The sequence below is a fragment of the Leisingera sp. ABD4_442 genome (genome assembly GCF_056160905.1).
Genome location: NZ_JBSWYB010000035.1, coordinates 1 through 48,391 on the forward strand (window position 1 = coordinate 1; position 48,391 = coordinate 48,391).

The 48,391-nt window shown below is 64.1% G+C and carries 53 protein-coding genes; 34 read left to right on the forward strand and 19 right to left on the reverse strand.

What is annotated here, in order from left to right:
* Window positions 1–154: 154 nt before the first annotated feature.
* From ACXAHG_RS19245 to ACXAHG_RS19255, 3 genes are all read right to left on the reverse strand, one after another.
* Window positions 155–1,762, reverse strand: a complete 1,608-nt coding sequence (locus ACXAHG_RS19245) for a D-alanyl-D-alanine carboxypeptidase family protein (RefSeq protein WP_475059927.1) — start codon at window positions 1,760–1,762, stop codon at window positions 155–157.
* Window positions 1,763–2,020: 258 nt separating this feature from the next.
* A complete protein-coding gene (locus tag ACXAHG_RS19250; RefSeq protein WP_475059930.1) occupies window positions 2,021–2,347 on the reverse strand; it encodes a hypothetical protein in 327 nt (108 codons plus the stop codon).
* Between the two features lie 318 nt (window positions 2,348–2,665).
* Entirely contained in the window at window positions 2,666–3,379 is a 714-nt protein-coding gene (locus ACXAHG_RS19255) for an HAD family hydrolase (RefSeq protein ID WP_475059931.1), read from the reverse strand.
* 88 nt (window positions 3,380–3,467) lie between these two features.
* Here ACXAHG_RS19255 and clpS point away from each other — a divergent pair, with 88 nt between their 5' ends.
* The 5 genes from clpS to ACXAHG_RS19280 all read left to right on the forward strand — a co-directional run bounded on the left by clpS (window position 3,468) and on the right by ACXAHG_RS19280 (window position 7,605).
* Window positions 3,468–3,809: an ATP-dependent Clp protease adapter ClpS gene (gene clpS / locus ACXAHG_RS19260; RefSeq protein ID WP_475041387.1), complete on the forward strand. Its 342-nt coding sequence runs from the start codon at window positions 3,468–3,470 to the stop codon at window positions 3,807–3,809.
* A 13-nt stretch (window positions 3,810–3,822) separates the two neighbouring features.
* Window positions 3,823–4,812: a class I SAM-dependent methyltransferase gene (locus tag ACXAHG_RS19265; RefSeq protein ID WP_475059934.1), complete on the forward strand. Its 990-nt coding sequence runs from the start codon at window positions 3,823–3,825 to the stop codon at window positions 4,810–4,812.
* 82 nt (window positions 4,813–4,894) lie between these two features.
* Window positions 4,895–5,698: an SDR family NAD(P)-dependent oxidoreductase gene (locus ACXAHG_RS19270; protein ID WP_475041390.1), complete on the forward strand. Its 804-nt coding sequence runs from the start codon at window positions 4,895–4,897 to the stop codon at window positions 5,696–5,698.
* A 15-nt stretch (window positions 5,699–5,713) separates the two neighbouring features.
* Window positions 5,714–6,607, forward strand: a complete 894-nt coding sequence (hemF, locus tag ACXAHG_RS19275; RefSeq protein ID WP_475041391.1) for an oxygen-dependent coproporphyrinogen oxidase — start codon at window positions 5,714–5,716, stop codon at window positions 6,605–6,607.
* A 182-nt stretch (window positions 6,608–6,789) separates the two neighbouring features.
* Complete coding sequence (locus ACXAHG_RS19280) at window positions 6,790–7,605, forward strand: glycoside hydrolase family 25 protein (RefSeq protein ID WP_475041393.1); 816 nt, start codon at window positions 6,790–6,792, stop codon at window positions 7,603–7,605.
* Between the two features lie 126 nt (window positions 7,606–7,731).
* Here the strand turns inward: ACXAHG_RS19280 and hemC are convergent, their stop codons facing one another.
* Window positions 7,732–8,691, reverse strand: a complete 960-nt coding sequence (gene hemC, locus ACXAHG_RS19285; RefSeq protein WP_475059936.1) for a hydroxymethylbilane synthase — start codon at window positions 8,689–8,691, stop codon at window positions 7,732–7,734.
* Between the two features lie 185 nt (window positions 8,692–8,876).
* Between hemC and hemE the strand changes: the two genes are divergently transcribed.
* Together hemE and ACXAHG_RS19295 are read left to right on the forward strand one after the other, a co-directional pair.
* The gene (gene hemE / locus ACXAHG_RS19290; protein WP_475059939.1) at window positions 8,877–9,911 is read left to right on the forward strand and encodes a uroporphyrinogen decarboxylase; all 1,035 of its coding nucleotides are present in this window, start codon (window positions 8,877–8,879) and stop codon (window positions 9,909–9,911) included.
* A 63-nt stretch (window positions 9,912–9,974) separates the two neighbouring features.
* A complete protein-coding gene (locus ACXAHG_RS19295; protein ID WP_475059942.1) occupies window positions 9,975–10,142 on the forward strand; it encodes a hypothetical protein in 168 nt (55 codons plus the stop codon).
* Between the two features lie 2 nt (window positions 10,143–10,144).
* On the opposite strand, the gene ACXAHG_RS19300 is transcribed toward ACXAHG_RS19295, so the two are convergent.
* Together ACXAHG_RS19300 and ACXAHG_RS19305 are read right to left on the reverse strand one after the other, a co-directional pair.
* Window positions 10,145–11,242 carry a CaiB/BaiF CoA transferase family protein gene (locus ACXAHG_RS19300; protein ID WP_475059944.1) on the reverse strand — a complete coding sequence of 366 codons (1,098 nt, stop codon included), beginning with the start codon at window positions 11,240–11,242 and terminating at the stop codon, window positions 10,145–10,147.
* Window positions 11,243–11,289: 47 nt separating this feature from the next.
* A complete protein-coding gene (locus ACXAHG_RS19305; RefSeq protein ID WP_475059947.1) occupies window positions 11,290–12,147 on the reverse strand; it encodes a helix-turn-helix domain-containing protein in 858 nt (285 codons plus the stop codon).
* A 104-nt stretch (window positions 12,148–12,251) separates the two neighbouring features.
* Between ACXAHG_RS19305 and pobA the strand changes: the two genes are divergently transcribed.
* Together pobA and ACXAHG_RS19315 are read left to right on the forward strand one after the other, a co-directional pair.
* Window positions 12,252–13,433 (forward strand): 4-hydroxybenzoate 3-monooxygenase, encoded by a 1,182-nt coding sequence (gene pobA / locus ACXAHG_RS19310; protein ID WP_475059949.1) that lies wholly within the window; start codon window positions 12,252–12,254, stop codon window positions 13,431–13,433.
* A 92-nt stretch (window positions 13,434–13,525) separates the two neighbouring features.
* Window positions 13,526–14,386 carry a crotonase/enoyl-CoA hydratase family protein gene (locus ACXAHG_RS19315; protein ID WP_475059951.1) on the forward strand — a complete coding sequence of 287 codons (861 nt, stop codon included), beginning with the start codon at window positions 13,526–13,528 and terminating at the stop codon, window positions 14,384–14,386.
* Window positions 14,387–14,523: 137 nt separating this feature from the next.
* Here ACXAHG_RS19315 and ACXAHG_RS19320 read toward each other — a convergent pair whose 3' ends face one another.
* Complete coding sequence (locus tag ACXAHG_RS19320; protein ID WP_475059954.1) at window positions 14,524–15,198, reverse strand: NAD(P)-dependent oxidoreductase; 675 nt, start codon at window positions 15,196–15,198, stop codon at window positions 14,524–14,526.
* A gap of 215 nt (window positions 15,199–15,413) precedes the next feature.
* Between ACXAHG_RS19320 and ACXAHG_RS19325 the strand changes: the two genes are divergently transcribed.
* The 12 genes from ACXAHG_RS19325 to ACXAHG_RS19380 all read left to right on the forward strand — a co-directional run bounded on the left by ACXAHG_RS19325 (window position 15,414) and on the right by ACXAHG_RS19380 (window position 25,163).
* Window positions 15,414–15,935, forward strand: a complete 522-nt coding sequence (locus ACXAHG_RS19325) for a CoxG family protein (protein ID WP_475059956.1) — start codon at window positions 15,414–15,416, stop codon at window positions 15,933–15,935.
* 122 nt (window positions 15,936–16,057) lie between these two features.
* Window positions 16,058–17,017 carry an ABC transporter ATP-binding protein gene (locus ACXAHG_RS19330; RefSeq protein ID WP_475041408.1) on the forward strand — a complete coding sequence of 320 codons (960 nt, stop codon included), beginning with the start codon at window positions 16,058–16,060 and terminating at the stop codon, window positions 17,015–17,017.
* Complete coding sequence (locus tag ACXAHG_RS19335; RefSeq protein WP_475059959.1) at window positions 17,014–17,775, forward strand: ABC transporter permease; 762 nt, start codon at window positions 17,014–17,016, stop codon at window positions 17,773–17,775. Before ACXAHG_RS19330 ends, ACXAHG_RS19335 begins: the two co-directional genes overlap by 4 nt.
* A 283-nt stretch (window positions 17,776–18,058) precedes the next feature.
* Window positions 18,059–18,856, forward strand: a complete 798-nt coding sequence (locus tag ACXAHG_RS19340) for a S49 family peptidase (RefSeq protein ID WP_475059961.1) — start codon at window positions 18,059–18,061, stop codon at window positions 18,854–18,856.
* A 1-nt stretch (window position 18,857) separates the two neighbouring features.
* Window positions 18,858–19,031, forward strand: coding sequence for a hypothetical protein (locus ACXAHG_RS19345; protein WP_475041412.1), 174 nt, complete (start codon window positions 18,858–18,860; stop codon window positions 19,029–19,031).
* Window positions 19,028–19,984 (forward strand): calcium/sodium antiporter, encoded by a 957-nt coding sequence (locus ACXAHG_RS19350; protein ID WP_475059964.1) that lies wholly within the window; start codon window positions 19,028–19,030, stop codon window positions 19,982–19,984. Before ACXAHG_RS19345 ends, ACXAHG_RS19350 begins: the two co-directional genes overlap by 4 nt.
* Before the next feature lie 33 nt (window positions 19,985–20,017).
* The gene (locus tag ACXAHG_RS19355; protein ID WP_475059966.1) at window positions 20,018–20,794 is read left to right on the forward strand and encodes an SDR family oxidoreductase; all 777 of its coding nucleotides are present in this window, start codon (window positions 20,018–20,020) and stop codon (window positions 20,792–20,794) included.
* A gap of 311 nt (window positions 20,795–21,105) precedes the next feature.
* Window positions 21,106–22,986 (forward strand): excinuclease ABC subunit UvrC, encoded by a 1,881-nt coding sequence (gene uvrC / locus ACXAHG_RS19360; protein WP_475059968.1) that lies wholly within the window; start codon window positions 21,106–21,108, stop codon window positions 22,984–22,986.
* A gap of 70 nt (window positions 22,987–23,056) precedes the next feature.
* Window positions 23,057–23,668: a DUF922 domain-containing protein gene (locus ACXAHG_RS19365; RefSeq protein WP_475041419.1), complete on the forward strand. Its 612-nt coding sequence runs from the start codon at window positions 23,057–23,059 to the stop codon at window positions 23,666–23,668.
* 127 nt (window positions 23,669–23,795) lie between these two features.
* Entirely contained in the window at window positions 23,796–24,467 is a 672-nt protein-coding gene (pgsA, locus tag ACXAHG_RS19370; RefSeq protein WP_475041421.1) for a CDP-diacylglycerol--glycerol-3-phosphate 3-phosphatidyltransferase, read from the forward strand.
* Complete coding sequence (gene moaD / locus ACXAHG_RS19375) at window positions 24,467–24,712, forward strand: molybdopterin converting factor subunit 1 (protein ID WP_475059970.1); 246 nt, start codon at window positions 24,467–24,469, stop codon at window positions 24,710–24,712. The genes pgsA and moaD overlap by 1 nt, the downstream gene beginning before the upstream one ends.
* 4 nt (window positions 24,713–24,716) lie before the next feature.
* On the forward strand, window positions 24,717–25,163 hold the full coding sequence (locus ACXAHG_RS19380) for a molybdenum cofactor biosynthesis protein MoaE (protein WP_475059973.1): 447 nt from the start codon (window positions 24,717–24,719) through the stop codon (window positions 25,161–25,163).
* 349 nt (window positions 25,164–25,512) lie between these two features.
* Here the strand turns inward: ACXAHG_RS19380 and ACXAHG_RS19385 are convergent, their stop codons facing one another.
* The 3 genes from ACXAHG_RS19385 to ubiA are packed head-to-tail and all read right to left on the reverse strand — an operon-like array spanning window position 25,513 to window position 28,736.
* Entirely contained in the window at window positions 25,513–25,827 is a 315-nt protein-coding gene (locus tag ACXAHG_RS19385) for a hypothetical protein (protein WP_039131391.1), read from the reverse strand.
* On the reverse strand, window positions 25,824–27,713 hold the full coding sequence (locus tag ACXAHG_RS19390; protein ID WP_475059975.1) for an OmpA family protein: 1,890 nt from the start codon (window positions 27,711–27,713) through the stop codon (window positions 25,824–25,826). The genes ACXAHG_RS19385 and ACXAHG_RS19390 overlap by 4 nt, the downstream gene beginning before the upstream one ends.
* 60 nt (window positions 27,714–27,773) lie before the next feature.
* Window positions 27,774–28,736, reverse strand: coding sequence for a 4-hydroxybenzoate octaprenyltransferase (gene ubiA / locus ACXAHG_RS19395; protein ID WP_475059977.1), 963 nt, complete (start codon window positions 28,734–28,736; stop codon window positions 27,774–27,776).
* Window positions 28,737–28,748: 12 nt separating this feature from the next.
* Between ubiA and ACXAHG_RS19400 the strand changes: the two genes are divergently transcribed.
* The 5 genes from ACXAHG_RS19400 to ACXAHG_RS19420 all read left to right on the forward strand — a co-directional run bounded on the left by ACXAHG_RS19400 (window position 28,749) and on the right by ACXAHG_RS19420 (window position 33,243).
* Window positions 28,749–29,474: a 16S rRNA (uracil(1498)-N(3))-methyltransferase gene (locus ACXAHG_RS19400; protein WP_475059979.1), complete on the forward strand. Its 726-nt coding sequence runs from the start codon at window positions 28,749–28,751 to the stop codon at window positions 29,472–29,474.
* The gene (locus ACXAHG_RS19405) at window positions 29,475–30,458 is read left to right on the forward strand and encodes a hypothetical protein (RefSeq protein ID WP_475059981.1); all 984 of its coding nucleotides are present in this window, start codon (window positions 29,475–29,477) and stop codon (window positions 30,456–30,458) included.
* A complete protein-coding gene (locus tag ACXAHG_RS19410; protein ID WP_475041433.1) occupies window positions 30,455–30,982 on the forward strand; it encodes a hypothetical protein in 528 nt (175 codons plus the stop codon). The genes ACXAHG_RS19405 and ACXAHG_RS19410 overlap by 4 nt, the downstream gene beginning before the upstream one ends.
* A 65-nt stretch (window positions 30,983–31,047) precedes the next feature.
* Window positions 31,048–32,418 (forward strand): glutamate--cysteine ligase, encoded by a 1,371-nt coding sequence (locus ACXAHG_RS19415; protein ID WP_475059983.1) that lies wholly within the window; start codon window positions 31,048–31,050, stop codon window positions 32,416–32,418.
* 123 nt (window positions 32,419–32,541) lie between these two features.
* Complete coding sequence (locus ACXAHG_RS19420) at window positions 32,542–33,243, forward strand: GGDEF domain-containing protein (protein ID WP_475041435.1); 702 nt, start codon at window positions 32,542–32,544, stop codon at window positions 33,241–33,243.
* A gap of 118 nt (window positions 33,244–33,361) precedes the next feature.
* Here the strand turns inward: ACXAHG_RS19420 and ACXAHG_RS19425 are convergent, their stop codons facing one another.
* A complete protein-coding gene (locus ACXAHG_RS19425; protein WP_475041437.1) occupies window positions 33,362–33,838 on the reverse strand; it encodes a YHS domain-containing (seleno)protein in 477 nt (158 codons plus the stop codon).
* Window positions 33,839–34,079: 241 nt separating this feature from the next.
* Between ACXAHG_RS19425 and lfb1 the strand changes: the two genes are divergently transcribed.
* Window positions 34,080–34,433: an LIC10280 family protein gene (gene lfb1, locus ACXAHG_RS19430; protein ID WP_475059986.1), complete on the forward strand. Its 354-nt coding sequence runs from the start codon at window positions 34,080–34,082 to the stop codon at window positions 34,431–34,433.
* Here the strand turns inward: lfb1 and ACXAHG_RS19435 are convergent.
* The 6 genes from ACXAHG_RS19435 to ACXAHG_RS19460 are packed head-to-tail and all read right to left on the reverse strand — an operon-like array spanning window position 34,423 to window position 38,500.
* The gene (locus ACXAHG_RS19435; protein WP_475059988.1) at window positions 34,423–34,707 is read right to left on the reverse strand and encodes a hypothetical protein; all 285 of its coding nucleotides are present in this window, start codon (window positions 34,705–34,707) and stop codon (window positions 34,423–34,425) included. The genes lfb1 and ACXAHG_RS19435 overlap by 11 nt on opposite strands.
* Window positions 34,704–35,309: a glycerol-3-phosphate 1-O-acyltransferase PlsY gene (plsY, locus tag ACXAHG_RS19440; protein ID WP_475059990.1), complete on the reverse strand. Its 606-nt coding sequence runs from the start codon at window positions 35,307–35,309 to the stop codon at window positions 34,704–34,706. The genes ACXAHG_RS19435 and plsY overlap by 4 nt, the downstream gene beginning before the upstream one ends.
* Window positions 35,309–36,619, reverse strand: a complete 1,311-nt coding sequence (gene pyrC, locus ACXAHG_RS19445) for a dihydroorotase (RefSeq protein ID WP_475041442.1) — start codon at window positions 36,617–36,619, stop codon at window positions 35,309–35,311. Before pyrC ends, plsY begins: the two co-directional genes overlap by 1 nt.
* Window positions 36,616–36,999: a hypothetical protein gene (locus ACXAHG_RS19450; protein WP_475041443.1), complete on the reverse strand. Its 384-nt coding sequence runs from the start codon at window positions 36,997–36,999 to the stop codon at window positions 36,616–36,618. The genes pyrC and ACXAHG_RS19450 overlap by 4 nt, the downstream gene beginning before the upstream one ends.
* Window positions 36,999–37,532 (reverse strand): hypothetical protein, encoded by a 534-nt coding sequence (locus tag ACXAHG_RS19455; protein ID WP_475059993.1) that lies wholly within the window; start codon window positions 37,530–37,532, stop codon window positions 36,999–37,001. Before ACXAHG_RS19455 ends, ACXAHG_RS19450 begins: the two co-directional genes overlap by 1 nt.
* Before the next feature lie 5 nt (window positions 37,533–37,537).
* A complete protein-coding gene (locus tag ACXAHG_RS19460) occupies window positions 37,538–38,500 on the reverse strand; it encodes an aspartate carbamoyltransferase catalytic subunit (RefSeq protein ID WP_475059995.1) in 963 nt (320 codons plus the stop codon).
* Between the two features lie 154 nt (window positions 38,501–38,654).
* On the opposite strand from ACXAHG_RS19460, the gene ACXAHG_RS19465 reads away from it, so the two are divergent.
* The 6 genes from ACXAHG_RS19465 (at window position 38,655) to ACXAHG_RS19490 (ending at window position 46,184) form a co-directional block, all read left to right on the forward strand.
* A complete protein-coding gene (locus tag ACXAHG_RS19465; protein ID WP_475059997.1) occupies window positions 38,655–39,419 on the forward strand; it encodes a uracil-DNA glycosylase in 765 nt (254 codons plus the stop codon).
* A gap of 8 nt (window positions 39,420–39,427) precedes the next feature.
* A complete protein-coding gene (locus ACXAHG_RS19470; RefSeq protein ID WP_475060000.1) occupies window positions 39,428–40,027 on the forward strand; it encodes a metallophosphoesterase family protein in 600 nt (199 codons plus the stop codon).
* Window positions 40,024–40,644, forward strand: coding sequence for a LysE family translocator (locus ACXAHG_RS19475; RefSeq protein ID WP_475041451.1), 621 nt, complete (start codon window positions 40,024–40,026; stop codon window positions 40,642–40,644). Before ACXAHG_RS19470 ends, ACXAHG_RS19475 begins: the two co-directional genes overlap by 4 nt.
* Window positions 40,645–41,187, forward strand: coding sequence for a molybdenum cofactor biosynthesis protein B (gene moaB, locus ACXAHG_RS19480; protein WP_475060002.1), 543 nt, complete (start codon window positions 40,645–40,647; stop codon window positions 41,185–41,187).
* A 141-nt stretch (window positions 41,188–41,328) separates the two neighbouring features.
* Entirely contained in the window at window positions 41,329–42,783 is a 1,455-nt protein-coding gene (locus ACXAHG_RS19485; RefSeq protein WP_475041455.1) for an efflux RND transporter periplasmic adaptor subunit, read from the forward strand.
* A 5-nt stretch (window positions 42,784–42,788) separates the two neighbouring features.
* Window positions 42,789–46,184 carry an efflux RND transporter permease subunit gene (locus ACXAHG_RS19490; protein ID WP_475060004.1) on the forward strand — a complete coding sequence of 1,132 codons (3,396 nt, stop codon included), beginning with the start codon at window positions 42,789–42,791 and terminating at the stop codon, window positions 46,182–46,184.
* Here ACXAHG_RS19490 and ACXAHG_RS19495 read toward each other — a convergent pair.
* Complete coding sequence (locus tag ACXAHG_RS19495) at window positions 46,154–46,615, reverse strand: NUDIX hydrolase (protein ID WP_475041459.1); 462 nt, start codon at window positions 46,613–46,615, stop codon at window positions 46,154–46,156. The two genes, ACXAHG_RS19490 and ACXAHG_RS19495, sit on opposite strands and share 31 nt — an antisense overlap.
* Complete coding sequence (locus ACXAHG_RS19500; protein WP_475045233.1) at window positions 46,612–47,427, reverse strand: protein-disulfide reductase DsbD domain-containing protein; 816 nt, start codon at window positions 47,425–47,427, stop codon at window positions 46,612–46,614. Before ACXAHG_RS19500 ends, ACXAHG_RS19495 begins: the two co-directional genes overlap by 4 nt.
* 189 nt (window positions 47,428–47,616) lie before the next feature.
* On the opposite strand from ACXAHG_RS19500, the gene ACXAHG_RS19505 reads away from it, so the two are divergent.
* Window positions 47,617–48,174 (forward strand): YqgE/AlgH family protein, encoded by a 558-nt coding sequence (locus ACXAHG_RS19505; RefSeq protein WP_475060007.1) that lies wholly within the window; start codon window positions 47,617–47,619, stop codon window positions 48,172–48,174.
* Window positions 48,175–48,391: the final 217 nt, after the last annotated feature.

The window sequence follows — 48,391 nt, forward strand, 5'->3', positions numbered from 1 at the left end:
GCACCGCGCCACGCGCGGTGCCGCGCCCAACGGGAGGAGGGGTTTTCGTCAGAAAAGCCTGACGACGGGCGGGAGAGCTTGCCCGGGCGGACGCCCGGCATGAAAAAAGGCGCCGCAGGGGCGCCTCTTTGCTGCGGGTCTGACGCTGTGCCGCTCAGGACGGGCCGATCGGCTTGCAGGCCACGTTGCGGGCGTTCAGGCGGCGGCAGGCCAGTTCCGCCTGCTCCTGGCTCATGCCAAGGAAATTCGCCTCAAACCCGCGCCGTGTCTTGGCGACCTTGCGCAGGGAGCCGTCCAGTGTTTCCAGCTCAGACAGCGCGGTGCGCAGCAGGACTTTCTCCGCCTGGTAGCGGCTGGTGTAAAGCCCGACATTGACGCCCCAATAGCGGCCGCCGGAGGTGGACAGGCGGGTGACCACCACCGGCTCCGGCTCCTGCGCGGCCTCTGCCCGCGCTAGGCTGGCCGGGCGGGCCGCAGGGCGCAGGCCGGTATAGGGCACCCTCTGCACCGCGGCGATGACCGCGGCTGTTGCCTCTTGCGGGGCGGCTTCCGGCTCAGCCTCTGCCTCCGCCAGGGCCTGGGCGATGCTATCGCGCAGGGCATCGCCCTGCACGCCGCCGCCGGCGCTGACGGGCTGTACGTTCTCGATCTGCCCGGCGGTTTCGGAGGCGTCCTCGCCAGGTTCGGCGGGCGGCGTCTGCAGGGCTTCCTCAAGGGCGGCCACCAGAACCGGTGATTCGCTGCTGCCGGGCCGGGTCTTGGGGCGCAGGCTGGTGTTCACCTGGCCGCTGACCCGGATGGTTTTGCCTGCAACCCCATGAGACGCGCTGTCACCGGCATCGGCGACCACCACATTGCCTGCGCCCTGATAGGCGGGGCGCTGCGGTTTGCGCAAAGCAGCCCGCGAGGGCGCCCGCCGGAAGCCAAGGTCCAGCAGTTCTGCCACCTTGGCATTGCGCGAGGTGGTGGACTTGCCGCCGAACACAGTTGCGATGATCCGCTCGCTGCCGCGTTTGGCCGATGCCACCAGGTTGAAGCCCGCCGCGCGGGTGTATCCGGTCTTGATGCCGTCGGCACCGCGGTAATTGGCCAGCAGGCGGCGGTTGGTGTTGGGGACTTCGCGGATGCCTGCATGGGTCGAGCGGCGCGAGAACAGGTTGTAGTATTCCGGGTAATCATACAGCAGATGCCGCCCCAGCGTGGTCATGTCGCTGGCGGTGGACAGATGCCCGCTGGCTGTGAGGCCATGGGCGTTCTTGAAGGTGGTGCGGCTCATCCCCAGTGCCTTGGCGGTGCGGTTCATACGGCGGGCAAAGGCCGCCTCGGAGCCGGACAGCGTCTCGCCGATTGCGGTGGCCGCATCATTGGCGGATTTCACCGCCGCAGCGCGGATCAGATAGCGGAAGGCAATCCGCTGGCCGGAGCGCAGCCCCAGCTTCGAGGGCGGCTCAGCCGCGGCATTGCGGGAGATCTTGACTTTGGTGTCGAGGGTGATTTCACCGTTCCGCACCGCCTCAAACGCGATGTAGAGCGTCATCATCTTGGTCAGCGAGGCCGGGTGCAGCCGGGTGTCGGCATTGCGCGAATGCAGCACTTCGCCGGTGCGCGCGTCGATCACCATCGCCGCATAGGGGGCTGCGGCAGCCCGCTGCGGCTGGAGCACCATCATCAGCGCTGCAACAAAAAGAACCGCGGCTGCCCATAGGAACCGGGTACGGGAATACCGGCCAGACGCCGGATTGACCTGCGTGATCACTGCCATGTTTGCCTCATGCCGCCGGTTTTCCGGCTGGCGTTTTTGCCTGTTCGCAAAAGCGTAACACAGGGTTTATGAGGAATAAACAGGCGCGAATGGGGGCTGTGGCGCGGTTGCGCAGCGCGGTGCCGGCATCTTGTGTGTGCTGTGCAACTTGCCGCTAAATGCGGCAAGTCCTAACGAAAGGTTATCAAAAAAAGTTGCACCGCCTGCCCGGAAGAGCGGTGATTTCGGACGCCGGGCAGGGGCAGGGGGCAGCAGATATCAGCCCGGGTGGAAATTCGTCACGTAGAAAGGGGAGGAGTAGCTGAGCCCGAGCGAGAATTCACAGGGCTGCGGCAGGCGCGCCTTGATGCGGGATTCGAGATCTGCCAGCAGCGCCCTGGAAAAGGCCTCATCCCGGTGCGGTTTGGTGAGCAGCGCGACATTGATGGCAATATGGGTGTGGCGGAACCGGTCCGCGGCATAGGCCCGCCCTTTGCAGGCGCCGGCGCCGCTGTCGTGCTCAAGGATGGTGGCCTCGATTTCAGCGAGGATGGTTTCGGCATCCACATCCAGATCGCTGGAGTATTTCAGTTCGGCGTGCGGCATGTCCCGGGGCTCCCTTGGCTGTTGGGACGGAGTTAGGCCATCAAGGGGTGAATGAAAAGCGTGCAAGACCAGCGATGCGGGCAGCACCCGCCATTGGGGCAAAGGGGCCGCATCCGGGGGATACGGAATTCGGGCGCGAATTCCGTCTTGAAATCCTGCGGGGATTTCAGGCCCGTTTCCGGCTGCAGCCTTCAGATTCCCCGCACGGGCTCCGGTTTCCGCGCCGGAATTCGATCTGCGCCGCCTATGCGGCGGCTTTTGCCCCGGGGCGGATCAAGCGCCGCCTGAAGTGCCGCCAGGCCTCCGGCTTGCTGCAGGTCAGCCCAGGCGCTCCACCAGCGCTGCCAGGCCGCTCAGATCTGCAATTTCGGTGTAGCGCGGGCTGTGCTCCGGGGCTTCGGCGTGCTCCACCTCCCAGACCAGCCCATGCGGCACATAGGTGCCCCAGCCGCCGGCCTCGATCACTGGCACCACGTCGGAGCGCATGGAATTGCCCACCATCATCGCACGCTCCGCCCCGTCGCCGTGGCGGGCGAAAATGTCCAGATAGACCTCCGGTGTCTTCTCCGACACCACCTCAACCCCGTCAAACAGATCACCCAGCCCCGACTGCGCCAGCTTGCGCTCCTGATCCAGCAAATCGCCCTTGGTGATCAGCACCACGGTGTAGCGCCCGGCCACCGCCTCCACCGCCTCGCGCGCATGGGGCAGCAGTTCGATCGGGTAGGAGAGCATCATCTGGCCTGCGGTGATCAGTTCCTTGATCACGGCGGCGGGCACGCGCTCTTGCGTGACCTCGATTGCGGTTTCGATCATTGACAGGGTAAACCCTTTCACCCCGTAGCCATACCGCCCCAGATTGCGCCTTTCCGCATCCAGCAGCAGGCGGTCCAGCTGTTCCGGTCCGACCTCATCGGGGGTGTGATCCATCAGCAATTCGGCGAATCTGTCCTGCGTGACGCGGAAGAACCGTTCGTTGTGCCAAAGGGTATCGTCGGCATCAAAGCCGATTGTTGTCAAATTTCGTGTCAATCTGCGCGTCTCAGTCTCTTTTCCTAAACCCTATAGAGGCTATATAAGCGTCACAGTTAATTCCACGTGTCACTGGATCAAATTGCCCATGCTGCTGCAGCCCGTAATGATGTCGGATCATTCAGACGATGATACAGACGCCGGCGTCCTGACCAAGACAAAGCCCAAGACCAAGCGCCCGCCGCGCTACAAGGTCCTGCTGCTGAATGACGACTACACGCCGATGGAATTTGTCGTGATGGTGCTGGAGAGGTTCTTTGGCATGACCCACGCGCAGGCGTTTGAGATCATGCTGACGGTGCATAAAAAGGGCGTTGCCGTGGTCGGCGTGTTCAGCCATGAGATTGCCGAGACCAAGGTCGGCCAGGTGATGGATTTCGCCCGCCGCCACCAGCACCCGCTGCAGTGCACCATGGAAAAAGAAGAGTAAAAGAGGCCCTTAGATGTCCGTCCGCTTGTCACTGGCCGCCCAATCGGGCGGCTTTGCCGTTCCGGCTGAGGGCCGTATCGCCGTATTCCATCCCCGCGCCGGGCATGACCTGTCAGTGCTGCCCAGGGAACAGGTTCTGGTGATCCAGCCGTTCCGCCCCGACCATGATCATTTCGAGGCCCAGGGCTACGCCTGCGTGCCCGCGCTGGAAGCAGGGGCGGAATACGCTGCCGCTGTTGTCTTTCTGCCGCGGGCCAAGGCGCTGGCGCGGATGCTGGTGGCGCAGGCGGCTGCCTGCACGCAGGGCCAGGTGCTGATCGACGGCGCCAAGACCGAGGGCATTGATTCGGTTCTGAAGGACCTGCGCAAGCGCTGCGAACCCTCCGCGCCGGTCTCCAAGGCGCATGGCAAGGTGTTCTGGATCGCGGGCGGCACCGGTTTGCCGGATTGGCAGCCGGAAGGGCCGCAGCAGGTTGAAGGCTTCATCACCGCCCCGGGCGTGTTCTCGGCGGATGGCATCGACCCGGCGTCCCGGATGCTGGCGGCGGCACTGCCGCAGAAACTGGGCCGCTGCGTGGCGGATCTGGGTGCGGGCTGGGGCTATCTCTCGGCGCAGGTGCTAAAGCGCGAGGGCGTTGAAGACCTGCATCTGGTGGAGGCGGATCACGCCGCGCTGGCCTGCGCCCGCCTCAATGCCGCCGACCCGCGGACGCAGTTCCACTGGGCCGATGCCCGCAGCTGGAAAGCGCCGGGCCCGGTGAACACGGTGGTGATGAACCCGCCGTTCCACACCGGCCGCGCCGCGGAACCGTCGCTGGGCCAGGCCTTCATCGCCGCCGCAGCAGCAATGCTGGCCGCGAACGGCAGCCTGTGGCTGGTGGCCAACCGGCATCTGCCCTATGAAACCGCGCTGGGTGAACGCTTTGCCCAGGTGCGCGAGGAAAGCGGCGACAACCGCTTCAAGATCCTGCACGCCGCCAAGCCCAAACGCGGGCGCAAGTAACCGCGCGCCGGACGCGATGCCGGTTTCCAAACCGGCCGGCGCGGTCTAACGTGCGGGCCAAACTGCCTCAGGGAGTGCCCATATGTCCTTTTCCATCTCCGGCAAGACCGCGATTGTGACCGGTGCTGCCAGCGGCATCGGCCTGGCCATCGGCAAGCAGTTCGCCGACGCCGGCGCCAATGTGATGTTCGCCGACATGCAAGAGGCGCAGCTGGTGGCAGAGCTGGGCGAGCAGGCGGACGAAAGCAACATCCGCTACTTCGCCGGCGACCTGCGCGAGCGGCTGACCATCGCCAACCTGCTGTCGGCCACCATTGACGCTTTCGATGACATTGACATCCTGGTCAACGGCGCCCGCCAGGTGGTGGCGACCGATGCGCTCGATCCCCAGGATGAAACCCTGGATCAGCTGCTGAACCAAAGCCTGCTGCCGGCGGTGCGCCTGTCCCAGCAAGTAGCCCGGCGGATGATCAAGCAGGGCGAGGCGCGCGAAGGCGACGGCCCCAATGGCAGCATCATCAACCTGTCGTCGATTGCCGCGCGCCGCACCCATCCGGAACTGATGGCCTACTCCGTGGCCTCTGCGGCGCTGGATCAGGCGACACGTTCGCTGGCGGTTGCGCTGGCGCCGCACCGGATCCGTGTGAACTCCATTGCCTTTGGCTCCGTGATGAGCGCCTCGATGCGGGACACGCTCAAGGACAACCGCAGCTTCCGCCAGGATATCGAGGCGCATACCCCGCTGGGACGGGTTGCTTCGCCGACTGAGCTGACCGAAACCGCGCAGTATCTGGCTTCGGATGCCTCCGGCTTCATGACCGGCCAGGTGCTGACCCTGGACGGCGGCCGCACCCTGCTGGACCCGGTGTCCGCACCGATGCACTGATTGGAAAGACTTCACATGACTGCTGAGATGAAAGCCGAAAAGGCGCAGGCTGCAGCCTGGTTCCGGGACTTGCGCGGCCAGATCGTGGCCGCCTTTGAGGGGCTGGAGATGAGCCACAGCGACGGCCCCTTTGCAGAGATGGCGCCGGGCCGGTTCGAGGTGACAGAGACCAAACGCACCTCGGATGACGGCTCGGATGCGGGCGGCGGGCTGATGAGCGTGATGCGCGGCGGACGGGTGTTTGAAAAGGTCGGCGTCAACATCTCAGAGGTCTACGGAACCCTGGGCGAGCGCGCCCAGAATGCCATGGCCGCGCGCAAGGGCATCCCGGGGATGAAGGACGATCCGCGGTTCTGGGCCTCGGGCATTTCGCTGGTCGCCCATATGCGCAACCCGCATGTGCCCGCTGTCCACATGAACACCCGCATGTTCTGGACCCCGCATGCCTGGTGGTTCGGCGGCGGCTCGGACCTGAACCCTTGCATCGAATACGCAGACGACACCGCGCATTTCCACGCCACCCAGAAGCAGTATCTGGACCCGCATGGGGCAGAACAGTATCCGCGGCTGAAAGAATGGGCGGATGAGTATTTCTACATCCCCCACCGGGGGCGCGCCCGTGGTGTTGGCGGCATCTTTATGGACGACCAGAACAGCGGTGATTGGGCGGCGGACTTCGCCCTGACCCAGGACATCGGCCGCGCCTTCCTGCCGGCCTTTGTGCCGCTGGTCGAAAAACGCCGGGTGCAGGATTATTCCGAGGCAGACAAGGACGCGCAGCTCATTCACCGCGGCCTCTATGCCGAATACAATCTGGTCTATGACCGCGGCACCAAGTTCGGGCTGGAGACCGGCCACGACGCCAACGCGGTGCTGATGAGCCTGCCGCCGCTGGCCAAATGGGTCTGACCCGGCTCCGCAATTGAACCTGTGCAAGCGCGCCGCCCCCAAGCGGCGCGTTTTTGTCTTGCGGCGGATTTATGCTGATTTTCTGCCGCAGTCCGCGACATCGCGCCCGGCTGCGCTAAGGTAAAAGGGAACAGGCAAGAAAAGAGCAGCAATCACACAAAGCAAGGCAGGGGGCATTTCACATGCGCAATCTGGTTCTGGGGGTATTGGCGCTGGCACTGGCGGCGGGGTGCGGCCGCCCGCCGGACAGGGCCGCCAGCGCGCCGGAGGTCACCCGCACGGAGCCTGCAAATGCGCGGCTGGCCGGGCTGTCCACCTATCCCCGGTTCGGCGACAGCGACCCGCATGACTGGGAGGGGCGCAAGCCCTGGTCGTATCCTGTGCACGGGATCGACGTGTCGCGCTACCAGGGTGATATCGACTGGCGCCAGGTGCGCCGCTCCGGCGTCTCCTTTGCCTACATCAAGGCAACCGAGGGCGGCGACCACACTGACGCCAAGTTCCGCGAAAACTGGCGCGGCGCGCGGGCGGCCGGGCTGAAACGCGGCGCCTATCACTATTACTATTTCTGCCGTCCCGCAGCGGAGCAGGCGCGCTGGTTTATCCGCAACGTGCCCAAGGATGCAAACGCGCTGCCGCCGGTTCTGGACATGGAGTGGAACCACCGCTCCCGCACCTGCAGGCTGCGGCCCGATGGCGCCACGGTGCGGGCCGAGGCGCGCAAGTTCCTGAACATCCTGGAACGCCATTACGGCAAGCGCCCGGTGGTCTACACGACGGTAGACTTCTACCGCGACACCGGCATCGGCCGGCTCAGCGGCACCGAGTTCTGGCTGCGCTCCGTCGCGGGCCATCCGCGCGAAGTCTACCCGGGCAAGGCTTGGAGCTTCTGGCAGTACAGCGGCACCGGCCAGGTTGCGGGGGTGGCAGGAGATGTGGATCTCAACACCTTCCGCGGCAGCCCGGAAAGCTGGCTCAGGTGGTCGGGGCAAATCTAGCGCCGGCAGGGGGCTTTGCCCCCTCGCGCCTTGGGCGCTCACCCCCAGGATATTGTCAGCCAGAAGAAGGGAGGGTCCGTATTCTTCTGGCTCCAAATATCCCGGAGCGCGAGGCAGAGCCTCGCTTCAGGCCTTCCAGTCAAAGAACCCCTGGCCGGCTTTTTCCAGCAGCTTTGCCGCCATCTCCCGGCCCAGCTCCGCGCCGTCCTCCACCGGGCAAGTCTGATCGTCATTGATCGCCTCGGACCCATCCGGCCGCAGCACCTCGCCGCGCAGGCGCAGGGTCGCGCCATCCAGTTCCGCCAGACCGGCAATCGGCGTTTCGCAGGAGCCGTCAAGTGCGGCCAGGAAGGCGCGCTCGGCGGTCAGGCGCTGGCCCGTCTCATGGTCATGGATCGCCGCCAGCATGTCGCCTGCGCGGCTGTCATCGGCGCGGCGCTCGATGCCGATGGCGCCCTGGGCCACTGCGGGCAGCATGTCGCTGGTCTCAATCGCATTGGCAGGCACATCCGCCATCGCCAGCCGGTTGAGCCCCGCCATCGCCAGGAAGGTGCATTCCGCCACACCCTCTGAGAGCTTGCGCAGGCGGGTCTGCACATTGCCGCGGAATTCGACCACGTTCAGATCGGGGCGGCGGTTCAGAAGCTGAGCCCGGCGGCGCAGCGACGAGGTGCCGACCACCGCGCCCTCGGCCAGATCATGCAGCGAGGCCAGCGACGGCGAGATAAACGCATCGCGCACATCCTCGCGCGGCAGATAAGTATCCAGCAGCAGCCCCTCAGGCTGCAGCACCGGCATGTCCTTCATCGAATGCACCGCGATGTCGATGGCGCCTGACAACAGGTCCTCTTCGATTTCCTTGGTGAACAGCCCCTTGCCGCCCAGCTCCTTCAGCGGCTTGTCCGCCGCGATCAGCGCCTGATTGTCGCCGGTGGTCTTGATCACCACCACCTCGAACGCCTCATGCGGCAGATCAAAGGCAGCGGCCAGGCGCGCGCGGGTCTCATAGGCCTGGGCCAGCGCCAGCGGCGATCCGCGGGTGCCGATTTTCAGGGGCGAAGCGGGGGAGGGCAGGGTCAGTGTCATGCTGAAAGCCATAAATCAGTTTGCATCCCGGAGGAAACCGGTTTTTGCGCATCTCCCACAGGGGCCGCGCCCGGGCTTTGACATAGAACAAGGCGCCTGTGCGCAAGGCGCGGCACATCGCCCCTGCTCTTGACATTCGCCCCCGCAGGCCTGACCTCAGGAGCCGAGCGACAAAGAGGATACCCATGGCTGGACAAAAGAAGCTGCTGCGCGCATTGGCAGGTGAAAAACAGGATGTGCCGCCGATCTGGATGATGCGCCAGGCGGGCCGCTACCTGCCGGAATACCGCGCCACCCGCGCCCAGGCCGGGGATTTCCTGTCGCTGTGCTACAATTCCGAGCTGGCCGCCGAGGTCACCCTGCAGCCGATCCGCCGCTACGGGTTCGATGCGGCAATCCTGTTTGCCGACATCCTGCTGATCCCGCAGGCGCTGGGCGCCGATCTGTGGTTCGTGACCGGCGAAGGCCCGCGGCTGTCGACCATCACTTCGGATGCCGATTTTGCCAAACTTGGCCCGGCAAGCGACATCCATGAGACGCTGAACCCGATCTACGAGACCGTGCGCATCCTGTCGCGGGAACTTCCATCCGAGACCGCGCTCATCGGCTTTGCCGGCGCGCCCTGGACCGTGGCCACCTATATGATTGCAGGCCGCGGCACCCCGGATCAGGGGCCGGCCCACGCCCTGCGGGAGGAAAACACTGCCCTGTTCGAAGCACTTCTGGCGCGGATCACCGAGGCAACCATTGACTACCTGTCGAAACAGATCGAGGCCGGCGCCGAAGCGGTCAAGATTTTCGACAGCTGGGCCGGCTCGCTGAAGGGCGAAGCCTTCCAGAAATACGCGCTGGAGCCCTGCCGCCAGATAACCGCCGCATTGAAGGAACGCCACCCGGGCATCCCCGTCATCGGCTTCCCGCGCGAGGCAGGTGAGAAATACGTGGGCTTTGCCAAGGCCACCGGTGTGGACTGCGTGGCGCTGGACAACTCGGTCGACCCGGCCTGGGCGGCCGCCAATATCCAGGTGGACGGTTGCGTGCAGGGCAACCTCGCCTCCCGCCACATGGTCACTGGCGGGCAGGATCTGGTGGATGACACCCGCCGCATTGTTGAGGCCTTCCGGAACGGCCCGCACATCTTCAACCTGGGCCACGGCATTACGCCTGACGCCGACCCGGACAATGTGCAGCGGATGATCGACACGGTCCGCAGCTGCTGATCTTGTGTTATCCTCGAAGATGCGGCAATAGCCGCATCTTCGGATACATCCAGAGGCCTGATCATGGACTACAGCAGAATGGGCGGCGCCCGCATGGGCAGCAACAAGCCGCGCCACGCGGAACACAACGCCAAGGGCACAAAGAAAAACCCTTTTGGCAAGCAGTCGGACAAGACCGAGCTGCTGAAGCGGATGAAAGCCGCCGCTGAAAAGGCCAAGACAGAAGACTGAGCCTACGCCTGGTCCAGCTCTGCCAGGATTTCCTCGCTGTGCTGGCCGCGACGGGGGATCTCCGGCGGTGTCCATTCAGGCTCACCGGAAAACCGCGGGGCAGGGGCGGCTTGCAGCACGCCTTGCTCTTCAACCCAGGTGCCGCGGGTATTCATCGGATGCGCCAGCGCCTCCTCCGGGTTCAGCACCGGTGCCACGCAGGCGTCTGACCCTTCAAACAGCGCCGCCCAATGGTCGCGCGGCTGGCTGGCAAAAATCCCGGCAAGCCGGCCGGTCAGGGCAGGCCACTTGGTTTTGTCGAACTGCTGCTGGAACTCCGCGTCCGCTGCCAGTCCCAGTTTCTCCAGAAACAGGGCATAGAACTTCGGCTCCAGGCATTGCACCGAGACATAGCCGCCGCCGGCACAGGCATAGGTGCGGCTCCAATGCGGACCGTCCAGCAGGTTTGCTCCACGTGTGACGCCAAAGTTCCCGGCCTGGCGGATGCTCATCAAGAGGTTCATCATATGGGCCGAGCCGTCATAGATCGCGGCATCGACCACGCAGCCCTTGCCGGTGGTTCCCGCCTTCAGGATACCGGCCAGCATTCCCGCCACCAGATACATCGCGCCGCCGCCGATATCGCCGGTCAGCGTCGCGGGCGTCAGCGGCACGTCGCCGGGGGCGGAGGCATACCACAGCGCACCCGACAATGAGATGTAATTGAGGTCATGCCCTGCCACATGGGCCAGCGGGCTGTCCTGGCCCCAGCCGGTCATCCGGCCATAGACCAGGGCCGGGTTCGCCGCATGGCAGGCCTCCGGCCCCAGCCCCAGCCGCTCCATCACGCCGGGGCGGAAGCCCTCGATCAGCCCATGTGCGTTTTTGGCAAGTTTCAGGAAGGTTTCCGCATCGCCGGGGTCCTTGAGGTCCAGTGTGATCGACCGCTTGCCACGGTCCAGCAGCGAGCTTTCGGGCATTCCTGGCGTACGGCCCGGTGTACGGGGGGTGTACGGGCGGTGCACGCAGATCACCTCTGCCCCGAGGTCGGCCAGTGTCATCGCGGCAAAGGGGCCGGGGCCCAGGCCCTCGACCTCCAGAATGCGGATCCCTTGCAGCATTTGGTGCCTCCCTTGTCGCTGTCCAGCAGGGGCCAGTCTGCGGCGGCTCAGGCGCTTTGGGCAAGCTGCTGGCGGAATTTCCGTGGCGGCATTCCTGTGCCCTTTGCAAACATCCGGCTGAAATGGGCCGGGTCGTTGAAACCCAATTCATAACCGATCTGGGCGGCACTCAGATTGGTGTAAATCAGCAGCCGCCGCGCCTCCCGCAGGACACGGGCGCTGATCAGCGCCGAGGCCGGCTGGCCGGTGGCCTGATGCGCGATCCGGTTCAGGTGGGTGGCAGAGACCGCCAGCTCAGAGGCGTAGTCCGCCAGCGGCCGGCGCAGGCGGAAATCGCGCTCCACCAGCGCCTCGAAACGGGTGAACAGCGGGCTGGCTCCGGATTGGGACGCGGTGTCCTGCCCGGCAATGGCGCGCGCAGCAATGGCGGTGACGGAGAGCGCCAGGCCGCGCAGCAGTTGCGCCCGGCCAAAGTCCCGGCGGCCGTACTCAGCGGACAGCTGCGCCGCCAGCGGCTGAAGCCCTGCAGGCAGTTGCAGGACGGCCGGCTGATCCAGCACCGCCCGCACGCCTTCGCCCGGCATCAGGTTCTGGTCCAGAAGATCGGATGCCAGGGTAATCACCCAGCCGCTGGTGCCGCTGTCAAAGCGGAACCCATGCACCACGCTGCGCGGCACATTGATCAGGCAGGGCGGGGCCAGCGGATGGTTGAAACCGTCAATTTCCGCACATCCTCCGCCGCCAGTAAGGACCAGCAGCTGATGCAGCCGGGCATGGCGATGGGGTCTTAATTCCCAGTCATGCAGCTCTGACCGGGTGCGGATAGTCTCAATATGCAGCACATCTGCCAGTTCTGCGGTTTCGCCGAACAGGTTGTAGTTGTTGATGCGGGGGCGGCTGATCATGTGTGAAATGTACAATAAATGGCGCGCTTGGTCCATTCGCAAAGAGCGGTTGGCGGTGCATAATTCCCGCCGCACGCAGAGTTCATTGGTCACGGAAAACGCGCATGTCCACCCATCACACACAAGTCGTCATCATAGGCGGCGGACCTTCGGGGCTGCTGCTGTCGCAGCTTTTGCACCGCCAGGGAATCAGCTCGATTGTACTGGAGAAGCATACGCGGGCGCATGTGCTGGGCCGGATCCGTGCGGGGGTGCTGGAGCATGGTTTTGTCAACCTGATGCACGAGGCAGGCTGCGGCAAGCGCATGGACCGCGAGGGCGAGATTCACGCAGGGTTCCTTATCGCCCATCAAGGGCGCTTGGACCGGATAGATCTGGCAGAGCATACCGGCGGTGAGACGGTTATGGTTTATGGCCAAACCGAAGTGACTCGCGATCTGTATGAGGCACGGGATGCCTTGGGCGGGATAGTGATCCATGAGGCGCAGAACGTGCAGCCCCATGCGCTGACTGATGCCCGCCCTCATGTCACCTGGGAGCAGGACGGGGAGGCGCAGCGGGCTGACTGCGACTTCATCGTTGGTGCTGACGGGTTCCACGGTGTCAGCCGCAAGTCGATCCCGGCAGATGTGCTGAAGGAATACGAGAAGGTTTATCCCTTCGGCTGGCTGGGGGTCCTGTCGGAAACGCCACCGGTGGCGGAGGAGCTGATTTATGCCCGGCACGAGCGCGGTTTTGCCCTGTGCTCGCTGCGCAGCCGGGTGCTGAGCCGTTATTATATTCAGGTGCCGCTGACCGACCGGGTGGAGGATTGGAGCGACGCGGCCTTCTGGCAAGAGCTGAAGCGGCGTTTGCCGGAGGATGTGGCGGAGGGTTTGCAGACCGGGCCGTCGATTGAGAAATCCATCGCGCCCTTGCGCAGCTTTGTGGCCGAGCCGATGCGCTACGGCAATCTGTTCCTGGCAGGCGACGCGGCCCATATCGTGCCGCCCACCGGGGCCAAGGGATTGAACCTGGCGGCCTCGGATATCCATTACCTCTATCACGGGTTCCTGGATCACTACCTGAAAGGGGACAGCTCCGGGCTTGACAGCTATTCGGAAAAGGCGCTGGCGCGGGTCTGGAAGGCGGAACGCTTCAGCTGGTGGATGACCAACCTGCTGCACCGGGCGCCGGAAGGGTCGGAGACAGACCTGAGACTGCAAAGGGCAGAACTGGATTACCTGTTTTCATCGGAGGCGGCCCAGGTTTCGCTGGCGGAGAATTACGTCGGGTTGCCTTATTGATGGGAGGCAGCCTGAACGGCTGACGCTGCGTCGGCTGGTCTATGCGGATGGCCCGGGCTGTGGTCTCCTTTGCGCAGCAGAGGAGGGCGCCTATGCCAGCAGTGCTTTACGAAAAAGACGGGCGGATCGCGCGGATCACGCTGAACCGGCCCGAGGTGATGAATGCCATCAACGACGGGATGCCGCAGGAGCTGGCGGCGGCGGTGGCGCAGGCGGATGCAGACCCGCAAGTTCATGTGATGGTGTTGTCCGGCGCGGGCAAGGGGTTTTGCGCAGGCTATGATTTGACCTATTACGCCGAAGGCAACGGCAGCGGAGACGTCACCCAGCCGATGCCTTGGGACCCCATCAAGGACTACCGCTTTATGTGGGAGAACACCCAGGCCTTCATGTCCTTGTGGCGGGCGGCCAAGCCTGTGATCTGCAAGGTGCACGGGTTCGCGGTGGCAGGCGGGTCGGATATTGCGCTCTGTGCGGACCTGACGTTCATGGCTGAGGATGCGGAGATCGGCTATATGCCGGCCCGGGTTTGGGGCTGTCCGACCACCGCGATGTGGGTCTACCGGCTGGGCGCGGAGCGGGCCAAGCGGATGCTGTTCACCGGCGACAGGATCAGCGGCAGGGAAGCGGCGGAGATGGGGCTGGTGCTGAAGGCCGTGCCGGCGGACCAGCTGGATGATGCCGTTGAGGAAATGGCCGCGCGGATGGCGACGGTGCCGGTCAATCAGCTGGCGATGCAGAAGCTGGTGATCAATCAGGCGATCGAGCAGACCGGGCTGATGCAGACCCAGCGGCTGGCCACGATCTTTGACGGGATCACCCGGCACTCGCCGGAAGGGCTGAATTTCAAGGCCAGGGCGGAGGACGCCGGGTGGAAACAGGCGGTGAAGGAGCGGGACGAGGGCACCTTTGACTGGACAGCCAACGAGGCGCTGCCCCGGCGCAACCGCTGAGCTGAGCCGGGGGGCTCCCGCGCCTTTGCCAGGCATCGCAGATGCCAGGCACAGCCTTGGGCCGTGCGCCGCGCTGCGGCGCGGCGCTGCAGCGCGCAAGGCGCGCTGCCTGACCCAGCGCCGGCCCAGGCCTGGCGTCAGCCGGCCGCCAGGGCGGGGGCGGGAGTGCCCCAGGCAACTGTAAGCCGCTGACGGCGGCTGCGCGGGTTTTCCGCCAGATCCAGCAGGGCGGCGCCGAAGTCCGCAAAGGAGATTTGCGAAACCCCCTCTGCATTGGTCAGCAGCGTGTCGGTGCCAAAGATGTACTGGCCGGTTTGCGGCCCTTCTGTCAGCAGCGCAGGCGGGCGCAGGCAGGTCCATTCTGCCGCGGGCTCCTGCTCCAGCAAAGCGTCCTGCTTGGCGCAGGCCTCGGCAATCAAACGGGAGCTTTCCGGCAGGAAGCCGGGTGCGCTGAGCACCGTGTGGCCGCTGCCATCCGCCAGTTTCAGCAGCGCTGCACCGCCTGTGACCAGGACTGGAATGTTTGCGTGCCGGGCGGCTTGCACAGCGGCGCGGGTCAGCGGGATCAGGTCCGGTTCCCGCCCGGCCGGCGGGCGCAGCGCGCTGATCGCCAGATCGTGGCCTTCTGCCGCGCTGGCCGCGGCCTCTGGATCCGCCAGCAGGTCCAGGGGCAAGGGGGTGACCAGAGGGCTGATCCCTGCAAGCGCAGCAGGGGCGCGGGACACCGCTGTGACCGGATGTCCGCGGTGAGTTGCTGCCTTGACGGCTGCGCGGCCCACATCGCCGGTGGCGCCGAAAATAATGATCTTCATTGGGGTGCTCCTTTTGAAATCTCGACATCGAGATAGTTGAGATAAATCTCGACATCAAGATAAATCTGTTTACCTTGACGCTGCGGCAATTGCGGCCTTGCGCGGCGCGCGTGTGCGATGCAGGGCCTGGCCTGGCGCCCTTTGCAGCTTGGCAGGCGGTGGCAGGACGGTTAGGTCTGGGGGCAACCGGAACGCAGCACCAGGGAGGGATGCCCATGCAGATGAGTGACCAGAAGGAAATCGCCGCCGATCCCGCGACTGTTTATGCGGCGCTGCTGACGCCTGCTGTGCTGCAGGCCTGTGTGCCCGGCGCCCAGGAAGTGACCGGCACGCCGGAAGACGGTTTTGAGGCCACGGTCACTCAGAAAGTCGGCCCGGTCAAAGCCACCTTCAAGGGGCAAGTTACCTTGTCGGATATGGCTGAGAACGAGAAGCTCACCATTTCCGGCGAGGGCAAGGGCGGTGCGGCCGGTTTTGCCAAAGGCGGGGCGGTGGTTACGCTGGCACCATCGGACACCGGCACACTGCTGTCATATGAGGTGGAAGCCAAGGTCGGCGGGAAGCTGGCGCAGCTGGGCAGCCGTATTATTGATGGATTTGCCAAGAAGATGGCGGATCAGTTCTTTGCCAATCTGCAGTCCCATCTGGCGCCGGAGCCGGAAAGCCAGGACGGCGAGGCGGCGGAAGAGGACGGCGCGAAAAAGGGCTGGTTCAGCAAGGTGACCGGCCGCGGCTGACCGCGGCTTTGCCCCTGCACTGGCGCACAGGCCGCTCTGCAGCCCAATTTGCGGCGCAGGGCTGGCAGATGCGGCACGCCGCCGCTAGGGTGGCCGGGATCTGAGACCACCCCGGAGGCACCATGGCGGCCATCCTGTCCATCCGCGACCTGCGCAAAATTTACGACGGCGGGTTCGAGGCGCTGAAAGGCGTCTCGCTTGATATTGAAGAGGGCGAGATCCTGGCCCTGCTTGGCCCCAATGGTGCCGGTAAGACGACCCTGATTTCAACGGTTTGCGGGATCACCACGGCCACCTCCGGCAGTGTCAGAGTTGGCGGCTTCGACAATGTCAGCCAGTTCCGCCAGGCGCGCGCGCTGATCGGCCTGGTGCCGCAGGAAATCACACTGGAGCCGTTTGCCAAAGTGCATGACACAGTCAGCTTTTCGCGCGGGCTGTTCGGCAAGCCGGCCGATCCGGCGAGGATCGAGGCGGTTCTGCGCAAGCTGTCGCTGTGGGAAAAGCAGGATGCCAAGATCATGGAGCTGTCCGGCGGCATGAAGCGGCGGGTGCTGATTGCCAAGGCGCTGGCGCACGATCCGCGCATCCTGTTCCTGGATGAGCCGACGGCTGGCGTGGATGTGGAACTGCGCAAGGATATGTGGCAGATCGTCGATGAGCTGAAGGCCAGCGGCGTCACCATTATCCTGACCACCCATTACATCGAAGAGGCGGAGGCAATTGCCGACCGCGTGGGGGTAATCACCGGCGGCGAGCTGCTGCTGGTCGAGCAGAAGGAGCAGCTGATGGCCCGGATGGGGCAGAAACAGCTGGAGGTGCAGCTGAGCGAGCCAGTGGCCGCCATTCCGGCAGCGCTGGCGCAGCATAATCTGCAAATCGTCAATGGCGGCGATGCCTTGCTGTACACCTATGATACGCGGGCTGAACGCACGGGCATAACCACACTGCTGAACGATGTGGCACAGGCCGGGCTGGTGCTGGCGGATGTTCAGACACGGGAATCCAGCCTGGAGGACATCTTTGTCGGCTTGGTGTCGGGCGAGCCGGCATCGCAGGACGCAGCCGCAGGGGGTGCCGCATGAACTGGACCGCAGTTGCCACCATCTACAAGGCGGAAATGGCGCGGTTCTGGCGCACTTTCCTGCAGAGCTTCATCTCGCCGGTGTTGTCCACCTCGCTCTATTTCGTGGTGTTCGGCAGCGCCATCGGCAGCCGGATCCAGGAGGTCGACGGGGTCGAATACGGCGCCTTTATCGTGCCGGGGCTGGTGATGCTGTCTGTGATCACCCAGAGCATTTCCAATGCGTCTTTCGGGATCTACTTCCCGAAATTCATCGGCAATATCTATGAAATCCTCTCGGCGCCGATCAATTTCCTGGAAGTGGTTGCAGGCTTTGTCGGCGCGGCCGCCACCAAGTCGCTGTTTATCGGCACCGTGATCCTCTGCACGGCCTCGCTGTTTGTGGATATCTCAGTCCAGCACCCGCTGGCGATGGTCGCCTTCCTGGTGCTGACCTGCCTCAGTTTTTCGCTGATGGGCTTCATCATCGGCATCTGGGCCGGGAATTTTGAACAGCTGCAGCTGGTGCCGCTCTTAGTGGTGACACCGCTGGTGTTTCTGGGCGGGTCTTTCTACTCAATTTCGATGCTGCCGCCGGTCTGGCAGACGATCACCCTGTTCAATCCGGTGGTCTATCTGGTGTCTGGATTCCGCTGGGCGTTCTTTGGCCAGGCGGATGTGCCGGTGCTGCTGAGCCTTTGCGCCATTGGCGGCTTTACCCTGGCCTGCATGGGTGTGATCTGGTGGATCTTCAAGACCGGCTGGCGCATCCGGGCCTGAACCGGCACGCAGGGCAGCAGGGCGGGGCTCCCGTCTGCTCCGGGCGCCCTGAGGGCGCCTTTGGCCGGCGTCGTGCGCGGCGCCGCGCAGCCGTGCGGCGCTTGGCCCAACGGGAAGGTTGCAGCGGCACGCTGCTGCCCTGACGGGCGGGAGCGCTCCGGCTATGCGGCAGCGGAAATTCAGCGTTGCATTTATGCCCGCGGCTGTGCGGTTTTTACCTTTCGCGCCAATTCCCCAAGCCGCGCACCTTGTTTCACCGCGGGCGGCCCTCTACATCGGCGCCATGAGATTTCGCCTGCCTTTCCTGAAAAGACAGCCGCTGGTGGCGGTGGTGCGCCTCAACGGCGCCATCGGAATGCCCGGCCGCGGCTCGCTAAGCGACACCGCACTGGCCCCGGTGCTGGAGCGCGCCTTCCGCAAGGGCAAGCCCGCTGCGGTGGCGCTGGAGATCAACTCGCCTGGCGGCTCGCCGGTGCAAAGCTCGCTGATCGGCGCCCGTATCCGGCGGCTGGCGGAAGAGCTGGAGATCCCGGTCTATGCCTTTGTCGAGGATGTTGCGGCCTCGGGCGGCTATTGGCTGGCCGCGGCAGCGGATGAGATCTGGGCCGATGCCAGCTCTGTGCTGGGCTCTGTCGGGGTGATCTCAGCCGGGTTCGGCGCCCATGTGCTGCTGGCCCGCCAAGGAGTAGAGCGGCGGGTTTATACCGCGGGTGAGAGCAAATCCATGCTGGACCCGTTCCGCCCTGAAAACCCCGAGGACGTGAAGCGCCTGAAGGTGATCCTGAACGACATCCACGCCAATTTCATCGACCATGTTACCGAGCGCCGCGGCTCCAAACTGCACAGCGAAGAGAGCCTGTTCACCGGCGAAATCTGGCTGGCGCGCAGGGCAGAAGAGCTGGGACTGATTGACGGCATCGGCCATCTGAAGCCCAAGATGCAGGAACTGTACGGCGAAAAGGTCCGTTTCCGCCGCTATGGACTCAAGAAGCCGCTGCTGAGCCGCTTCGGCATGCAGGTGGCGCAGGATGCGCTGGCCGGGATCGAGGAGCGTGCCGAATACGCGCGTTTCGGTCTCTGACGTGCTGTTCAAGATCGTTGCAATCTTTCTGGCGGTAATGGCTGTGCTTGCGATGTTCGGCAAGCTGCGGTTTCCCGGCCAGAAGAAAATCAATTCCAGGCGCTGCCCGTCTTGCGGCCGGTTCAGGATCGGCAAGGGGCCCTGCGCCTGTAAAAAAGGAGATCGTGGCAAATGATGCCATGGCTGTATTCGGCTCTGGGGCTGGTGATCCTGCTGCTGGCGGGCGACGCACTGGTGCGCGGCGCGGTGAACCTCAGCCTGCGGCTGGGGGTGCCTGCGCTGATCGTCAGCCTGACCATCGTGGCCTTTGGCACCTCGGCGCCGGAGCTGCTGATCGCCATCAGCGCCGTGCATGAGGGCGCGGACGGTATCGCGCTGGGCAATGTGGTCGGCTCCAACACGGCCAACATCCTGCTGGTGCTGGGTATCCCTGCGATGATGCGTGCGCTTCACACCAGTGAGTGCAGCACCCGCAAGAATTATATCTTCATGCTTGGTGCCTCGGTGCTGTTCATCGGCCTGGCGTTTTGCGGCACCTTCACCATCTGGTCGGGGCTGATCCTGCTGGCCGCATTGGCTGTGGTGCTTGGGATTGCCTTTCACGAGGCGCGTATCCACCGCCGCAACGGCAAGGACTGCGCCTGCGAGGACGATCTGGAGGAGATCGAGGAAGCTGATCCCGACATGCCTTACTGGCGGGTCTGCACTTACCTGCTGCTGGGCCTCATCGGCCTGCCGTTGGGCGCAGACTTGCTGGTGGACAACGCCACTATCATTGCCCGCACCTATGGCATCAGCGAAACCGTGATTGGCCTGACTCTGGTGGCGGTCGGCACCTCGCTGCCGGAACTGGCCACCACCGTGATGGCGGCGCTGCGCCGCCAGGCGGATGTGGCGCTGGGCAATGTGATCGGCTCCAACATGTTCAACCTGCTGGCCATCATCGGCCTTGCCACTTTTGTCGGCCCGATCAGCGTGGACCCGGAATTCCTGGAGTTCGACCTCTGGGTGATGCTGGCAGCCTCGCTCTTGCTGATCCCCTTTGTCTTCTTCAAGCAGGACATCACCCGCATCTGGGGCGTTATTCTCACCACGCTCTATCTGGCCTATATGTTTGTCCTGTTCTAACTCTTTCACTGCAACAGCGGCAGGGAGGCACGGATGCGGGCATTGGTGACGGGCGCGGGCAGGCGGCTGGGCCGGGTTATGGCCCTGGAGCTGGCCGCGCAGGGGTATGACGTTGCCGTGCATTATGCCTCCTCGGCCCTGGCGGCCGAGGAAACGGCGCAGGAGATCCGGGCGCTGGGGCGTCAGGCAGCCGTGCAGCAGGCGGATTTATTGGATGAGGACCAGGCCCGTCAGCTGCTGCCGAGTGCAGCAGAGGTGCTGGGCGGGCCGGTCACCTGCCTGGTCAACAATGCATCTGTGTTCGAGCATGACACGCTGGACAGTGCTACCCGCAGCAGCTGGGACAAGCATATGAACAGCAACCTGCGGGCGCCTTTCGTGCTGTTGCAGGCCATGGCTGCGCAGCAGGTACCGCTGGCGCTGGATGCGGGCGGCGAGCCGCGGGCCTGGGGCCTGGCAGTCAACATGATCGACCAGCGGGTGCGTAAGCTGACGCCGGATTTCATGAGTTACACGCTGGCGAAATCGGCGCTGTGGACATTGACGCAGACCGCAGCCCAAGCGCTGGCGCCGCAGATCCGGGTCAATGCCATCGGGCCGGGGCCAACCCTGCAGGGGCCGCGGCAAAGCGCTGCGCAATTTAGCCGTCAGCGCAAAGCCACGATCTTGCAGCGGGGGGCGGATCCTGAAGACGTGACCGCAGCGCTGAGTTACCTGCTGCGGGCCAAGGCGGTGACCGGCCAGATGATCTGTGTGGACGGGGGGCAGCATCTGGCCTGGCAAACCCCTGACAGTGACGGGCTGGAGTGACGCAAGCCGGGAGAAAACCGTCCCTTTCCGTGCAAGTTTTGCACCGGTTCACATGCCGTCACGGAAGCGTTACAAAAGTGCCTTTAATTTCAAAACCTTGACAGGGTATCGGAAAAGTTTTCACTGAAAACAACACTTTATCAATCTGCCTAAAAATTAGGCATTCGTCCAAAACTGCTCTGAAATAAGGGAAAAGGCGGGATAGCCCAAAGATATCTTCGTAGTTATCCACAGTTTGCGTGGATTTCCCCGCTCTTGATCCGGACAGGCAAACATTGCAGCCGGCGGCGGGGAATCATATGTCTGGGCGCATGAACGATCAGCCCGCCGACACCCCTCAGGATTCGCCCGCCCGTACCGGTTACGCGGTGATCCAGGACTATGTGAAAACGCTCGACAGCTCGCCGGGTGTTTACCGGATGCTGGATGCGGACAGCCGGGTTCTTTATGTCGGCAAGGCGCGCAATCTGAAGGCGCGGGTGTCGAATTACACCCGACCGGGCAACAGCCCGCGGATCGAACGGATGATCGCGCTCACCGCCTCGATGATGTTCCTGACCACGCGGACCGAGACTGAGGCGCTGCTGCTGGAACAGAACCTGATTAAGCAGCTGAAGCCCAAGTACAATGTGCTGCTACGCGATGACAAAAGCTTCCCGAATATCCTGGTCGCCAAGGACCACGATTTTCCTCAGATCAAGAAACACCGCGGCGCCCGCAAGCAGAAAGGCAGCTATTTCGGCCCGTTCGCCAGTGCCGGTGCGGTGAACCGGACGCTCAATCAGCTGCAAAAGGCCTTCTTGCTGCGCAACTGCTCGGATTCGATGTTCGAGACCCGCACGCGCCCCTGCCTGCAGTACCAGATCAAACGCTGCACCGCGCCCTGCACCGGGCTGATCAGCGAGGAGGACTACGCCGCCAGTGTGCGCGATGCCGAACGCTTTTTGTCGGGCCGCTCCACCAAGATTCAGGAGGAACTGGCGGAGCAGATGATGGCCGCGTCTGAGGCGATGGAGTTCGAGCGTGCCGCCGCCCTTCGCGACCGGATCAAGGCGCTGACCCAGGTGCAGTCTTCTCAGGGCATCAATCCGCGCGGCGTGGCTGAGGCGGATGTGATCGGCCTGCACATGGACGGCGGCCAGGCTTGCGTGCAGGTGTTCTTCATCCGTGCCAACCAGAACTGGGGCAACCAGGATTTCTACCCGCGGGTGGATGCCGACAACAGCCCGGCAGAGATCATGGAGGCCTTCCTGGGCCAGTTCTACGGCAACAAAGTGCCGCCGCGGCTGCTGATCCTGTCGGACGCGATTGAGAATGCAGACCTGATGGAACAGGCGTTGAGCGAGAAGGCCGAGCGCAAGGTGGAACTGCTGGTGCCCCAGCGCGGCGAAAAGACGGAACTGGTGGCCTTTGCGGTGCGCAACGCCCGCGAGAGCCTGGCCCGCCGCATGGCCGAAAGCGCGACTCAGGCCAAGCTTTTGCGCGGGCTGGCCGAAGCCTTTGGGCTGGACGGCGCGCCGCAGCGGATCGAGGTTTACGACAACTCGCATATCCAGGGCACCAATGCGGTGGGCGGCATGATCGTGATGGGGCCGGACGGCTTCATGAAAAACGCCTACCGCAAGTTCAACATCAAGGGTGATGATCTGGTGCCAGGCGATGACTTCGGCATGATGAAAGAGGTGCTGAACCGCCGCTTCTCGCGTTTGCTGAAAGAGGACCCAGGCCGGGAAAAAGGCCTGTGGCCGGATCTGTTGCTGATCGACGGCGGTGCCGGGCAAGTGTCGGCGGTGGCAGAGATCATGGAGGCGCACGGGGTGCAGGACATCCCCATGGTGGGCGTCGCCAAGGGCGTGGACCGAGACCACGGCAAGGAAGAGTTCTACCGCCCGGGAACGCCGGTCTTTGCGCTGCAGCGCAATGACCCGGTGCTTTATTTCATCCAGCGGATGCGGGATGAGGCGCACAGGTTCGCCATCGGCACCCACCGCGCCAAACGGGCCAAGGCGCTGAGCGCGACGCCGCTGGACGAGGTGCCCGGTGTCGGCGCCTCGCGCAAACGCGCGCTGCTGGCGCATTTCGGCAGTGCCAAGGCTGTCAGCCGCGCCAATCTGGCTGACCTCAAGGCCGTGGATGGAATTTCCGAGGCGTTGGCCGAACGGATCTACGACCACTTCCACGCGCAGGGGTAGCCGTCCGAATTTGGGCTGAGTGGCAATCGTGCTAAGTCTGAAGGGCAGCCCTTAACTGCCTGGAGGAATTATGCCTGTCTCCCTGACCGTGAAAACTGTTGTCTATGACACCTATTCGGTGTCCGGCAAAACGCTGCCCGATATTGCCAAAAGCATCAAGAAAAGCGGGCCGAAAGACCCGAACGACAACAAGAAGGTGGCCTTTCTGACCACCACGGAGCTAGAATGCCTGACCGCCAAGGGGAAATACGTGGCGGATGGCAAGGCAAAGATCGACAAGAAAACCGGCTGGTTCGAAGTGACGGCTAAAGTGTCGGCACTGAAACTGGTCCTGCACACGACGGTTAAATGTCCGAAACGCTCTGTCAGCGGGCTGTCGCCGCGGGCGTTGATCGAATGGTACCGCTTCTATGCCTGCTGTCTGGCACATGAGGCGCTGCACTTGGACAAGGCCAAGAAGGAATGCGACAAGATCGCCAAGGAACTGAACAAGCTGAAAGGCAAAGGGCTGGCGGACACTGAAGCGGGCGCGCTGAAGATGGCCAAGGAAGACCTGATGCGGGAGATCAACAACCACATTTTTGTTGACCGGGACCGGCTGAACGAGGTGCACCGGAAGTTTGACCATTCCAGCCACCACGGCGAAAAGAAGGGGGCACTGCTGGATACGTCCGTTGGATGAGGAAAACACGCCGCGCGTGCATTCGCCCAAAATTCCGCAAGGGGGCGCTGCGCGTCCGCGCCAGCCATCGCCGAATTTTGATTAAGCCCGCTTTCCACTTTCGAAACAGCCGGATAATGTGCGCCGCATGAAGTGGACTCTGCCCAATATTCTCACCCTGCTGCGGCTGGTCGCGGCGCCTGGCCTGGCCGTGATGTTCCTGTATTTCAGCCGCCCCTATGCGGACTGGTTTGCCTTGCTGCTGTTTGTGACCGCAGCGGTGACGGACTGGTTCGACGGCTATCTGGCGCGGGCCTGGAAGCAGGAAACCAAGATGGGCGCGATGCTGGATCCGATTGCCGACAAGGCGATGGTGGTGATCGCGCTGATGATCCTGGTGGGCTATTCAGCCGAACATTGGACCCCCTGGCTGGTGCTGCCCGCCACGGTGATCCTGTTCCGTGAGGTGTTTGTTTCCGGCCTGCGTGAATACCTCGGCGACACTGCCGGAACGCTGAAGGTCACCAAGCTGGCCAAATGGAAAACCACGGCCCAGATGATTGCTATCGCCACGCTGTTTTCCCAGGGCATCTTTGAGCACTATCTGGTGATGTCTTCTTTTGGCATGGACCAGGTGCTGATCGATCAGATCATGACGGGGCAAGTCTCGGATGAAATGGGGCTGCGCTGGAAATTCGATGGCATGGTCTGGACTGGCCGCATCGGGCTGTGGCTGTTGTGGATTGCCGCAGGCCTCACGGCCATCACCGGGATCGACTATCTGCGCAAGGCGATGCCGCATCTGAAGGAGGCACACTGATGGATGTCCTGTATTTCGCCTGGGTGCGCGAGCGCATCGGCCTGCCGCGTGAGCGGGTGGAGACCACAGCAGTCACGGTGGCGGACCTGGTCGAAGAACTGCGGGGGCGTGAAGAGCGTTATGCCGCTGCTTTTGCTGACCTCTCAGCCCTCAGGGTGGCGCTGGACCAGGATCTGTCGGACTTTGATGCACCGCTGGAGGGCGTGCGCGAGGTTGCCTTTTTCCCGCCGATGACAGGGGGCTGAGGCCATGCGGATTTCCGTGCAGGAAGCCCCGTTTGAGCTGGGTGCCGAAAGCGATGCCTTTGCCATGGGTGTCGAAAACGCGGGCGCTGTGGTGACGTTCACCGGCGTGGTGCGTGATGCGGATCAGGGCGGGCTTCAGGCGATGGAGATCGAGCATTATCCGGGCATGACCGAAAAGGCGCTGACCGCGATTGCCGAGGAGGCCATGATGCGGTGGTCGCTGGCAGATGCGCTGGTGATCCACCGCCATGGCCGCCTGGCGCCGGGGGAGCGCATCATGATGGTTGCCACCGCGGCGCGCCACCGCAAGGATGCCTTTGAGGCAGCGGAATACCTGATGGATTACCTGAAATCCCGGGCGCCGTTCTGGAAGAAGGAAATCCTGGCCGGCGGCACCGCGGGTTGGGTGGCTGCCAAAGACGCCGACGAGGACGCCCTCAAGCGCTGGTGAAGACAGGGCAGGCCATGTCAGGAGGGGAGCAGGGGGCTCCCGCCAAGCGTTCAATCATCAAAGATGAATTCCGCCTGTTGGGCCGGGCGCCGCGCTTTGCGCGGCGGGTTCCTTCGCTGAGAAGCCCTGGACGGGCAGGTTTGCCGGTCCAGGGCAGGACTAAGTTTGTTGAAGGCTAGCGCGTCAAGGACAAGCTGCTTCGCAGGGCCTGCGGCCTCCTTGACCCGCCGGAGTTTTGAAACGGCCCGCGCCGCGCCTTAGTGCGGCGCGCGGCCCAAGGCTGTTCAGATGGTGCTGGCACAGCCAGCGCAATCTGCAGGCGCGGGAGTGCCCCGCAGCCGCTGGCTGCTTAATGCGGGATCTGGCTGCGCAGCTCTTCGGCCTCGCGGCGGGCTTCGCGCAGGCCCTCCATTGCCGCCCGCAGCTCTGCTTCAGTCTGAGTCAGCTGATTGGTCAGCTCCGCCTCGCGCTGCTGCAGATAGGTGATCGCCTGATCGCGGGTTTCCTCCGCCTCATGCAATTCCTGGCTCATCCGGTCGAGATCAGCCACGTCGCTTTGCCGCACCCGGGTGAAGCGATGCACCAGCCAATTGGCGAACCAGCCCATGGCAAAGGCCGCAAACAGGATGATCGCGGTGGTGATGATGAACTCTGTTCTGTTCATTCCTCTGTGGTCTCCTGTGCGTCTTCTGCGCTTGCGGCGTCGCCGCCAATGTCCTCGCCGCCTGCGTCCGCCTGTTCCGCCGGGCGTACCAGTTTGAACTCGATGCGGCGGTTGGCCTCGCGGCCTTCTTCGGTGCCGTTATCGGCAATCGGTTCGCTCTCTCCATAGCCCTTGGCCGCGAAGGTCGAGGTCACCACCCGGCGCGCGCGCAGCTCATTCAGCACCGATTGCGCCCGGGCCTGGCTCAGGTTCTGGTTCATCACCTCGCGGCCTTGGCTGTCGGTGTGGCCCTGGATCTCCAGCCGTACCGGGCCGCAGTTGCCCAGCACCTCTGCGATCCGGTCCATGGTGCCCGCACTTTCCGCGGCAATGGTGGCGGAGCCGGGCTCAAAGGCGATCTTGGCCTCGGCTTGGGCGCCGGCCAGCTGCGCCTCGCAAAGTTCCGGCGGAATCGGCTGATCCTTGGGGGCGGGCGGCTCTTCGTAGGTAATGTCGAGGCCGTAGGTTTCTGCCTCGCCCAGCTTGGCAGACAGGAAGCGGGCGATCTCGGAGGGCGTCTCCTTGCTGTAGCTCATCCCGCGCAGCTCCAGCGTGTCCGGTGTCATCGTTACCGCACCGCGCTGCAGGTAGGAAAGGGCCTCCAGCGAGGCCAGCACGCGCACCGGCCAGTCAGCGGGCAGATCCGGCACAACACGGGTGGCGGTGTGCACATTGCCGGTTCCAAAGCGCGCCTTGGCATAGCTGTCGGCCACTGTACGCAGGGCAGCGTCACTCAGCCGCCCGCGCAGCTGCACATGGCCCTCGGGGCTGAGCGTGGCGGTGAATTCCGGGATACCGCCGGTTTCCTGCGTTTCCGGCACTGGCAGCACGGCGTGCAGCGCAAAAACCCGGGGCAGGGCGCTTTCCAGTTCACCCACCACATGGTCAAAGCGGGCTTCCTCGGTGCCTTCGGCTGCGGCCAGTGTAATGTCGGCGTTGGCAATTGTGACAGAGCCTGCACCCAGCTCAGCGAGGCCCGCGATGCTCAGTTCAGCCGCCCGGGCCCAGTTCGGCGAGGGCACCCCCATGCCAATGGTGCATTCTGCCTCCTCCTGCAGACCGGCCTTGCGTGCCGCCGCAAGGATCCGGTCGCGGCTCGCCTCGCTCTCTGCGGAGCAGGCGTCGAATTCCGCGCCGTCCGGTCCGATCAAAAAGCGCAGGGTAAACGGGGTGATCACAGGCCGCGGCGCAGCGATATCCAGCGCCAGCCGCAAGCCTGGCGGCGCGGTGCGGCCTAGTTGTTCTTCCAGCTGTGCCTTGGCCTCGACGCTGTCGGAGATCGCGGTAATGGAGACCTCTCCGGCGGCAACCGAAATCTTGGCGCGCGGCAGAAATTTCAGGGCTTCAACGGCAAATTGCATCGCATCCTGCCAGCCTGCTGGCACGGTATATTTGGCGGTTTCCAGCAGGTCGGCAGTATTCTCAGCCCCGGCCAGGTTCTCCAGTTCTGCGACCAGCGCCCTGCGGCCGGAGCCTGCGGGGATCAGGCCGATGATGGAGATGCCGCCGTCATTGCGCAGGATCTCAGCCGAAAACCGCGGCGGCGCCAGCCCGTCGGCCGGCGGCACATCCATGCCGTCCAGGATCCGCGCTGCATCAACAACCGTGCCAACCAGAGATTTGACCGAAAACCGGGTGGCTTCATCCGGCGCAGTGCCTTCCAGCAGCACTTGCAGCCCGTCCGCCGTGACTTCTGCCCAGGAAAACCCGCCATCGTCCAGCGCCTGACGCACGCCGCGTTCGGTGGTTTGCTCCACGGCAGTGACGGCAAAACCGGCGGCGATGAGGCTCAGCCCGGCAGCGGCGGCAAAGGCCAGGCCCGGGATCAACAGCTTAGACAGGCGCATATGGCAGAACATTCCCAGTTTGCGTTAATGGCTCTTACCCTGCGCGGCGCGGCGGTTCAATCACACGAACATGGCCAGCACAAAGAAGATCAGCGGAATCAGGCCGGTGTCACGGTTGAGCCGGAACAATTGCAGCAGCCTTTGGGTGTTTTCCGCGTCAAAGGCGCGCAGTTGCCAGGTCATGTGCCAGCCCATCGCCCAGGGGGCTGCCAGTGCCAGCACCAGCGCCAGCACCGAGGCCTTGTCCAGCATCGCACCGATCACGGCCATCGCCATCAGGCTGACAAAACCCACAATAAAGCGGCGCAGCCACATCGGGGTTTCGCTGCCGAACAGCCTGGCGGTGGATTTCACTCCGATCAGCGCGTCGTCTTCGGTGTCCTGATGGGCATAGATGGTGTCATAAAACAACGTCCAGGCGATGCCCGCCAGATACAGCAGAACCGGCGGCCAGCCCATGGAACCTGTATGTGCCGCCCAGGCCAGCATGGCGCCCCAGTTGAAGGCGAGACCCAGAAACACCTGAGGCCACCAGGTAAAGCGTTTGGCAAAGGGGTAGACCGCCACCGGCAACAGCGACAGGATGCCCATAGCAATGGCCGCCTGGTTGAAGGTCAGCAGGATTATCAGGCCCAAAAGGCATTGCAGCCCCATCCAGGCCAGCGCGCCCTTCACCGTCACTTGGCCCGATGGAATGGGGCGCGAGCGGGTGCGCTCGACCTGGCCGTCGAACTTGCGGTCGGTGATGTCGTTCCAGGTGCAGCCCGCCCCGCGCATCAGCCAGGCGCCTGCGGCGCAGCCAATGGCGATCCACAGGTCGCCCCAGCGCGGGCTTTGATCCGCCAGGATCGCCAGCGCCAGCCCCCACCAGCAGGGGATCAGCAGCAGCCAGGTGCCAATTGGCCGGTCAGCGCGGCTGAGCCGCAGATAGGGGCGCGTCCATTCCGGGGCATATGTGTCGACCCAGTTTCCCTTGACCGCATCCGCGACCTGACCCTCTGGTGCTGGTGTCTCGCCTTGCATATGTAGGACCCCATGAGTGCAAAAATCAGACTGTATGTAGAGCACCCATTGGGGGCAGGGCAATCGGTTCCCTTGGATCGTGATCAGGCGCATTACCTGTTCGGAGTGATGCGGCAGGCGGTTGGCGCCCCGGTGGCGCTGTTCAACGGCCGGGACGGTGAGTGGCTGGCAGAGGTTGCCGAGGCGGGGAAACGCGGCGGCACACTGGCGTGCCGGGAGCAGACCAAGCCCTTACAGCTGCCGCCGGACCTGTGGCTGATGTTTGCTCCGATCAAGAAGGCGCGCACCGATTTCATCGTCGAAAAGGCGGCTGAGATGGGCGCTGCACGCATCCTGCCGGTGCAGACCGAGTTTACCAACTCAGAGCGGATCCGCCAGGACCGGCTGCAAGCCCATGCGGTTGAGGCGGCAGAGCAGTGCGGCGGCACCTATGTGCCGGAGGTGGCGGATCTGCAGAAGCTTTCCCGTCTCTTGGACCAATGGCCGGCCGAGCGGCAGCTGATGTTCTGCGACGAGGCCGAGGTGGGCAATGCGCTGCAACTGGCTGCAGAGACACAGACGGGCGCACCCTGGGCGATCCTGATTGGCCCCGAGGGCGGCTTTTCCGAGGCCGAACGAAAACGCCTGCATGCGTTGCCGCAGTCGCATGTGGTCAGCCTTGGTCCCCGTATCCTGCGTGCGGACACTGCCGCCGTGGCTGCAATGACGCTTTGGCAGCAGTCTTTGGGAGACTGGTAATTGGGCCGTCTGGATCAGCAGCTGCTGCGTCTTGCGCGGCCGGAAGATTCCGTCCGTCAGATGGCTCAGGTGCAGCTCCAGGCACGGCTGAGATGGCCGGGCAGCGGGATCAGGCTGGAGAGTGTACTGAAGATCGCCGAAGAGGCTTCGGTGTTCCGCGGCCATCGCGGCAACGAACCAGTAGTCATCAAGAAATTCTGGGACCAGGACAGCCGGCGCAGCTTTGTCGGCGGGACGGTGCGTGCGCTTGGACGGTTTGACAGACTTGGGGCGCATCCGGAGTTTTCTGTAAACAGATGTATATCCAGTTCCGGCCGCCTCGGCCTGGTCATGTTGAGCTGGGAAGCCGGCACGCCGGTCAACAAGCTGATAAAGAAGTCCGGGGCAAACCGGCAGCAGATTCTACGGAAATGCTGCGCTTGGCAAGACTGGGCAAGCCAGGGCCAAGTTGTCCGCGCTGCCTTGCCCGCAAATGCGTATTACAAAGAAATCTCCGCCATTCTGGCCGCTTGCACCCGGCACCCTGACGCCGCGCTGCTGAAAGAGCTGGGACGGGAGCTGCTGAATTTTCTGGGACGTATCGAAGATCAGCCTGCGGTGCGGGCACCCGGGCACCCCGATTTTGCCCCGCGCAATCTGATCCTGCGTCCGGACGGGGGCGTGGCGGCAATTGACATCCATCGCAGCGGCACCTTCTTCGGTTCCCGCCAGGCGGCTATTTTTCTGGTTTCCAAGGACTTTAGCAGCAAGAGAAAAAAACGTCCGCTGCTTTACGGGCTGGACCGGCGGGAGATGCGGCTGTTTCTGGCCCACAGCAGCATTCCCGAAGAAGAATTCGAGACGTTTCTGGTTTTCTGCATTGGCCTTACGCTTCTTAGAATGCACTCTAAAAAAACCAGGCACATGCGGCGCAGGATGTTAAAATGCCGCCGTATTCAGGCTTATCTCGATGATCTCAGGCAGGGCAGGAGGATCAAAGCATGAGTTTCATCCGTCCCGAAGCCCGCGAAACCCTGTGGCAATGGCGCGAGGTCCTGGCCGCGGTCTTGATGTTCCTGCTGGGGCTGAAATGGGCGTTTTCCTCAGCCGGTTTTATGGCGATCACCGGCTGGGCTTTGGTTGCGACCGGCCTTGTGGCTGCGGTCATCGGGGTCCAGCGGATGCGGTTCCGGCGCGGCAGCGGCGGCCCTGGCGTGGTACGGGTGGATGAGGGGCAGATTGCCTATTTCGGGCCGCTCACCGGCGGTGCCGTAGCGGCCTCGGAACTGGAACGGCTGGCGCTGGACCATACCTCCAAACCGCCGCACTGGCTGCTGGAGCAGCCCGGCCAGCCACCGCTGGCAATCCCGGTGAATGCCGAAGGTTATGAGGCGCTGTTTGACGTCTTTGCCGCCCTTCCGGGCCTCAAGACAGAGCGGATGCTGGCGGAGCTGCGCCGCCGCGGCCCTCACCAGGTCGTGATCTGGGAGCGCGCAGCCAGCCGTCCAGAACATCAGCGCCTGCATTGACACTGGCGGCGATTCCGCTCACCACTGACCGTTCAAGACAGATCTAACAGGACGGAGTGCCAGGCATGTCCATTCCCCAGTCCGGCGGCGGGCCGATCGAACACCACGAGCAGCTTGCCCAGTATCTTGCCGACGGCTGCAAGCCCAAGGAAGACTGGCGCATTGGCACCGAGCACGAGAAGTTCGGTTTTTGCAAGGACACGCTGAAGCCGCTGCCTTATGCGGGCGAACGCTCCATCCTGGCGGTTCTCGAGGGCCTGCGCGACGGCCACGGCTGGGCGCCCTTGACTGAAGGCGAAAACCTCATTGGCCTTACCAAGGATGGCGCCAACATCAGCCTGGAGCCGGGCGGCCAACTGGAGCTTTCGGGCGCACCGCTGGAAACCATCCACGAGACCTGCGACGAGGTGAACGCCCACCTGCGCGACGTCAAGGACATCGCCGACAAGATCGGCGTCGGATTCATTGGCCTGGGCGCAGCCCCTGTGTGGCATCACGAAGATATGCCGCTGATGCCCAAGGGCCGCTACAAGCTGATGGACGGCTACATGCAGGAAGTCGGCACCATGGGCACCACCATGATGCGCCGCACCTGTACCGTGCAGGTGAACCTCGACTTTTCGTCCGAAGCCGACATGGTGCAGAAACTGCGTGTGGCGCTGGCGCTGCAGCCGGTTGCAACCGCGCTGTTTGCCAACTCCCCTTTCCTGGATGGCCAGCCCAACGGTCACAAATCCTGGCGCGCCCGCGTCTGGCGCGATCTGGACGCCGACCGCACCGGCATGCTGCCATTTGTGTTTGAGGAGGGCTTTGGCTTTGAGGCCTGGGTGCAATATGCGCTCGACGTGCCGATGTATTTTGTCTACCGCAACGGCGAATACATCAACGCGCTGGGCATGTCCTTCCGCGACTTCCTGAAGGGCGAGCTGCCGGCGCTGCCGGGCGAGACCCCGACATTGTCAGACTGGGCCGATCACCTGACCACCATCTTCCCCGAGGCCCGCATCAAGAAATTCATCGAGATGCGCGGCGCCGACGGCGGCCCCTGGCGCCGCCTCTGCGCGTTGCCCGCTTTCTGGGTTGGTCTGACCTACGATCAAAGCGCGCTGGATGCCGCCTGGGACCTGGTCAAGGGCTGGGACGCAGAGACCCGCGATGCCCTGCGCGTTGCAGCCTCTGAGCAGGGGCTGCAGGCCAAGGTGAATGGCATTGACATGCACGAACTGGCCCGCGAAGTGGTCGCAATCTCGGAAAGCGGCCTGAAGGCGCGGCGCAAACCCGGGGCGGGCGGTCTGGTGCCGGATGAAACCCATTTCCTCAATGCGCTGAAAGACAGTCTCGACAGCGGCCGCGTGCCTGCCGATGAGCTGCTGGCGCGCTACGAAGGTAACTGGGGCGGGGATCTCAGCCGTATCTACAGCGAATTTGCATACTAAGCTCAGTGGCTCGGGCGGCCCAGGCGGGCCGCCAATAGTTTAGATGCGCCTATACTTTAGATACATTGTAATTATCTAAAGTATCGCGTCACAGTCCTCTTCGGGGAAGTTCTCGGGGATTTTATGCTGGCGATTAAAAGTCAAAGCCAGAAATGGTATTTTGTTGCATCGGTTACAGTGGTTGCATTGGCGGTGTCCTGGCTCGTGACAGCGCTCACGGCGCCGGAGGGTCTGACCCGCGCCGCCCTGGTGCCTTCGACCCTGGCTCCATTGCTGATTGCGCCTCTTTCCTCGTACTGGGCAGCGTGCAAGCTTCTGGAAATCCATACGCTCAATCAAAAGCTCCTGCATCTGGCGGCGCATGACCAGATGACGTCGCTCTACAGCCGGGATCATTTCTTCCGCCTTGTCGGCAGCTTGGATGACGGCTTTTGCGGCAGTTTCCTGCTGGCGGATATCGACGGTTTCAAATCCATCAATGACGCCCATGGGCACCAGACCGGCGATGAGGTGATCCGCTTCGTGGCACGGGCACTGAAAGACAGCGTGCGCCCGGATGGGATTGCGGCGCGTTTCGGCGGCGAGGAATTTGTTGCCTGCCTGCCGGGCATCCAGCTGTCCGATGCCTACCAGCTGGCTGAGGATCTGCGCCGCGAGATCGGCGCCAGCCCCTTGCCGCTGGGGAAAAGGCTGATGTGCACGATTTCGATCGGATTGGGGTATTACGACGGCAGCCGCCCGGTCGAGGAAGTGCTGAGGGACGCGGATGAGGCGCTGTTTGCAGCCAAAAGCAAAGGCCGCAACAGGGTGCAGGTTTTGGGGTGAATCCGGTGGCCCGCCGCGGTCTGTACTGGATCCTGCCGGCAGGATACCGGGCATAAAAGAAGCCGGCGGCAGGATGTCCCGCCGCCGGCCGTTTGCATGTGAGTGGCAGCGTCAGCGCTTATTGCGCCTGCAGCTCTGCCGGGGTTTTGTCGGCGATATCGCTCCAGTTGGCGTTGGCGTTCTGCACAAAGCCCGGAATGTCGCCTTCCCAGCGTTCCTGAATGTCCTGCGACAGGTTCAGATACAGGGTGTTGTCAACGATTTTCCAGTGGTTCGGGTCACCGTCGAACTTGAAGCCCATTGCGGTGCCAAAGGCGCAGTAGCCGCCGTAGGCCGGCAGGTAGGCTTCGGGATTCTTCTCAAATGCCGCTTTGTGCTCTTCGGAAGCAAAGCGGTAGGTTGCGTCATTGAAAACAGAAGTGATTTTATAGCTGCCCTTGGTGGGGGCACCGTCTGTGAAATATGCGACCGGGTCATAGCCCTGCATTGCCAGGCCGGTGGAGGATGCGTTGATCTCAACGCCTGCCGCCAGTGCCGAGGTTGCCATCGCAACCGACAGAGCCACACCGCTGATCAGTGCTTTTACTTTGTTCATGGTCCCGTCCTTTCAAATCCCGGCCAGGGTGGATGAAAAATGTTTGCCCGGCCGGCGTTTCACCATGTGTGCCGCGGTATGCTGCGGGTCACGGAACCCATGTGGAGAGGCAGGCGATCACGTTCAAAACAACTCAATTTGAATGTGCGTCAGCCTGCAAGAGCCTGTGCATTCCTGCGCAGAACGGGTGACAGGCAGGTTTTCTCCAGCCACTATGGAAGCAGGCAATATGGAGTTGAGGATGACAGGTTCACTTTCCGCCCGCCGCGGTTTTCTGGCTGCGGTTACAGCAGTATTCACCGCTGCCGCGCTCCCGGCCTTTGCGCAAAGCGTCAGCGGCGTCTACCGGGCCGAAGGCCGCAACCCGGATGGCAGCAGCTATACCGGCACCGTGCAGATCCAGGACAACGGCGGCAGCGTGCAGATACAATGGAGCATTGCCGGGCAGGGCTACTCCGGCACCGGCTCGCGCAATGGCGATGTGATCTGGGTCGATTGGGGGCAAACGCATCCGGTGGTTTATGTGCGGATGCCCAGCGGTGAGCTGCATGGCACCTGGGCCAATGGCCGCGCGTTGGAGCGGCTTATCCCGTAACCTCCAGCGCCAGCACGAAGCGGACCACTTTCTCCTCGGGCATTTCGCAGGGCTTCAGCAGTGCGCCGGATACCAGCCGGTAGAGGTTGAGGCTGATGTAATCGGTGCCGCCCAGCTCGCGGGCCACCAGTTTCTGGGCCTTTCCGCCTGCCAGGTTCTCGCGGGTGACGGTATATTTGCGCCCGTCCGCAATGCCGGTGAAACCGCCCGGCGGCAGCGCATCAAAGGCGGCCAGAAACGCGTTCAGCCCGCCTTTGCCTGTTCCAAGGCTCACTTCTGGCCGATCCGCGGCTCGGTGCCTGCGCGCAGGCGGGCAATATTGGCCGAGTGGCGGATGAACACCACCACCGCCAGCAGTACCGCCAGCAAGGCCACTGGCTGATAGCCCAGCACAAAGGCCCAGACCGTGCCTGAGGCGGCTGAAACCAGCGCCCCCATTGACGAGATGCGGGTCACGGCGGCGGCCGCCAGCCAGGTCAGGCAGCAGGCAATGCCCACCGGCCATGCCAGCGCCAGCATCAGGCCCAGGAAGGTGGCGACGCCCTTGCCGCCCTTGAAGCCCAGCCAGACCGGGAAGCAATGGCCGAGGAAGGACATGAGGCCGGCCGCCTGCGCTGCATCCTCGCCGGCCAGGAAGCGAGCCAGCAGCACTGCCGCCGCGCCCTTGCCGCCATCCAGGAAGAGCGTCAGTGCCGCGGCGGCCTTGCTGCCGGTGCGCAGAACGTTGGTGGTGCCGATATTGCCGGAGCCGATCTCGCGCAGATTGCCCAGCCCAAAGGCCTTGGTGACCACCATGCCAAAGGGCACAGACCCCATGCCATACCCGATCACCGCCCACAGGATCAGCACCGCGGCAGAGCTTTCAATTACTGGCATCAGTCCCTCCGGTAGACAGGCTCGCCTGCCACATAAGTGGCCTCGACCCGGCCCTGCATTCGCTGGCCGTCATAGGGGGTGTTCTGCGATTTCGAACGCAGCTTGAAACGGTCCAGTACAAAAGGCACGTCTGCGTCGAACAGGACCAGGTCGGCAGGTGCACCCGCGGCCAGGCGGCCGCTTTCCAGTCCCAGGCGTTTCGCCGGGTTCAGCGACATGGCGCGGAACAGGGTTGGCAGGTCCAAGAGTTCAGCGTGGTAAAGGCGCAGCGCGGCGGGCAGCAGCGTTTCCAGCGCCACCGCGCCGGCGGCGGCTTCCTCAAACGGCAGCCGCTTGCTTTCCTCGTCCTGCGGCGTGTGCATCGAACTGATAATGTCGATCAGCCCGGTCCGCACTGCCTCAACCACCGCCAGCCGGTCGTCTTCCGAGCGCAACGGCGGCTTCACCTTGAAGAAGCTGCGGTAGCCCGCGACGTCCAGCTCATTCAGCGTCAGGTGGTGGATCGAGGTGCCCGCGGTGATGTCGATCCCGTTGGCCTTGGCGCGCTCCAGCGCGGGCAGGGCGCGCGCTGTGGTGATCTGGTCGGCATGGTATTTGGCACCCGTCATTTCCAGCAGGGCAATATCGCGGTCCAGCCCCATCCGTTCTGCCATCGGTGAAACTGCGGGCAAGCCATAGAGTGCAGCGAACTTGCCGCTGGTGGCTGCCGCGCCCTTGCTCAGCACCGGCTCCTGCGGGTGGGCGATAACCAAGGCATCGCAGGAGCGCGCATAGGTCAGCGCGCGCTGGAACACCTTGGTGTTGGCAACCACGTGGTCGCAGTCGGAAAAGGCCACCGCACCGGCATCCATCAGGAAGCCGATCTCGGTCATCTCCCGGCCCTCGCGGCCCTTGGTCAGCGCCGCCATCGGCAGCACGTTTACCGGCGTGTCGGCCTGGGCGCGACGGGTGACGAATTCCAGCGTCTCCGGGCTGTCGATCGCAGGCGCGGTGTCGGGGCGGGTGACAATGGTGGTGACCCCGCCGGCCGCTGCCGCAAGGCCTGCGGATTTATAGCTTTCCTTGTGCCGCTCGCCGGGCTCGCAGACCTTGACGCCGATGTCGACAATTCCCGGCGCCAGGCATTTGCCGCCGCAGTCCTGAACGGTGGCGTCCTCCGGCCGGATGCTGTGCGCGGCCAGCAGCTGCTCAGGACCGGCTGCGCCTTTCTCAACCGCCGCAATCCGCCCGTTGCGGACCAGAACCGCACCGGGCGTGTCTGTGCCTGCCTCGGGGTCGATCAGGCGGGCATTGGTGAACAGAGTGGTCATGCCTTGGCTCTTTCAATTGCGTTGAGGGTCGCGGCCGGGTCGGCCTGGTATTTGATCAGATGCTTGTCGCCGCTTTTGGTGATGACCTGCACATAGCTGCCCATGGTTTTGACAGCTTCAATTTGCGTGACCGGAACCGAACGTCCGGCCGGGCCTGAAAGGCTTTCCCGGGTCAGGGTCCAGACCACCGCCAGCTCCTCGCTGGCCATGTACCAGCCGCGCAAGGCGATGGCAGCGAGCCCGCCCACGGCACCGGTCCAGACGTGGGGGCTGTCAAGAAACCACAGCACGGCCATCGCGCCGCCCATGCCAATCGCGGCCATCCAGGCATGAGCCCGTACATAGGCGCCGCGGTCAGGCTTGAATTCCGTTTCTGCCATCAGAGCACCAGCCCCCAGACAGCCAGCGCAATCAGCGTCATGACAATGGCGAACAGCGCAGCCCCAATGCGGCGGGCCTGGCTGCGGGCCTCGCGTGGAGAGAGCTTGGGTGCGGAGTGGGGTTTGGCGCTTTCGGCGGCGGCAGGCGCGGCGCTCCAATTGGTCTGCCGCTCGCCATAGGTGCCCTTGAGCACGATCTGCTCTGCGGGGGTCAGCCGGGCCTCCTTGCCGCCGAAGGCGCGGGAGCGGATCAGCAGGACGTGGCCTTCCATCGCCTGCAGCATCTCGCGGTCGTCTTCGACCTGAGCCCGCGGCACTCCGCAGCCCTCGGTCAAGTAGCCGGTCAGGCCGATGTCTTCCAGGTCTGAGACCGGAAAGATCTCCACCTGATCCATGTCCAGCGCTTCAATGCCCAAAACCTGCGCCAGCGCGCCGGGCTCTTTCAGGAACGCCGCCTGCTCGGGCCGCATGTCGAGGGCAAACAGCCGGATCACGCCGCGCTCGCCCGCCGGGATATGGATGACACCCTGCAAGCGGCTCAGCCTGCCCGGCTTTGATTGGGGGCTTGGCGTTCGGCGCGCAGGTTGCGGGCCAAAAGGTCCATCGCCGCCATGCGCACCGCGACACCCATCTCGACCTGCTCCTGAATGACCGAGCGGTTGATGTCGTCGGCAAGCGTCCCGTCGATCTCGACCCCGCGGTTCATGGGGCCGGGGTGCATGACAATCGCGTCGGGCTTGGCCTGCGCCAGCTTGTCGGCGTCAAGCCCGTAACGGTGGTAATATTCGCGCTCCGACGGGATGAAGCCGCCGTCCATCCGTTCTTTCTGGAGGCGCAGCATCATGACGACGTCCACGTCCTTCAGGCCTTCGCGCATGTCGTCATAGATCTCGGCGCCGAATTCGGCGAACTGGCCGGGCACCAGGGTCGGCGGGCCGATCAGGCGGATGCGGTTTTCCATCTTGCCCAAAAGGATCAGGTTGGAGCGTGCCACGCGGGAATGGGCGATGTCGCCGCAAATCGCGATGTTCAGCCGGTGCAGACGGCCCTTTGAGCGGCGGATGGTTAGCGCATCCAGCAGCGCCTGGGTCGGGTGTTCATGCTTGCCGTCACCCGCATTCAGCACTGCACAGTTCACCTTTTGCGCCAAGAGGTCCACAGCGCCGGAATGGGGGTGGCGCACCACCAAGAGGTCCGGGTGCATCGCGTTCAGCGTCATCGCGGTGTCGATCAGGGTCTCCCCCTTTTTGATCGAGGAGGCCTGCATCGCCATGTTCATCACATCGGCGCCCAGCCGCTTGCCTGCGAGCTCAAACGAGGCCTGGGTTCGGGTGGAGTTCTCAAAGAACATGTTGATCTGGGTGAGGCCCGCCAGCACGTCGGAGTGCTTCTCGGGACGGCGGTTCAGCGCCACATACTCGTCGGCCAGATCGAGGATCGCGGTGATCTCATGCGGCTTCAGCGGTTCGATGCCAAGCAGGTGGCGGTGTTCGAAGGACATATGGGGCGGCTCCGCTTGATTTGGGGGTTCTTATAGGCGGGGTGCGCAGGGCGGGCAACGGCCGGCTGCGCCGCAGGCCGGGGAATTTGAGTATTTGCAGCAAGATGAAAGGGGAGGTGTTCCGCTTGTCTGGCAGGCGGGGTAGCTTGGGCGCATGGAATCGGCATTGGATTACTGGAGCGCCAAGGCGCTGTTGGAGTGGCAGGTTGAGCTGGGCGCCACCGAAGCGCTGTGCGACGCGCCAGTCGACCGCTATGCGCTGAAGCAGGCGGCCCCCAAGCCGAAACCGGGCGCGGCACCTGCGCCGCCGCCCAAACCCAAGGAAGTGGATCCCGTTGACGTTGCCAAAAAGGCTGCCAAAGGCGCGGGTTCGCTGCCATCCTTGCGCGATGCGATGGAGGGTTTCAGCCACTGCGACCTGAAACGCGGCGCCCGCAATCTGGTGTTCTCGGACGGGCAGCCGGGCGCGCGGGTGATGATCATCGGTGAAGCACCGGGCCGCGACGAGGATCTGCAGGGCAAACCGTTTGTGGGCCGCGCCGGGCAGCTTTTGGACAAGATGCTGGAGGCGATCGGCCTCAGCCGCGCGGAAAACGTCTATATCACCAATGTGCTGCCTTGGCGGCCGCCGCAGAACCGCGACCCGCTGCCTGCCGAAATTGCCATGCTGACGCCCTTCCTGGAGCGGCATGTGGCCTTGGCGGAACCGGACATCCTGGTGCTGATGGGCAATATCAGCTGCCAGGCGGTTCTGGGCAAGCGCGGCATCACCAGGCTGCGCGGGCAGTGGGATCAGGCCTGGGGCAAGCCGGTCATTCCGATGTTCCACCCGGCTTTTTTACTGCGCCAGCCCGCGCAAAAGCGGCTGGCCTGGGGTGACCTTCTGGAGCTGAAGGCGCGGCTCGGGAGCTTGACCTGAGGCAGCCTATGAAAATCCTGGCATTCTCCGATCTGCATCTTTCAGCGTCCCACGCCGCGGACATCGTAGCGGCCAGCGCGGGCGCGGATCTGGTGATCGGGGCCGGTGACTTCTGCAATATGCGGATGGGGCTGGACAGCGCCGTTGCCATGCTTGCGGGGTTGCAGGCACCAATGGTGGCGGTGCCGGGCAACGGCGAAGGCGCCGATGAGCTGCGCGCGGCAGGGTTTGTGGATACCACGGTGCTGCATGGCGAGGGCCTGGATTTTGAAGGCCTGCGCCTGTTCGGTCTGGGCTACGGTGTGCCGGAAACGCCCTTTGGCGGCTGGTCCTGCGACCTGAGCGAAGTGCAGGCGGCGGCGATGCTCGCGGCATGTGATCATGCGGATGTGCTGATCTCCCATTCACCGCCCAAGGGTTTCGGGGATGTGACCTCCGGCGGGCTGTCTGTGGGGTCGGCTGCGGTGCGGGCGGCAGCAGAGAGGGTGCAGCCGCAACTGCTGCTGTGCGGCCATGTGCATGATTGCTGGGGCTTCCGCGGCCATTTAGGGCAAACCCAAGTGGCCAATCTCGGCCCCGCGGTGAACTGGTTTGAGGTGACACCATGATCGACACGGTGACATTGCTGGCTTTCATTCCGGCGGCGCTGGCGCTGAACCTGACGCCGGGTGCGGACATGATGTTCTGCCTGGGCCAGGGACTGCGCTCGGGGCGCACAGCAGCAGTCGCGGCCAGCGCCGGGATCTCGGCGGGCAGCATGGTGCATGTGGCGCTGGCAGGTCTGGGCCTGGGCGCCATTGTCTCAGCGGTACCTGCGCTGTTCGACGTGATCCGCTGGATTGGCGTTGCCTATCTGCTCTACCTCGCCTGGGGCGCCCTGCGCGGCGGGCTGGCGGCGGATGAGCTGCCCGAACGGCGCGGTGCAAACGCCTTCCGCAGCGGCCTTCTGGTCAACCTGACCAACCCCAAGGTGATCCTCTTTGTGCTCGCCTTTGTGCCGCAGTTCGTAAAGCCGGAAGCCGGGCCGGTGCTGATCCAGTTCCTGATATTCGGGCTGATCCTTGCGTTGGGCGGCTTTTTCATCAACGGTCTGATCGGCGTCTTTGCGGGCCAGGCCGGGCAGCGGCTGACTGGCTCGCCGGTGTTCGCGCGCTGGCTGGGCCGGGTTTCAGCTGGAATCTTTACCGGGCTGGCCCTGCGGCTGGCAATCATGGAGAGGGCGTAGATGTCCCGTATCGACGAAAGCATGGAATTCATCCCGGTCCGCATCGCGGTGCTGACGGTTTCGGACAGCCGCAAGATGGAGGACGATCGCTCCGGCCAGGTTCTGGTCGACCGGCTGCGGGAGGCGGGCCATACCCTGGCTGACCGCAAGATAATCCCTGATGAACGGGCAGAGATCGCTGCGCAACTGCGGGTCTGGATCGCCGATCCCAAGGTGGATGTGGTGATCTCCACCGGCGGCACCGGGCTGACGGGGCGCGATGTGACGGTCGAGGCGCACCGGGACGTTTACGAGAAAGAGATTGAGGCCTTCGGCACGGTGTTTACCTGGGTTTCAATGCAGAAGATCGGCACTAGTGCGGTGCAGTCGCGGGCCACCGGCGGGGTGGCAGGCGGCACCTATCTGTTTGCGCTGCCCGGCAGCCCCGGCGCCTGCAAGGACGGCTGGGATGAAATCCTGTCAAAACAGCTTGATTACCGCCACCGGCCCTGCAATTTCGTGGAAATCATGCCCAGATTGGAGGAACATCTGCGGCGGAAGTAACCGTCTGCGGCGTGTAACCTCGAAAACCCGTTCGGAAAATCGTATATTTCCAGGCGGGCGGGATTGTTGCGCCGCCGCGGCCTTCGCGATTTGGCGGTCCGCACGCGGTTCTGGCAGCAGCCGCCACCGGAAGGGAGAGACATGCGCTTTTTGCGTCAGAGTTTGATGGGGCTTTTCCTGGCCTCGCTGACGGCGGCCTTGCTGCTTTATGCGGGCCAGCTGGTCTTTGGCGCCATCGAGGCGCAGCTGAACGCGGAGCGCAAGGCCCCGCCGTCGCGTGAACGGGTGTTTGCGGTCAACGTGGTGACCGCGGACCTACAGACGGTAGCACCGGAGCTGACGGCCTTTGGCCGGGTCGAAAGCCGCCGCACACTGGAGTTGCGCACTGCCGCAGGCGGCCGGGTGGTGCAGCTGTCTGAAGATTTCGAGGAAGGCGGCGCGGTCCGGGCGGGCGAGGTGCTTGTGCAAGTCGACCCGGCGGATGCCCAGGCGGCGCTGGACCGGGCCGAGGCGGACATGATGGATGCCCGCGCCGAAGAACGTGACGCGGGCCGGGCGCTCATTCTTGCGCAAGACGAACTTCAGGCCACGCAGGACCAGGCGCAGCTGCGCACGCGTGCCTTCCAGCGGCAGGTGGACTTGCAGGAGCGCGGTGTCGGCACCGCTGCCACTGTGGAAACTGCCGAATTGGCTGCAGTGCAGGCCCGCCAGGCGGTGATCTCGCGCCGCCAGGCCGTCAGCCAGGCAGAAGCCCGCGCCGATCAGGCCGCGACCCGGGTGGCCCGGGCGAAGATCGCGCTGGATGAAGCCCGGCGGGAGCTGGAGGATACCACCATCCGCGCAGGCTTCAGCGGCACGCTTCAGTCTGTCAGCCTGGTGCAGGGACGGCTGGTCTCTGCCAATGAGAAACTGGCGGAGCTGGTGGACCCTGACCTGCTGGAAGTGGCGTTCCGGGTCTCCACCGCACAATATGCCCGGCTGCTGGACGGCGGCGGGCAGCTTTTGCGGTCGGCTGTGCGGGTCACATTGGATGCAGCGGGTGCGGGTCTTGGCGCGAAGGGCCGGATTTCCCGCGCCAGCGGTGCTGCTGGGGACGGGCAGACTGGACGGCTGATCTATGCGAGTCTGGAGGCCGCGCCGGGATTCAAGCCCGGTGATTTCGTCACCGTGCATGTGACAGAGCCAGAGGTCCGGGCTGTTGCGCGGGTTCCGGCCTCGGCGCTGGGCGCGGACGGCACGGTGCTGGTGCTGGACGCTGAGGACCGGCTGGAGGCGCTGGCGGTGGAGCTTGTGCGCCGCCAGGGCGATGACGTGCTGATCCGCGGCTCCGGACTGGAAGGCCGCGAGGTTGTCTCCGGGCGGACGCCTTTGCTGGGGCCGGGCATCAAGGTGCGCCCCCTGCGCCAAGGCGCAGAGGTGCAGGCGCTGCCGGAGCTGATCGAGCTGACGGACGAGCGCCGCGCCCGGCTGGTTGCGCTGGTTGAAGGCAACAGCAGGATGCCCTCCGAGATGAAGGCCAGGATGCTGCAGCAGCTGGCTGAGGCGAAAGTGCCCGCGCAGCTGGTCTCCCGGATCGAATCCCGGATGGGAGGCTAAGGCCCATGGCCCGCAAGCTCCCCCGGCCGGCCCGCGGGCTGTTCAGCTATTTCACCCGCCACCGCACAGCGGCCAATCTGCTGTTGCTGATCATGCTGGTGCTGGGGGCGGTGGCGATGCCCAATATGCGGGCGCAGTTCTTTCCGGATGTGATTGTGGAACGGGTGACGGTCCGGGTCGAATGGGAAGGCGCCGGGCCGGAGGACGTGGACAGCGCTATTGTTCAGGTGCTGGAGCCCGCGCTGCTGGCTGTTGACGGGGTGGAGGAAACCTCCTCCATCTCCCGCGAGGGGCTGGCAACGCTGACGCTGGAATTCGAGCCTGGCACGGACATGGGGCAGGCCGCCGACGATGTGCAGGCCGCCGTGGACGGCGTCACCACCCTGCCGGAGGAGGCGGAGGAGCCCAAGGTGCGCCGCGGCGCCTGGCGCGACCGGGTGACGGATGTTGTGATCACCGGGCCGGTCGGCCCGGGGCAGCTGGGTCTTTTTGCGGATGAACTGGTGGTGCGGCTGTTCGAGGCCGGGGTCACCCGCACCACGATCCGCGGCGTGGCCGCGCCGCAGACCATCGTCGAGGTGCCGACCGCCAAGCTGATCACCCATGACATCACCATGCGCGAAATTGCCGAGGCCATCGCGGCAGAAGTGGACGCTGATCCCGCGGGCGACGTAAGCGGTGCAAATGCGCGGGTGCGCACGGGCAGCGAAAAGCGCAAGCCCAGCGAGCTGGAGGCCATCGTTCTGCGCACCAATCCGGACGGGTCGGTACTGACCATCGGCGATGTGGCGCAGATCCGGGTCGAGGGCGTGGACCGCAACCGCTCTTACTTCGTGGAGGATAACCCGGCGATGTCGATCCGGGTGGACCGGTCGGATCAAGGCAACGCCATCCGCCTGCAGAATCAGGTGCGGGAGGTGGTGGCAGAGATGCAGGCCAGCCTGCCGCAGGGGGTGACGGCGCAACTGATCCGCACCCGGGCAGAGCGGATCACCGACCGTCTGGATATCCTGGTCGACAATGGGCTGATGGGGCTTGGGCTGGTGCTGTGCCTGTTGTTCCTCTTCCTCAACACCCGCATCGCCTTCTGGGTGGCCGCAGGTATTCCTGCTTCGATGTTTGCCGCCGTGGCGCTGATGTATGCCGCGGGGATCACCATCAACATGGTCAGCCTGTTCGGTTTGATCATCACCCTTGGTATCGTGGTGGATGACGCCATCGTGGTGGGCGAACATGCGGATTTCCGGGTTCGCCGGCTGGGCGAAAGCCCGATGCAGGCAGCGGAAAACGCCGCACGGCGCATGGCAATGCCGGTCTTTGCAGCAACTCTCACCACCATCATCGCCTTCTTCGGGCTGACCCTCGTGGGCGGCCGGTTCGGCGAGCTGATCCGCGATATTCCCTTTACGGTGATCGCGGTGCTGGCGGCCTCGCTGGTTGAATGTTTCCTGATCCTGCCTAACCATCTGGCCCATGCCCTGACCCATGCCCAGGCGCACCATTGGTACGACTGGCCGAACCGGATGGTTAACCGTGGCTTCCGCTGGCTGCGGGATCATGCCTTCCGCCCGCTTATGGGCGTGATTGTCACCGCTCGCTACGCGGTGCTGGCCGCGGCGCTGGCAATCCTGGCCAGCCAGGCCGCGCTGTTCATCCGCGGCGATGTGCAATGGCGCTTTTTTAACGCGCCGGAACGCGGCTCTGTCACCGGCAATTTCGCCATGACGGAAGGCGCCACCCGCAGCGATACCCTCGCCATGATGCGCGGGATGCAGCGGGCTGCCGAAGAACTGGGGGCCGAATACGCGGAACGCTATGGCCGCAATCCTCTGGACTTTGTGATGGCAGAGGTGGGCGGAAATGCCGGCCGCGGCCTGAGCGGGGTGGAGGCCAAGGACAAGGATCTCCTCGGGGGGATCTCAATTGAGCTGATCGACGCCGACCTGCGCCCTTACTCCAGTTTTGCCTTTGTTGCGGAATTGCAGGAGCGTGTGGTGCGCCACCCGATGGTTGAGACGGTCTCCTTCCGCAGCTGGCGGTCGGGGCCGGGCGGCGACGCGCTGGACGTGCAAATCTCAGGCCCCAGCGTGCAGGTTCTGAAAGAGGCCTCTGAGGATCTGAAAACTGCGCTTCTGCGCTTCCCCGAGGTCTCGGCGGTCGAGGACAATCTCGCCTATGACAAGGAGGAGGTGATCCTCGATCTCACCCCGCAGGGGCAGGCGCTGAACTTCACCATCGGCAGCCTGGGCGAGGCGCTCCGCGCGCGGTTGAACGGGATTGAAGCCGCGACCTATCCGGATGGCCCGCGCAGTGCTGCGATCCGGGTGGAACTGCCCGAGGGCGAGCTGACCGCCGATTTCCTGGAACGCACCCTGATGCGGGCGCCCAGTGGCATCTACGTGCCGCTGGCCGATATCGTCTCCGTTACTCAGCGCACTGGTTTTTCCACCGTGCGTCGGGAGAACGGCATCCGGGTGATCAGCGTGACCGGAGACATTTCCGAGGATGATCCGGCCCGTGCAGAAGCGGTTACCAAGGCTTTGCAGAACGAGATCCTGCCGAAGATTGCCAGCGAGCGGCAGGTGGAATGGCGCCTCTCGGGTCTGGCGGAGCAGGAGCAGACCTTCCTGCAGGAAGCGGGTACGGGGCTGATCCTCTGCCTCACCGGTATCTACCTTGTACTGGCCTGGATCTTTGCCAGCTGGACCCGGCCGCTGGTGGTAATGGCGATCATTCCCTTTGGCCTCGTCGGCACCATCTGGGGCCACTATGTATGGGAGGTGCCGCTGTCGATGTTCACAGTGGTGGGCCTGCTGGGAATGACCGGGATTATCATCAATGATTCCATCGTGCTGGTCACCACCATCGACCAATACGCCCGGGACCGCGGCCTGATCCCCTCGATCATCGATGCGGCGGCAGACCGGCTGCGACCGGTGATGCTGACCACTATGACCACAGTGCTGGGACTGGCGCCCTTGCTGTTTGAGCGTTCGCAGCAGGCGCAATTTCTGAAGCCGACGGTGATCACCCTGGTCTATGGGCTGGGCTTTGGCATGTTCCTGGTGCTGCTGGTGGTGCCTGCGCTGGTGGCAATGCAGCGCGACCTGTCGCGGCCGCTCACCTCGCTGCGCCGCGCGCTGCGGCAGGGGGCCGGGCGGTTGCGCTGGCTGGTTCTGGGTACTGCGCTAGCGCAACTGGGCTGGCTGGTGCTGACGCTGGGCTGGGCCATCGCATCCGGTGCGCTTCATCCCCTGTTGCGGGAGGTTTCCGCGCTGGCGTCAATGGAGCCGGTGCGGGCGGGGCTGCTGGCTTTCCTCGCAGGTGCTTTTACCCTGGCGTTGCTGGCCTATGCAGCGGGCGGGATCGCTTACCTGTTCAGCGCCCGCCAGCGGGCCTGAGCCAGCCGCGCCACCTCGCCGACCTGGTCCAGCAGCTGCAGCCCGCGGGCCTCGATCTCAGTGACGGGCACCCACTCCGCCTGTTCGGCATCATCATCCGGCTGGGGCTCACCGCTCAGATACCTGCACAGGACAACAGTCAGCAGATACTGGCGCTGCACTGTGCCAGCCGCATCGTGCGAAATGACATCCACATTGGTCAGATATTCCAGCGGTTCCGCCAGGACGCCGGTCTCCTCCTGCAACTCGCGCGCAGCAGCCTGCAGGGCGGTCTCGCCCAGCTCCACATGGCCGCCGGGAAAACCCCACCAGCCAGCGTTGGGCGCCTTGCCGCGCTGCACCAGGATCACATGATCCTGCCCGCCAGAATGGCGGCAGACCACGGCAATGGTGCCTAGAACCGGGCGGGCAGGGCCGTCAGCTGCGCTCATCCGGCGCTGCAGCCCTGAATATCAACCGCGCGGTTTTCCCCCAGCACTGTGATCCGCAGCCGCGAACGGTCAATAGCATAGGCGCTGCTGTCAGCGGGCAGAAACTCCGTCTCTGCCACCAGCTGCCCGCCCTCGCGCCGGGTGGTGGTTTCACCGGCATAAAGCTTGGGGTTGCCTGGTTCGATCACCGCAACCTCCTCGCCGCCGGCAGAGGGCATCGAGATCCGCGCGGTGACCGTCATCCCGTACTCCGACGGCCGCAGGCTGCACGCCGCCTTGCGCACGCCGGCTTCTGCGGCCGACCAGGGGCGGCTCGCCAACGCGGCGGCAATTGCCGGATTGCGGCCTGCGCTGCTGTCCAGCTCATGGTCGAATTTCAGCTCGGCCGGCACGCAGACATCCTTGCACACCCCCAGCTGCATCCGCCCCTTCAGGCGCACAGGTTTGCCGGGCTGCTCGGGCGTGACCTCCACAGGCAGCACCAGCTGGTCATGATAGCCTATGGTGCGGTAGCCAGAGGTCAGGAAAACCTCTGGCGACGGCCAGGTGATCGACAAGGCGCCGACGTTTCGCGCTCCGCGCCAGGAAAAGCTGGGCGGGATGCCCGCATCGCCGGGCGCACGCCAATAGGTCTTCCACCCGGGCTGCAGCGTGATCTTCAGCGCCCCGATATAGGTGCCGCTTTCGGTCATGCCGCCGTCCAGCACGTCGATCTTCACAATCTCGCCTTCAACAGCGCCGGAGTAGGCCGGGACGGCGGCGGCGATCACAGCAGCGAAGGCTGCAGCAGGTCTGGTCAGCATCTGTGTCATACCCTGATAGATGCGCCGTGCCAGGCGGTTTGCCAAGTCACGTTCCGGTCATTCTTTTCGGTGGCCGCCCGGATGCTGCAGCTTTACGGCAATTTTACCGGAGGCTTCACCGGACTGCGCCCTTGCGCCCCTTGCGTGCAGGGCGGGGGGGCGTCATGGTGGGGGGAGGCAGCAGAAAGACGGTACTTCATGGATCTGACTGGCAAGCTCTTGATTGCAATGCCCGGAATCGGCGACCCAAGGTTCGAGCACTCGGTGGTTTTCCTGTGTTCTCACGGCGAAGAGGGTGCGATGGGGCTGATCGTCAACAAGCCGGCCGACGGGGTGGCGCTGGGCGATCTGCTGGAGCAGCTGGATATGGGCGGCGACGGCAGCGCCGCGGCGGCCCTGCCGGTGCGCTTCGGCGGTCCGGTCGAAACGCAGCGCGGCTTTGTGCTGCATTCTCCGGACTACGAATCGGATGTGAGCTCGCTGAAGGTGCCGGGCGGGTTCTCCATGACGGCCACGCTGGATATTCTGGAGGACATTGCCCAGGGGCAGGGGCCGGAGCAGCTGCTGGTGCTTCTGGGCTATGCCGGTTGGGGTCCGGGGCAGCTGGAATCGGAGATCACCATGAACGGCTGGCTGACCGCCGATGCCAGCCCGGAACTGGTCTTTGGGCTGGCGGATGACAGCAAGTGGGAAGCGTCGCTGAAAACATTGGGCGTTGACCCACTGACGCTGTCCGCCAGTGCCGGCCACGCCTGAGGAGGTCCTGAGGGGGGCATCGTTTGGCAAAGGGCGTGTTCTCCCGCCCTTTGTGCCAGTCATCCGAGATGACCGGAAAAAGGTTGGGCGTGGCGCCGCGCAGATGCGCGGCGGGCCTCCGGCGGGAGTATTTCATACCAGAAAGAAGCAACAGAGGGCCGCATCTGCAGATGCCGCCGCCGGTGATGTTTCCCGGGCCTGTCTCTTCTCCACATCT

Bases quoted from the DNA above. Each gene is read 5' to 3' on its own strand.
- ACXAHG_RS19245 (WP_475059927.1), bottom strand. From the start codon at position 1,762: ATGGCAGTGATCACGCAGGTCAATCCGGCGTCTGGCCGGTATTCCCGT.
- ACXAHG_RS19250 (WP_475059930.1), bottom strand. From the start codon at position 2,347: ATGCCGCACGCCGAACTGAAATACTCCAGCGATCTGGATGTGGATGCC.
- clpS (WP_475041387.1), top strand. From the start codon at position 3,468: ATGCTGCTGCAGCCCGTAATGATGTCGGATCATTCAGACGATGATACA.
- ACXAHG_RS19265 (WP_475059934.1), top strand. From the start codon at position 3,823: ATGTCCGTCCGCTTGTCACTGGCCGCCCAATCGGGCGGCTTTGCCGTT.
- ACXAHG_RS19270 (WP_475041390.1), top strand. From the start codon at position 4,895: ATGTCCTTTTCCATCTCCGGCAAGACCGCGATTGTGACCGGTGCTGCC.
- hemF (WP_475041391.1), top strand. From the start codon at position 5,714: ATGACTGCTGAGATGAAAGCCGAAAAGGCGCAGGCTGCAGCCTGGTTC.
- ACXAHG_RS19280 (WP_475041393.1), top strand. From the start codon at position 6,790: ATGCGCAATCTGGTTCTGGGGGTATTGGCGCTGGCACTGGCGGCGGGG.
- hemC (WP_475059936.1), bottom strand. From the start codon at position 8,691: ATGACACTGACCCTGCCCTCCCCCGCTTCGCCCCTGAAAATCGGCACC.
- hemE (WP_475059939.1), top strand. From the start codon at position 8,877: ATGGCTGGACAAAAGAAGCTGCTGCGCGCATTGGCAGGTGAAAAACAG.
- ACXAHG_RS19295 (WP_475059942.1), top strand. From the start codon at position 9,975: ATGGACTACAGCAGAATGGGCGGCGCCCGCATGGGCAGCAACAAGCCG.
- ACXAHG_RS19300 (WP_475059944.1), bottom strand. From the start codon at position 11,242: ATGCTGCAAGGGATCCGCATTCTGGAGGTCGAGGGCCTGGGCCCCGGC.
- ACXAHG_RS19305 (WP_475059947.1), bottom strand. From the start codon at position 12,147: ATGATCAGCCGCCCCCGCATCAACAACTACAACCTGTTCGGCGAAACC.
- pobA (WP_475059949.1), top strand. From the start codon at position 12,252: ATGTCCACCCATCACACACAAGTCGTCATCATAGGCGGCGGACCTTCG.
- ACXAHG_RS19315 (WP_475059951.1), top strand. From the start codon at position 13,526: ATGCCAGCAGTGCTTTACGAAAAAGACGGGCGGATCGCGCGGATCACG.
- ACXAHG_RS19320 (WP_475059954.1), bottom strand. From the start codon at position 15,198: ATGAAGATCATTATTTTCGGCGCCACCGGCGATGTGGGCCGCGCAGCC.
- ACXAHG_RS19325 (WP_475059956.1), top strand. From the start codon at position 15,414: ATGCAGATGAGTGACCAGAAGGAAATCGCCGCCGATCCCGCGACTGTT.
- ACXAHG_RS19330 (WP_475041408.1), top strand. From the start codon at position 16,058: ATGGCGGCCATCCTGTCCATCCGCGACCTGCGCAAAATTTACGACGGC.
- ACXAHG_RS19335 (WP_475059959.1), top strand. From the start codon at position 17,014: ATGAACTGGACCGCAGTTGCCACCATCTACAAGGCGGAAATGGCGCGG.
- ACXAHG_RS19340 (WP_475059961.1), top strand. From the start codon at position 18,059: ATGAGATTTCGCCTGCCTTTCCTGAAAAGACAGCCGCTGGTGGCGGTG.
- ACXAHG_RS19350 (WP_475059964.1), top strand. From the start codon at position 19,028: ATGATGCCATGGCTGTATTCGGCTCTGGGGCTGGTGATCCTGCTGCTG.
- ACXAHG_RS19355 (WP_475059966.1), top strand. From the start codon at position 20,018: ATGCGGGCATTGGTGACGGGCGCGGGCAGGCGGCTGGGCCGGGTTATG.
- uvrC (WP_475059968.1), top strand. From the start codon at position 21,106: ATGAACGATCAGCCCGCCGACACCCCTCAGGATTCGCCCGCCCGTACC.
- ACXAHG_RS19365 (WP_475041419.1), top strand. From the start codon at position 23,057: ATGCCTGTCTCCCTGACCGTGAAAACTGTTGTCTATGACACCTATTCG.
- pgsA (WP_475041421.1), top strand. From the start codon at position 23,796: ATGAAGTGGACTCTGCCCAATATTCTCACCCTGCTGCGGCTGGTCGCG.
- moaD (WP_475059970.1), top strand. From the start codon at position 24,467: ATGGATGTCCTGTATTTCGCCTGGGTGCGCGAGCGCATCGGCCTGCCG.
- ACXAHG_RS19380 (WP_475059973.1), top strand. From the start codon at position 24,717: ATGCGGATTTCCGTGCAGGAAGCCCCGTTTGAGCTGGGTGCCGAAAGC.
- ACXAHG_RS19385 (WP_039131391.1), bottom strand. From the start codon at position 25,827: ATGAACAGAACAGAGTTCATCATCACCACCGCGATCATCCTGTTTGCG.
- ACXAHG_RS19390 (WP_475059975.1), bottom strand. From the start codon at position 27,713: ATGCGCCTGTCTAAGCTGTTGATCCCGGGCCTGGCCTTTGCCGCCGCT.
- ubiA (WP_475059977.1), bottom strand. From the start codon at position 28,736: ATGCAAGGCGAGACACCAGCACCAGAGGGTCAGGTCGCGGATGCGGTC.
- ACXAHG_RS19400 (WP_475059979.1), top strand. From the start codon at position 28,749: ATGAGTGCAAAAATCAGACTGTATGTAGAGCACCCATTGGGGGCAGGG.
- ACXAHG_RS19410 (WP_475041433.1), top strand. From the start codon at position 30,455: ATGAGTTTCATCCGTCCCGAAGCCCGCGAAACCCTGTGGCAATGGCGC.
- ACXAHG_RS19415 (WP_475059983.1), top strand. From the start codon at position 31,048: ATGTCCATTCCCCAGTCCGGCGGCGGGCCGATCGAACACCACGAGCAG.
- ACXAHG_RS19420 (WP_475041435.1), top strand. From the start codon at position 32,542: ATGCTGGCGATTAAAAGTCAAAGCCAGAAATGGTATTTTGTTGCATCG.
- ACXAHG_RS19425 (WP_475041437.1), bottom strand. From the start codon at position 33,838: ATGAACAAAGTAAAAGCACTGATCAGCGGTGTGGCTCTGTCGGTTGCG.
- lfb1 (WP_475059986.1), top strand. From the start codon at position 34,080: ATGACAGGTTCACTTTCCGCCCGCCGCGGTTTTCTGGCTGCGGTTACA.
- plsY (WP_475059990.1), bottom strand. From the start codon at position 35,309: ATGCCAGTAATTGAAAGCTCTGCCGCGGTGCTGATCCTGTGGGCGGTG.
- pyrC (WP_475041442.1), bottom strand. From the start codon at position 36,619: ATGACCACTCTGTTCACCAATGCCCGCCTGATCGACCCCGAGGCAGGC.
- ACXAHG_RS19450 (WP_475041443.1), bottom strand. From the start codon at position 36,999: ATGGCAGAAACGGAATTCAAGCCTGACCGCGGCGCCTATGTACGGGCT.
- ACXAHG_RS19460 (WP_475059995.1), bottom strand. From the start codon at position 38,500: ATGTCCTTCGAACACCGCCACCTGCTTGGCATCGAACCGCTGAAGCCG.
- ACXAHG_RS19465 (WP_475059997.1), top strand. From the start codon at position 38,655: ATGGAATCGGCATTGGATTACTGGAGCGCCAAGGCGCTGTTGGAGTGG.
- ACXAHG_RS19470 (WP_475060000.1), top strand. From the start codon at position 39,428: ATGAAAATCCTGGCATTCTCCGATCTGCATCTTTCAGCGTCCCACGCC.
- ACXAHG_RS19475 (WP_475041451.1), top strand. From the start codon at position 40,024: ATGATCGACACGGTGACATTGCTGGCTTTCATTCCGGCGGCGCTGGCG.
- moaB (WP_475060002.1), top strand. From the start codon at position 40,645: ATGTCCCGTATCGACGAAAGCATGGAATTCATCCCGGTCCGCATCGCG.
- ACXAHG_RS19485 (WP_475041455.1), top strand. From the start codon at position 41,329: ATGCGCTTTTTGCGTCAGAGTTTGATGGGGCTTTTCCTGGCCTCGCTG.
- ACXAHG_RS19490 (WP_475060004.1), top strand. From the start codon at position 42,789: ATGGCCCGCAAGCTCCCCCGGCCGGCCCGCGGGCTGTTCAGCTATTTC.
- ACXAHG_RS19495 (WP_475041459.1), bottom strand. From the start codon at position 46,615: ATGAGCGCAGCTGACGGCCCTGCCCGCCCGGTTCTAGGCACCATTGCC.
- ACXAHG_RS19500 (WP_475045233.1), bottom strand. From the start codon at position 47,427: ATGACACAGATGCTGACCAGACCTGCTGCAGCCTTCGCTGCTGTGATC.
- ACXAHG_RS19505 (WP_475060007.1), top strand. From the start codon at position 47,617: ATGGATCTGACTGGCAAGCTCTTGATTGCAATGCCCGGAATCGGCGAC.